55 protein-coding genes (1 of these 55 only partly in view) are annotated in these 56445 nt (G+C 67.3%); 7 read left to right on the top strand and 48 right to left on the bottom strand.

Translation table 11 applies throughout. The features are described 5' to 3' along the window. Positions 1 to 8: 8 nt before the first annotated feature. The 10 genes from ASD11_RS14385 to gshB form a co-directional block, all read right to left on the bottom strand. Entirely contained in the window at positions 9 to 1436 is a 1428-nt protein-coding gene (locus ASD11_RS14385) for an aldehyde dehydrogenase family protein (protein WP_056289082.1), read from the bottom strand. Between the two features lie 31 nt (positions 1437 to 1467). Further along, entirely contained in the window at positions 1468 to 2181 is a 714-nt protein-coding gene (locus ASD11_RS14390) for a glutathione S-transferase family protein (protein ID WP_056289084.1), read from the bottom strand. 19 nt (positions 2182 to 2200) lie between these two features. After that, complete coding sequence (gene isoI, locus ASD11_RS14395) at positions 2201 to 2917, bottom strand: iIsoprene-epoxide--glutathione S-transferase (protein WP_056289087.1); 717 nt, start codon at positions 2915 to 2917, stop codon at positions 2201 to 2203. Positions 2918 to 2981: 64 nt separating this feature from the next. After that, a complete protein-coding gene (gene isoH / locus ASD11_RS14400; RefSeq protein WP_056289088.1) occupies positions 2982 to 3680 on the bottom strand; it encodes a 1-hydroxy-2-glutathionyl-2-methyl-3-butene dehydrogenase in 699 nt (232 codons plus the stop codon). 2 nt (positions 3681 to 3682) lie between these two features. Beyond that, a complete protein-coding gene (locus ASD11_RS14405; RefSeq protein WP_056289091.1) occupies positions 3683 to 4924 on the bottom strand; it encodes a CaiB/BaiF CoA transferase family protein in 1242 nt (413 codons plus the stop codon). A 118-nt stretch (positions 4925 to 5042) separates the two neighbouring features. After that, entirely contained in the window at positions 5043 to 5606 is a 564-nt protein-coding gene (locus tag ASD11_RS14410) for a MarR family winged helix-turn-helix transcriptional regulator (protein ID WP_056289094.1), read from the bottom strand. 95 nt (positions 5607 to 5701) lie between these two features. Continuing rightward, on the bottom strand, positions 5702 to 6172 hold the full coding sequence (gene styB / locus ASD11_RS14415; RefSeq protein ID WP_200940188.1) for a styrene monooxygenase NADH-dependent flavin reductase subunit StyB: 471 nt from the start codon (positions 6170 to 6172) through the stop codon (positions 5702 to 5704). Between the two features lie 38 nt (positions 6173 to 6210). After that, complete coding sequence (styA, locus tag ASD11_RS14420) at positions 6211 to 7446, bottom strand: styrene monooxygenase subunit StyA (RefSeq protein WP_056289100.1); 1236 nt, start codon at positions 7444 to 7446, stop codon at positions 6211 to 6213. Between the two features lie 220 nt (positions 7447 to 7666). Next, the gene (locus ASD11_RS14425; RefSeq protein WP_056289102.1) at positions 7667 to 9073 is read right to left on the bottom strand and encodes an FAD-dependent oxidoreductase; all 1407 of its coding nucleotides are present in this window, start codon (positions 9071 to 9073) and stop codon (positions 7667 to 7669) included. Next, positions 9070 to 10083, bottom strand: a complete 1014-nt coding sequence (gene gshB, locus ASD11_RS14430; protein ID WP_056289104.1) for a glutathione synthase — start codon at positions 10081 to 10083, stop codon at positions 9070 to 9072. Before gshB ends, ASD11_RS14425 begins: the two co-directional genes overlap by 4 nt. 168 nt (positions 10084 to 10251) lie before the next feature. Here gshB and ASD11_RS14435 point away from each other — a divergent pair, with 168 nt between their 5' ends. Together ASD11_RS14435 and ASD11_RS14440 are read left to right on the top strand one after the other, a co-directional pair. After that, entirely contained in the window at positions 10252 to 11490 is a 1239-nt protein-coding gene (locus ASD11_RS14435) for a glutamate-cysteine ligase family protein (RefSeq protein ID WP_082554466.1), read from the top strand. 51 nt (positions 11491 to 11541) lie between these two features. Next, complete coding sequence (locus ASD11_RS14440; RefSeq protein WP_056289108.1) at positions 11542 to 12156, top strand: TetR/AcrR family transcriptional regulator; 615 nt, start codon at positions 11542 to 11544, stop codon at positions 12154 to 12156. Here ASD11_RS14440 and paaI read toward each other — a convergent pair whose 3' ends face one another. Genes paaI through paaA form a run of 9 tightly spaced genes read right to left on the bottom strand, consistent with a single transcriptional unit; the run spans position 12157 to position 19205 of the window. Continuing rightward, complete coding sequence (gene paaI, locus ASD11_RS14445) at positions 12157 to 12597, bottom strand: hydroxyphenylacetyl-CoA thioesterase PaaI (RefSeq protein WP_056289111.1); 441 nt, start codon at positions 12595 to 12597, stop codon at positions 12157 to 12159. Continuing rightward, the gene (locus ASD11_RS14450; RefSeq protein WP_056289114.1) at positions 12591 to 13436 is read right to left on the bottom strand and encodes a 3-hydroxyacyl-CoA dehydrogenase family protein; all 846 of its coding nucleotides are present in this window, start codon (positions 13434 to 13436) and stop codon (positions 12591 to 12593) included. The genes paaI and ASD11_RS14450 overlap by 7 nt, the downstream gene beginning before the upstream one ends. After that, positions 13433 to 14179: an enoyl-CoA hydratase/isomerase family protein gene (locus ASD11_RS14455; RefSeq protein ID WP_056289115.1), complete on the bottom strand. Its 747-nt coding sequence runs from the start codon at positions 14177 to 14179 to the stop codon at positions 13433 to 13435. The genes ASD11_RS14450 and ASD11_RS14455 overlap by 4 nt, the downstream gene beginning before the upstream one ends. Then, the gene (locus ASD11_RS14460; protein ID WP_056289118.1) at positions 14176 to 15354 is read right to left on the bottom strand and encodes a thiolase family protein; all 1179 of its coding nucleotides are present in this window, start codon (positions 15352 to 15354) and stop codon (positions 14176 to 14178) included. Before ASD11_RS14460 ends, ASD11_RS14455 begins: the two co-directional genes overlap by 4 nt. Positions 15355 to 15375: 21 nt before the next feature. Beyond that, positions 15376 to 16467: a 1,2-phenylacetyl-CoA epoxidase subunit PaaE gene (gene paaE, locus ASD11_RS14465; RefSeq protein ID WP_056289121.1), complete on the bottom strand. Its 1092-nt coding sequence runs from the start codon at positions 16465 to 16467 to the stop codon at positions 15376 to 15378. Then, entirely contained in the window at positions 16467 to 16976 is a 510-nt protein-coding gene (gene paaD / locus ASD11_RS14470) for a 1,2-phenylacetyl-CoA epoxidase subunit PaaD (RefSeq protein ID WP_056290389.1), read from the bottom strand. The genes paaE and paaD overlap by 1 nt, the downstream gene beginning before the upstream one ends. A gap of 2 nt (positions 16977 to 16978) precedes the next feature. Then, a complete protein-coding gene (paaC, locus tag ASD11_RS14475) occupies positions 16979 to 17902 on the bottom strand; it encodes a 1,2-phenylacetyl-CoA epoxidase subunit PaaC (RefSeq protein ID WP_056289124.1) in 924 nt (307 codons plus the stop codon). Between the two features lie 11 nt (positions 17903 to 17913). Next, positions 17914 to 18213, bottom strand: coding sequence for a 1,2-phenylacetyl-CoA epoxidase subunit PaaB (gene paaB / locus ASD11_RS14480; protein ID WP_056289126.1), 300 nt, complete (start codon positions 18211 to 18213; stop codon positions 17914 to 17916). Next, complete coding sequence (gene paaA, locus ASD11_RS14485) at positions 18207 to 19205, bottom strand: 1,2-phenylacetyl-CoA epoxidase subunit PaaA (protein WP_056289129.1); 999 nt, start codon at positions 19203 to 19205, stop codon at positions 18207 to 18209. Before paaA ends, paaB begins: the two co-directional genes overlap by 7 nt. A gap of 98 nt (positions 19206 to 19303) precedes the next feature. On the opposite strand from paaA, the gene paaZ reads away from it, so the two are divergent. Both paaZ and ASD11_RS14495 read left to right on the top strand, forming a co-directional pair. Beyond that, on the top strand, positions 19304 to 21340 hold the full coding sequence (gene paaZ / locus ASD11_RS14490) for a phenylacetic acid degradation bifunctional protein PaaZ (RefSeq protein WP_056289132.1): 2037 nt from the start codon (positions 19304 to 19306) through the stop codon (positions 21338 to 21340). 13 nt (positions 21341 to 21353) lie between these two features. Next, complete coding sequence (locus tag ASD11_RS14495) at positions 21354 to 21656, top strand: EthD family reductase (RefSeq protein WP_056289133.1); 303 nt, start codon at positions 21354 to 21356, stop codon at positions 21654 to 21656. 68 nt (positions 21657 to 21724) lie between these two features. Here the strand turns inward: ASD11_RS14495 and paaK are convergent, their stop codons facing one another. From paaK to ASD11_RS14530, 7 genes are all read right to left on the bottom strand, one after another. Next, complete coding sequence (paaK, locus tag ASD11_RS14500; protein ID WP_056289136.1) at positions 21725 to 23032, bottom strand: phenylacetate--CoA ligase PaaK; 1308 nt, start codon at positions 23030 to 23032, stop codon at positions 21725 to 21727. 97 nt (positions 23033 to 23129) lie between these two features. Continuing rightward, positions 23130 to 24596: a phenylacetaldehyde dehydrogenase StyD gene (gene styD, locus ASD11_RS14505; protein WP_056289137.1), complete on the bottom strand. Its 1467-nt coding sequence runs from the start codon at positions 24594 to 24596 to the stop codon at positions 23130 to 23132. 28 nt (positions 24597 to 24624) lie between these two features. Next, positions 24625 to 25422, bottom strand: coding sequence for an enoyl-CoA hydratase/isomerase family protein (locus ASD11_RS14510; protein WP_056289140.1), 798 nt, complete (start codon positions 25420 to 25422; stop codon positions 24625 to 24627). A 104-nt stretch (positions 25423 to 25526) separates the two neighbouring features. Continuing rightward, on the bottom strand, positions 25527 to 25961 hold the full coding sequence (locus ASD11_RS14515; RefSeq protein WP_056289142.1) for a PAS domain-containing protein: 435 nt from the start codon (positions 25959 to 25961) through the stop codon (positions 25527 to 25529). Positions 25962 to 26123: 162 nt separating this feature from the next. Beyond that, a complete protein-coding gene (locus ASD11_RS14520; RefSeq protein ID WP_156464797.1) occupies positions 26124 to 27389 on the bottom strand; it encodes a hypothetical protein in 1266 nt (421 codons plus the stop codon). 40 nt (positions 27390 to 27429) lie between these two features. Next, positions 27430 to 27792 (bottom strand): hypothetical protein, encoded by a 363-nt coding sequence (locus ASD11_RS14525; protein WP_056289147.1) that lies wholly within the window; start codon positions 27790 to 27792, stop codon positions 27430 to 27432. Between the two features lie 774 nt (positions 27793 to 28566). Continuing rightward, a complete protein-coding gene (locus ASD11_RS14530) occupies positions 28567 to 28890 on the bottom strand; it encodes a hypothetical protein (RefSeq protein WP_235503364.1) in 324 nt (107 codons plus the stop codon). 138 nt (positions 28891 to 29028) lie between these two features. Here ASD11_RS14530 and mobF point away from each other — a divergent pair, with 138 nt between their 5' ends. Continuing rightward, positions 29029 to 34446 carry a MobF family relaxase gene (gene mobF / locus ASD11_RS14535; protein ID WP_156464798.1) on the top strand — a complete coding sequence of 1806 codons (5418 nt, stop codon included), beginning with the start codon at positions 29029 to 29031 and terminating at the stop codon, positions 34444 to 34446. Between the two features lie 19 nt (positions 34447 to 34465). Here mobF and ASD11_RS18250 read toward each other — a convergent pair whose 3' ends face one another. The 11 genes from ASD11_RS18250 to ASD11_RS18255 form a co-directional block, all read right to left on the bottom strand. After that, positions 34466 to 34795 carry a hypothetical protein gene (locus ASD11_RS18250; RefSeq protein ID WP_156464799.1) on the bottom strand — a complete coding sequence of 110 codons (330 nt, stop codon included), beginning with the start codon at positions 34793 to 34795 and terminating at the stop codon, positions 34466 to 34468. 293 nt (positions 34796 to 35088) lie between these two features. Then, on the bottom strand, positions 35089 to 36366 hold the full coding sequence (locus ASD11_RS14545; RefSeq protein ID WP_235503365.1) for a type IV secretory system conjugative DNA transfer family protein: 1278 nt from the start codon (positions 36364 to 36366) through the stop codon (positions 35089 to 35091). A 546-nt stretch (positions 36367 to 36912) separates the two neighbouring features. After that, the gene (locus tag ASD11_RS14550; protein WP_156464800.1) at positions 36913 to 38031 is read right to left on the bottom strand and encodes a M23 family metallopeptidase; all 1119 of its coding nucleotides are present in this window, start codon (positions 38029 to 38031) and stop codon (positions 36913 to 36915) included. A 3-nt stretch (positions 38032 to 38034) separates the two neighbouring features. Continuing rightward, positions 38035 to 39345 (bottom strand): ATP-binding protein, encoded by a 1311-nt coding sequence (locus ASD11_RS14555; protein ID WP_235503366.1) that lies wholly within the window; start codon positions 39343 to 39345, stop codon positions 38035 to 38037. Positions 39346 to 39530: 185 nt separating this feature from the next. Beyond that, entirely contained in the window at positions 39531 to 41036 is a 1506-nt protein-coding gene (locus tag ASD11_RS14560) for an SCO6880 family protein (protein WP_056289166.1), read from the bottom strand. A gap of 17 nt (positions 41037 to 41053) precedes the next feature. Continuing rightward, positions 41054 to 42394 (bottom strand): hypothetical protein, encoded by a 1341-nt coding sequence (locus tag ASD11_RS14565; RefSeq protein ID WP_056289168.1) that lies wholly within the window; start codon positions 42392 to 42394, stop codon positions 41054 to 41056. Continuing rightward, positions 42387 to 43199: a hypothetical protein gene (locus ASD11_RS14570; protein ID WP_056289170.1), complete on the bottom strand. Its 813-nt coding sequence runs from the start codon at positions 43197 to 43199 to the stop codon at positions 42387 to 42389. The genes ASD11_RS14565 and ASD11_RS14570 overlap by 8 nt, the downstream gene beginning before the upstream one ends. Beyond that, on the bottom strand, positions 43196 to 43489 hold the full coding sequence (locus ASD11_RS14575; RefSeq protein ID WP_056289174.1) for a hypothetical protein: 294 nt from the start codon (positions 43487 to 43489) through the stop codon (positions 43196 to 43198). Before ASD11_RS14575 ends, ASD11_RS14570 begins: the two co-directional genes overlap by 4 nt. A gap of 781 nt (positions 43490 to 44270) precedes the next feature. After that, entirely contained in the window at positions 44271 to 44963 is a 693-nt protein-coding gene (locus tag ASD11_RS14585; RefSeq protein ID WP_156464802.1) for a hypothetical protein, read from the bottom strand. Between the two features lie 430 nt (positions 44964 to 45393). Next, entirely contained in the window at positions 45394 to 45684 is a 291-nt protein-coding gene (locus ASD11_RS14590) for a hypothetical protein (protein WP_056289180.1), read from the bottom strand. Positions 45685 to 45740: 56 nt separating this feature from the next. After that, positions 45741 to 46007 carry a hypothetical protein gene (locus ASD11_RS18255; protein WP_156464803.1) on the bottom strand — a complete coding sequence of 89 codons (267 nt, stop codon included), beginning with the start codon at positions 46005 to 46007 and terminating at the stop codon, positions 45741 to 45743. A 164-nt stretch (positions 46008 to 46171) separates the two neighbouring features. Here ASD11_RS18255 and ASD11_RS14595 point away from each other — a divergent pair, with 164 nt between their 5' ends. After that, a complete protein-coding gene (locus tag ASD11_RS14595) occupies positions 46172 to 46366 on the top strand; it encodes a hypothetical protein (RefSeq protein WP_056289183.1) in 195 nt (64 codons plus the stop codon). Positions 46367 to 46513: 147 nt separating this feature from the next. Here ASD11_RS14595 and ASD11_RS14600 read toward each other — a convergent pair whose 3' ends face one another. Continuing rightward, complete coding sequence (locus ASD11_RS14600) at positions 46514 to 46777, bottom strand: ANTAR domain-containing protein (protein ID WP_056289184.1); 264 nt, start codon at positions 46775 to 46777, stop codon at positions 46514 to 46516. Between the two features lie 347 nt (positions 46778 to 47124). On the opposite strand from ASD11_RS14600, the gene ASD11_RS14605 reads away from it, so the two are divergent. After that, positions 47125 to 47523, top strand: a complete 399-nt coding sequence (locus tag ASD11_RS14605) for a hypothetical protein (RefSeq protein WP_056289187.1) — start codon at positions 47125 to 47127, stop codon at positions 47521 to 47523. A 427-nt stretch (positions 47524 to 47950) separates the two neighbouring features. Here ASD11_RS14605 and ASD11_RS14610 read toward each other — a convergent pair whose 3' ends face one another. The 10 genes from ASD11_RS14610 to ASD11_RS14655 form a co-directional block, all read right to left on the bottom strand. Continuing rightward, on the bottom strand, positions 47951 to 48643 hold the full coding sequence (locus tag ASD11_RS14610) for a hypothetical protein (RefSeq protein ID WP_156464804.1): 693 nt from the start codon (positions 48641 to 48643) through the stop codon (positions 47951 to 47953). A gap of 45 nt (positions 48644 to 48688) precedes the next feature. Continuing rightward, positions 48689 to 48943 (bottom strand): DUF3263 domain-containing protein, encoded by a 255-nt coding sequence (locus tag ASD11_RS14615; protein ID WP_327019532.1) that lies wholly within the window; start codon positions 48941 to 48943, stop codon positions 48689 to 48691. 86 nt (positions 48944 to 49029) lie between these two features. Next, entirely contained in the window at positions 49030 to 52113 is a 3084-nt protein-coding gene (locus ASD11_RS14620) for a LysM peptidoglycan-binding domain-containing protein (RefSeq protein WP_056289194.1), read from the bottom strand. Positions 52114 to 52126: 13 nt separating this feature from the next. Continuing rightward, positions 52127 to 52540: a Tad domain-containing protein gene (locus ASD11_RS14625; protein ID WP_056289196.1), complete on the bottom strand. Its 414-nt coding sequence runs from the start codon at positions 52538 to 52540 to the stop codon at positions 52127 to 52129. Next, positions 52537 to 52950, bottom strand: coding sequence for a TadE/TadG family type IV pilus assembly protein (locus ASD11_RS14630; RefSeq protein WP_082554469.1), 414 nt, complete (start codon positions 52948 to 52950; stop codon positions 52537 to 52539). Before ASD11_RS14630 ends, ASD11_RS14625 begins: the two co-directional genes overlap by 4 nt. Next, positions 52947 to 53333: a TadE family protein gene (locus ASD11_RS14635; protein WP_056289200.1), complete on the bottom strand. Its 387-nt coding sequence runs from the start codon at positions 53331 to 53333 to the stop codon at positions 52947 to 52949. Before ASD11_RS14635 ends, ASD11_RS14630 begins: the two co-directional genes overlap by 4 nt. A 4-nt stretch (positions 53334 to 53337) precedes the next feature. Continuing rightward, on the bottom strand, positions 53338 to 53538 hold the full coding sequence (locus tag ASD11_RS14640; RefSeq protein WP_056289202.1) for a hypothetical protein: 201 nt from the start codon (positions 53536 to 53538) through the stop codon (positions 53338 to 53340). A 15-nt stretch (positions 53539 to 53553) separates the two neighbouring features. Further along, entirely contained in the window at positions 53554 to 54444 is an 891-nt protein-coding gene (locus ASD11_RS14645) for a type II secretion system F family protein (protein ID WP_156464805.1), read from the bottom strand. Beyond that, positions 54441 to 55274: a type II secretion system F family protein gene (locus ASD11_RS14650; RefSeq protein ID WP_056289208.1), complete on the bottom strand. Its 834-nt coding sequence runs from the start codon at positions 55272 to 55274 to the stop codon at positions 54441 to 54443. The genes ASD11_RS14645 and ASD11_RS14650 overlap by 4 nt, the downstream gene beginning before the upstream one ends. Then, on the bottom strand, positions 55274 to 56445 hold the 3' portion of the coding sequence (locus ASD11_RS14655; RefSeq protein WP_056289210.1) for a CpaF family protein. 163 nt of this gene lie beyond the right edge of the window; the window shows 1172 of its 1335 coding nt (coding positions 164–1335); its start codon lies beyond the right edge, outside the window — the gene reads right to left on this strand; the stop codon is at positions 55274 to 55276. Before ASD11_RS14655 ends, ASD11_RS14650 begins: the two co-directional genes overlap by 1 nt.

The following is a 56445-nucleotide window of genomic DNA, read 5'->3' on the forward strand; positions in this document are numbered from 1 at the left end:
AGCCGTCCTCAACGCTTGATGTTCACCACGCGGACGTTGGTGTACGCCTTGAGGCCGAGGATCGATCCCTCGACGCCCACGCCCGACTGCTTGACTCCACCGAAGGGGATGGTCGCCGTGACGACGGGGTGCTGGTTGACCCACACGGAGCCCGCCTCGAGGCGCTCAGCGACCTCGATGGCTGCGTCGGGGTCGGAGGTCCAGACCGAGGCTCCGAGACCGTAGACCGTGTCGTTGGCCCGTGCGATGGCCTCGTCGAGGTCGGTGTACGTCAGGATCGGCAGGATCGGGCCGAACGGCTCCTCGTCGACCAGGGCGTTGCCCTCGCTGACCCCCTTCACGATCGTCGTCGGGAACCAGTAGCCGGGGCCCTCGGGCACTTCGCCCTCGAACACGACCTCGGCGCCTCCATCGATCGCTGCCTGAGCGAGACGCTGCACCTGCTTCAGCTGCGCGGCGTTCTGGACCGGGCCGGCCGTGACGCCTTCCTGGTCACCGGGTCCCACGACGACCTTTGCCGCCTCGCGGGCGATGGCCGCTGCGTAGGCGTCGACCTTGTCGGCAGGCACGTAGAGGCGCTTGAGCGCAGCGCAGACCTGACCGGAGTTCGAGAACGCGGCCCAGAACAGGTCGGCTCCGATCACGTCGGGGTCGGCGTCCTCGAGGACGATGCCGGCGTCGTTGCCGCCGAGCTCGAGCGTGACCCGCTTCAGCGTGGGCGCGGCCGAGGCCATGATCGCCTTGCCCGTCGGGACGGAGCCCGTGAACGAGATCTTGTGGATGCCCTCGTGTGCCACCAGGGCACGGCCCAGCTCGTCGCCGCCGGCGAGGACCTGGAGCACACCGTCGGGCAGGACGCCCTGGAGCAGCTCGCCCAGACGCAGCGTGCTGACCGGGGTGTACGGCGAAGGCTTGATGATGACGGTGTTGCCAGCCACCAGACCGGGCACCAGCTTGAACATGGCGGCGAGGAACGGGTAGTTCCAGACGGTGATGGCGCCGACCACGCCGATCGGGTCGTGACGGACCTCTACCCGGCCGGTCTCGTCGTCCTTGATGATCTCGGGGTCCAGCGTGATGTTGCCGAAGACCTCGACCTGGCGCAGCGAGGCCATGATCTCGCCCTTGGCGTTGCCGAGCGGCTTGCCCTGCTCGCGCATGACCAGCTCGCCGAGCTCGTCGATGTTGTCGCGCACGACCTGACCGAGGGTCTTGATGAACTCCTGACGCTCGGTGAGCGGCTTCTTGCTCCAGGTCGCGAAGGCGCGGTTGGCTGCCTCCACTGCGGCGTCGAGCTGCTCCAGCGACGCAGCGGGGACCTCGATGAACGCCTCGCCCGTGGACGGGTCGATGACGGAGAGCAGCTCGTCGGACGACTGGCTCTTGCCGTCGATCGTGAGCTGAGGGCTGGTGATCTTGTCAGGTGCGATGGTCATGATGATCCTTTGATGACGGTGAGTGGAAGGTCTAGCTGGTCCGGGCTGCGGTGGGGTTGACGCCGAAGATCTCGGCATACTTCTCGGGCGTGAGGCCGACGGGTGCTCCGGCGGCGTCCTCGGGAGGCTCGATCTTGGCCTGGGCCGAGGGGCGCTGGGCGATGGTGCTCGACCACGCCAGCAGATGGGGGAACTGCGCGATGTCGACGCCGTGTCCCTTCAGGACTCGCGTCCAGGGGAAGCAGATGATGTCGGCGATCGTGAGCTCGTCGCCCACGAGGTAGGTCCGGCCCTCCAGCCTGGTGTCGAGCACCGCGCAACACCGTTCCGTCTCCGTCACGTACCGCGCCGTCGCGTACTCGTCGACGATTCCGGCGTCCGGCGCGTACTGGACGAAATGAGCGGCATTGCCCGAGGCCGGCCCTTGGTTGGCGACCTGCCAGTAGACCCAGCAGATCGCCTCCCAACGGAGCCCCGGATCAGTCGGCAGCAGCCGACCAGTCTTCTCGGCCAGGTACGCCAGGATCGCCCCCGACTCGAACAGCGAGATCGGACGACCGCCCGGCCCGTCCCGGTCGATGATCGCCGGGATCTTGCTGTTCGGGTTCACGGCGGTGAACCCAGGACTGAACTGCTCGCCCCGCGTGACGTTCACCCAGTGAACCTCGTACGGGAGCCCCAGCTCCTCCAGAGCCATGTGGACCTTGCGCCCGTTGGGCGTCCGGTCGTAGAAGAGGTCGATCATGATGTCGTGGCAGCCTTCGTCAGATTCCGTAGCGCTCGCGCATACGGTCCTCGTACGCCACGACGTTCTTCTTGGTGCGGGCGTAGTTGCGGCCCTGCCAGTCCCAGTGGACGTCGGTCGTGTGACGCAGCGCTGCGTAGAGCGTGGCGTCATAGGACGACGGCTCGTCGCCGAGCAGGAACTGGCGGCCCTCGAGGTGCGCGTCGAAGCCGTCGATGTCGGCCTTGAAGCGCTCGAAGACCTGGTCGTCGGGCAGCAGTCCGGTGCCCTGCTGCACCTGCTCCTCGGCGATCTTCTGTCGGTACTGCTCCAGGAAGCCGCCCAGCTCGGGCGTGATCTCGGCACCGGGCACGAGGATGGGGATGTACTCCTCGAACGCCTCCTTGTAGCGCCAGCGCGACTGGATGATGTTGACGAAGTAGAAGTGCTCCTCGATCTGGCGCTGGAAGGCCAGGCCGATCGCGTGCTGAGCCGGGCTCAGGCTCGCGTCGAGCTTGTCGCCGTACGTCGCCTTGAGGTACTCGATGATGCGCGACGAGTCGTTGAGCTCGGTGCCGTCCTCGTCGATGATGCGGGGCAGCTTGGCCGTCGGCGAGTCCTGGCCGAGGGTGACCAGGTTCTGCTCCTTCATCTCGAAGGGCTGATCGGTCATGGTGAGGTAGTTCGCGATCTTGGTCACGAACGGGCTGATGCACGGCAGGTCCCACGCGGGGATGAACCGGAACAGAGTGATCATGCTGAGACTCCTTTGTCTTCGATGGTGCGCCAGTCCTGCGACTGAGGCCAGGGTGCGGTGACGACTACCAGGGGAGGATGTCGCCGTTGCCGTGCTGGAACTTGCCGGCCGTCTCGACGGTGAGCTGGTCGAGCACGGAGATGATTCCTTCGGCAGCTGACTCAGGGGTGGCGAGGATGGCTGCAGCCTTTTCCTTGTCCTCGGGGTTCATGACGTCGAGGAGGTTGGTGTTGACCAGGCCCGGGTGGAGCGCCTGCACGGCGACACCCTCCTTGGCCAGGTCGATGGAGAGGTTGAGCGCGACCATGTTGGCGGCCGCCTTCGAGATGCGGTAGGCGTAGTCGCCGCCGCTCCCGTTGTCGTTGAGCGAGCCGACGCGGCTCGTGAAGATGCCGACCTTGCTGCCGTCAGCGAGCCGGTCGCGCAGCGCCCGGACCGCGCGCAGCGGTCCGACCGTGTTGATCTCGAACTGGTTGCGCACGTCGTCGTAGTCGACCGTGTCGATCGTGTCGAGGAACATGACCCCGGCGACGTTGACGAGCCAGTCGAGCGTGAGGTCCTCGTTGGCGACGCGCTTGGCGAGGGCGGCCACGGCGTCGTCCGACGTGACGTTCACGCCGGGCTCCACCGCGATGCCACGCTCGACGAGGTCGGCGCCGTCGCCCATGGTCGCGGCCAGGACGTCGTCACCCCGCTCGTGCAGCGCGATCGCCATGGCGTGGGCGATGCCCTTGTCGGCACCGATGATCAGCTTGGTTCCCATGTTCATGCTCCTTGAGTTACGACGTTGGACTCGTCGTCCGTGACGGGTGGGCTAGTGGTCTCCTGGCCGACGATCCCGGAGGCCACGAGGCCGTCGATCCGGGCGTCGTCGATGCCGAGGTCACGCAGGACCTCGCGAGTGTGCTCGCCGAGGCGAGGAGCCCCGCGCGGCGGCTCGACCGGTGTGGCCGAGAAGCGGGCCGCGGTCCGCGCCTGGCGCAGGCGCCCGGCCACGGGGTGGTCGGTCTCCACGAGGGTCTCCGACGCGATGACCTGCGGATGGTCGATGAGCTCGAAGCGGCGAAGGGCGGGCGCGCACGGCACGTCGTGCTCCGTGAGGATCGTCAGCCACTCGCTCGCCGGGCGCTCCAGGAGGATCTTCTGGATCTCGGCGAGCCGCTCGTTGACGTTGGCGTCGCGCTTGGCCGGGGTGTCGAACCGGTCGTCCGCGAGGAGGTCCTGCCGGTCGGAGGCCTTGCAGAAGGCCTCCCACTCGCGGTTGCTCATCGTGGAGACCGTGATGTAGCCGTCGGCCGTCTCGTAGATCAGGTCGATGAAGCTCGCGGCCTTCTCCGGGGTGACGGGGTGGTCGACGAAGGTGTAGGCGTTCATGTCGCTGGCCCACATGAAGGACATGACGCTGTCCAGCATGGAGAGCCGGACGTGCTGACCCTCACCCGTCGTCGCCCGCGAGACGAGGGCCGCACAGATGGCCTGAGCGCCCATCATGGCCGTCAGCTTGTCGGGGAGGACGGTGCGGATGAGTCGCGGACGATCCTCGTCGGAGCCGGCCTGGATGGTGGTGAGTCCCGACAGCGCCTGGACGATGGGGTCGTAGACGCGGCGGTCGGCATACGGCCCCCGCTCACCGAAGCCGCTGATGGAGAGGTAGACCAGGCCGGGGTTGAACGCGCGGAGCTCGTCGTACGAGATGCCCAGCCGTTCCACGACGCCGGGCCGGAAGTTCTGGACGAGGACGTCGGCGGACTCGACCAGCTGGTGGAGCAGCGCCAGGCCCTCGGGATCCTTGAGATTGAGCGTCACCGAGCGCTTGGAGCGGTTGACGTTGATGAACATCGATGCCAGTCCACCCACCCGGTTGGGCAGGGACCGGACGTGGTCGCCCGTAGGGGGTTCGACCTTGATGACCTCGGCTCCCTGATCGCCCAGGAGGTCCGCAGCCCAAGGGCCGGACAACATGGCGGAAAGGTCAAGGACCCTGATTCCTTCGAGCGGACCGCTCATCTGCTACCTCGCTAGGACGTGACGTGCATTACATCTTCACCGTAGCGAGAAACCTCTTAGCCGTCAATTACTTTCTACTGAATAATCTCGGAGAGATGACGACCATGTTGCTGAGCGGTCAGACGCCGGCCTGGTCGACCGGCTCGAACGACAGCAGGAGCTTGCGCAGAAGGCGCTGGAGAGCTTCCTGTTCGTGGTCGTCGAGGGCGTCCGCCAGCGTGGTGGCGTCGCGGACCATGACGTCGCCGAACACGGAGTCGATGAGCTTGATGCCATCGTCGGTGAGCTGCACCTCGACCCGTCGCCGGTCGTTGACGTCGACGTGCCGCGTCACGAGACCTGCTCGCTCCAGCTTCTCGAGACGCTGGGAGACGCCGCCGGACGTGATGAGCGAGTGCCGGGTGAGGTCTCCAGCGGAGCGCCGGAAGGGCGGGCCCGACCGGCGCAGCATGCCCAGGATGTCGACCGTGCCGCGGTCAGCCTCCCACTCGGCGAGGTAGTCGTTGCGCTGACGCTCCAGGTGACGTGCGATGCGCCAGACACGGGTCACGATGCCGATGGAGCTGACGTCGAAGTCCGGACGCTCACGCTGCCAGTTGGCGATCACGCGATCCACTCCGTCCTCCGACCCTGCTGCCTTCAGGCGCTGCTCGACCGTGGGCTTCGTCGCGTCATTCTTCATAGTGCTGAGAATCTCATACCCGGGTTCACTCCGGGAGGCCGGTCGAGAAATTTGCTCGCGGCACAGCCGAGGCTGTGCCGCAAACGAACTGCTCATCAGCCCAGGCGGTTCGGCGACGAGTGGTACTGGCTCGCGAAGAAGATCAAGGGATCCCCCTCTGCGCTGCCGCACGCCGTGACCCGCGCCGGGAACAGCACGTGGTCGTTCACCGTGAACGAGTCGAGGACCTCGCACTCGAACCAGGCCAGGCACGTCTCGAGCGTCGGCACCTCCAGCCGGGTGAGGAAGGTGGGCTGCTCGCTGTTGTCGCGGTTGCCTGCGAAGTGGTTGGACGCGTGCTGCTGACTCTGCGTCAGGATGCTCGCGCCGTACCGCCCGGTCGACTCCACGATCTCCATCGCCCGTCCGGGGCGCAGCGAGACCATGACCGTCGGTGGTTCGAGGCTGACCGAGCCGAAGCTGTTCACGGTGACCCCGTGAACAGACCCGGCCGCGTCCTCGCCACTGATCACGGCCACGCCCGTCGCGAAGAACGAGACGTGACGGCGGAAGTCGAGATCGGCCATGTCGGTCACCTCTTTCACGTTCGAGCCCAGCCGCGACATCAGACTGCCGCCGGCTCGCAGAAGGCGCCGATGCGCTCGGGCGCCGAGAAGACGTCCCACTGGGCCTCGGGGTAGTTGAACCGGTCCGTGAACGTGTCCGCCAGGTCGGGGCTCGCGTTGAGCGCACCCACGAAGGCCTGGAACTCCGGCGGGAAGCTCTCGAGCGCGCCCATCATGAAGTTGGTCCAGTTCGTCGCACTGTGCACGCGCTCGTTGCGCCGGGCGTCCACCGTGGCCACGAAGTCCGGGCCGAACGAGTCGTTCGCAACGATCTCCTCGCCCATGATGATGGCGGCGTGGGAGGCGACGTTGGCACCCTGGCCGAGCACCGGGTCGACGGTGGCCTGCACGTCGCCGAGAGCGACGATGATGCGTCCGTTGTCGAGGACCGTCGACGTCTCGCGCACCGCCGGGACGACGCCGCCCTGGAGGATGTCGAGCGAGCTGTTGGCGAGGTCGAACTCCTCCACGTCGATCCGCTCGAAGCACGTCGGGTAGTGCTTCTCGAGCTTCTCGAGGAGCAGGGCCTTGAAGGCGGCCGGGTCGTCGTCGTACTTGGTGTGAGCCAGGATCTCGGTGTCGCCGCCCGGGATGTTCTCGATGACGAGCGCGTTCTGCAGACCGTTGAAGGTGAGCGTCGGGATCTCGATCATCTCGCCGGCGCCCGGCGAGAAGTACATCGTGACGGCCCGGCTCGGCAGCTGGGCGATGCCCTTGAAGATGCCGACGCAGAGCTGACGCTGCGGCGTGGTGTGGGGCGAGAGCTCGGGGATCTTCGGGAACAGCGCGTTGGTGCCCTTGCCCGTCGAGATGACGAGGAGGTCGAACTGCTCCGAGAGCTCGGTGAGGTCGCTCGGGTCGACGCTCTGGATGACCAGGTTGCCGCCGCGCTCCTCGAAGTCCTTCATGAGCAGCGGGAGGTACATCCGGTAGTCGACCGCACGGCTCGGGCCGCTCAGCAGCTTGCCGTAGAAGCGCATGGGCTCCGGGGTGCCGATGTAGTAGTTGTGACCGAAGTAGCCGACCTCGTCGCTGTCCCAGTGGTTGACGCCGAGGGCGTTCTCGCGGTCGATCGTGACGGCGTGGTGAGCGACCGTGTTGGGCAGGCGCGACGACGCGTAGGCCTCGGCCGGCTTGTCGGTGAAAATGGTGACGTCGACGTCGTGCTGGCGGAGGTAGAGGCCCAGGTGGAGGCCCGCCGTGCCCGCTCCGATGATTCCGATCTTCTTGCTCATCCTGACTCCTTGGTGATGTCGCTCGATCTGGCGAGCGAACGTGGGAACCGCGGTGGGCCTTCGCGAGAGGGTTCGCGAGACGCCCGTCTTGTGTGCCGCGACGAGACGTAGGTCACGGCCTTCTGAAAAGTACTGTAGTGCTAAGTAACTTAATTGTCACGCATTATTTGTGCGCTGAGTCACACGACTCCTGGCAGACTCCGGACCTGGGGAAAGACCGTCAGAATCGGTCCGCAAGGCGCCGCGCTGCAAGCTGGACCGCTTCCCACACCGTGGCGAAGGGCGGCGCATAGGCCAGGTCCATGGCGGCGAGGTCGTCGATGCTCAGTCCACCCCACAGAGCCGCCGCCACCGTGTCGATGCGCTTGCCGGCACCTTGCCCGCCGATGATCTGCGCGCCCAGCAGACGCCGGGTCCCCCGCTCAGCGAGGATCTTGGTGGACATGCGTGAGGACTCGGGCATGTAGCCGCTCGCCGTGCGGCCGTCCGTGGCCAGGGAGACCACGTCGATCCCGGCAGCCGTGGCTTCAGCCGTGCTCAGGCCCGTGCGCGCGATCTCCAGGTGGATCCCGTCGTGCACGAATCGCGTGATGGCCGTGCCCAGTGCGCCGTCGAAGGTGGACTGCCCCCCGAAGAGGTTGGCGCCCACCGCTTTGCCCATCTTGTTGGCGTGGGTTCCGAGCGGCAGGAACGCCCAGGTGTCGCTCACGCGGTTCCGGACCTCGCAGCAGTCGCCTGCAGCCCACACGTGCGGCGCGACCTGGCCTCGCGGGTCGGCTCGGAGCCCTCCCCACCGCCCGACCGGCAGTCCGGCCTCCACTGCAAAAGCAGTGTTGGGGGTGATGCCGATGGCTGAGACGAGAAGGTCGCAAGGGTAGGAGTTGCCGTCGCTTGCGACGACGCGCGTGACCCACCCGGTCTCGTCGGCCTGCAGGCCGTCGACGACAGCATGGGGGACGACCGTGATGCCGGCCTCCGTCAGCGCCTTCTCGATCCGCTCGCTCATGTCCTCGTCGAGGTTGCTCATGACCCGCGAGCGGGTGAGAAGTGTGACGGCGTACCCACGACGACGCGCGGCCTCGGCCATCTCGACGCCGATGTACCCGCCGCCGGCGACGACGACGGAGCCGTGGTGATCGCCGTCGTTCTCGAACCTGCGGGTGAGCCGCTGGATCCACTCCTCGCCGTCGACGAGCGTCTTGACAGCGGCCACGCCGCCGTACAGGTCCCCGCTCTCGCGCCGCATCCAGTCAGGAAAGATGGGGCTCGCGCCGGTGGCGATCACGAGCTGGTCGTACTCCAGCGTGCCGGCCGCCCCGCTCACGTCGACGTAGGAGACGAGCTGTCGGTCGAGGTCGAGCCGCGTGGCCATGGTGCCGGTGCGCAGGTCCACCCCCATCTCGCGATGCCGGTCCGGCGACCGCGCGATGAGCTCGTCGGCCGTGTCGACGTCACCCGCCACCCAGTAGGGAAGGCCGCAGGCCGAGTAGGAGGTGTGCGGAGTCTTCTCGAGGGCGACCACCTCGGCCTCACGCCCGGCCGCCCTGGCGGACCGGATGGCCTGGTGGGCCGCGCTCATGCCGGCGGCGTCCGCGCCGAGGACCAGGATCTTCTCAGCGCCGCTCATCGGGCATCAGCCCCCGCGAGGGTCGAGCAGCGCTGCTCGACCCAGCTCACGATGTCGCCGGCGAGGTCGCTGCCGCTGAGGGCATCGATCTCACGCACACCGGTCGGGCTGGTCACGTTGATCTCCGTGAGCCGGTCGCCGATGACGTCGATCCCCACGAAGTGCAGTCCGTGCTCTGCGAGGTGCGGAGCCAGGGAGGCGCAGATGGCGCGGTCGACGTCGGTCACGTCGTCCTTCACCGTCACCGCGCCCGCAGCCATGTTGCAGCGGAAGTCGTCACCGAGCGCTACCCGGCGCACCGAGCCGAGGGGCTCCCCGCCGAGCACGATGACCCGACGGTCGCCGTCGACCGCAGCATCCACCCACTGCTGCACCACCACGTGGACCGCCCCGCGCTCGGTCGCGGTCTCCACGATGGACCAGAGGTTGACGTCCTCGGGGTCGAGCACGAGCACGCCGCGACCTGCCATGGCGTCGGTCGGCTTGAGCACGGCCCGGCCCCACGACTGGACGGTCTCGACGATCGTCTTCGGGTCGGCCGCCACCACCGTGGCCGGACCGAGCTCGGGCAGGCGAAGGCCGAAGAGCTTCTCGTTGGCGTGGCGCAGCCCGGCCGGGTCGTTCATCATCAGCGTCGAGCGCTGGTCCACGAGGTCGAGGATGTACGTGGCACGCAGGTAGGTCGCGTCGACCGGAGGGTCGGTGCGCATGAAGATGGCGTCGAAGTCGTCGAGCTGCACCGGGACCGCCTCTGCCGCCGTGTACCAGGGGTCGGCGGCGATCCACCGTCCCTGGTCGAGCCGAGCAGGAACGACGGTGACGTCGCGGCACGCGGCCTGGGCCCGGCCCGAGGCGATCATGAGGTCGCGCACCGTGGTGACGCTGATGCGGTGGCCGCGCACCTGGGCGGCCTCCATGATCGCCACGCTCGTGTCGTGGCCGGCCTGGAGGCTCGCGAGCTCGTCGATCACGAGGAGGAGCCGCAGGGGCGATGCGGGGATGGCGCTCATGGTGGTCCTTCCGTCCGGGTCCCCCTGGTGCGGCGGTGCCGTGCGGCGGACCCGTTCAAGAAATTTTCTGTCGCGACTGGACAATTGTGATGTGAGTCACGGTACGCTGTGACGAGAATCAACGTAGTTCTAATTTTCTTAGCAGTCAACTATCTCGGAGGACCTCGCATGCCTCGCTCCTGTCGAAGCCTGACGCCCCAGCAGATGCTGGCGGTGGCGGGGTCCATGTTCCAGCCCACCGGCGACGACCTCATCGGGCTGGAGTGCGAGTGGCCCGTCCGCGACTGGCAGGACCCTGCCGCACGACCCGACCTCGAGCGCCTCCTCCGGGTGGCCGAGGAGCCGCTCGCCGGCCATGGCCGGATCACGATCGAGCCGGGTGGCCAGATCGAGCTCTCCTCCTTCCCCGCCCGCTGCTTGAGCGACGCGATCGACACGGTCAACGCCGACGCCGACGACATCAACCACCGGCTCCTCGCGGTGGGGCTCGACAGCGAGGAGGTCGCGCTCGACCACGTCCGTCCCCCGCAGCGGGTCCTGACCCACCCTCGGTACGTCGCGATGCAGGCCTTCTTCGACGCCGGTGGCGCGTCCGGCCGGTGGATGATGTGCAACACCGCGTCCGTGCAGATCAACGTCAGCAACGAGACCGCCGACCCCCTGCGCCGCTGGCGCACCCTGAACCGCATCGCCCCTGCACTGCTCGCGGCCTTCGCCAACTCGCGCGGTGTCGACGCCGCCGGGACATCCTGGGCCTCGCTTCGACAGGGCATCTGGGGCGGAATCGACCCCGGTCGCACCAAGCCGGTCCCGCTGGATCGGCCGCCTGCCCTGGCCTGGCTCGAGTACGCACTCGCGGCCGACGTCCTGTACATGCTCGACGAGGACGGCAACGGGTCGTCCGGCACGAGCGTGGCCCCGGGCCTGTCGTTCTGGTCATGGATGGAGCACGGGCACCCCGCCGGGTACCCGACCATCGAGGACTTCCGGTACCATCTGAGCACCCTCTTCCCGCCCGTCCGCCCGCGCGGCTGGATGGAGCTCCGCGTGCTCGACGCCCTGCCGCGACGCATGCGGACCGCGGCCGCGGTGTGCGTGGCCACGGCCGTCCACGCCGACGTCTCGTCCGAGATCGACCGACTCGTCCCTGACGTGTCTCACCTGCACCACGAGGCGGCCCGGTTCGGCCTCGGCCACCCGCTGCTCCTGGAGTCGGCACGAGCGCTCATGCAGGTCACCACGCGGCACGTCGAGGCGGCGACCCCTCGCACCGAGCACGCCGACGCCCTGCACGAGTTCGCCGACCAGTACACCGTGCGCGGCCTCGCCCCCGGCGACGAGGGCTGGTGCGAGATCCCTCTCGCGCTCGCCACCCCCGAGGTCCGCGTCGCGACACCGACCGTGTGAGAAGAGGCACGGGTCGACCCCACCGTCCTCGCGCTCTGGGACACTGGGGACATGACTGACGCCCCGACCACTGCGCGTCGAGGCCGGCCCGGCTACGACCAGGACGCCATCCTGCGCGGCGCCATCGAGCTATTCAACCGCCAGGGCTACGACGGCACGAGCGTCGGTGACATCGCCAAGCAGCTCGGCCTCACCAAGTCGGCCATCTACCACCACGTCCCCAGCAAGGAGGCGTTGCTCTCGGCGGCGCTGGACGAGGCGCTCGAGGGTCTGTCCGCAGCAGTCTCGTCGGCGGCGGAGGCGGCACCGGGCACCAGCGCCTACGACCGGCTGCGCACCGTCGTCCGCCAGTCAGTGGAGATCCTCGTCGACCACCTGCCTGCCGTCACGCTCCTTCTGCGCGTCCGCGGGAACAGCGAGCTGGAGCTCAAGGCGCTGGCTCGTCGACGGGCCATCGACGAGCAGCTGACGCGGCTCGTCCAGGCCGCCGTCGACGAGGGCGCCCTGCGCTCCGACATCCAGCCCGACCTCATCAGCCGGTTGCTGTTCGGTCTCGTCAACTCCCTCGTCGAGTGGTACCGCCCCGACGGCCAGGTCGACCGCGACGTCCTCGCCGACTCCATCGCGGCGCTCGCCTTCGACGGACTGGCCCTCGCCGAGCGCTAGTCAGTCGAGGGAGAGACCGGGGTTGCGCCGACCGAGCGACCTGCTGCGCCCGCGGAGCTCCGCGACGACCGTGCTGTCCGACGGTCGGGCCACCGTCACGTCATAGATCCCAGACCGTCCGCGGAGCGCTCGCTCCGAGGCGGTGGCCACGAGCACGTCGCCACGGCGGGCCGGCTCGAGGAACGTCACGTCGAACCCGGCGGCCACGGTGACGTCACCGCGGGAGTTGCACGCCATGGCGAACGCGCTGTCGGCGAGGGCCGCGATGAACCCGCCGTGACACATGGCCCAGCCGTTCAGCATGTCCTCGCGGACGACCATCGAGATCTCGGCCCGGCCGGGCAGGACCTTGCGCAGCTCCATCCCCAGACCGCGCGAAGCCGTGTCCTCGGCCCACATCGTGGCGGCACTGCGGACAGCCACGTCCTGGTCGGTCACCATGTGAAGAAGCCTTCCCCCGTCTTGCGGCCCAGCGTGCCCGCTGCGACCTTGTCGCGCAGGAGCTGCGGCGGCGCGAACCGCGGTCCCAGCTCACGTTCGAGGTGCTCGGCGATGGCGAGGCGCACGTCGAGGCCGACGATGTCAGTCGTCCGCAACGGCCCGGTCGGGTGCTTGTAGCCCAAGGTCATGGCGGTGTCGATGTCCTCGGCGGACGCCACGCCGTCCTCCACCATGCGGATCGCCTCGAGCGCGATGAAGACACCGAGCCTGCTGCTGGCGAACCCCGGTGAGTCCGTGACCGTGATGCCGGTCTTCCCCAGGGACGCGACCCAGCCCTGCGCCTGCTCTACCAGGTCACTCGCCGTGGCCGAGCCGACCACGATCTCGACGAGGTCGCTCGCGGGGACCGGGTTGAAGAAGTGCAGGCCGATGAAGCGCTCGGGGCGACGGAGGCCGGACGCCAGTCCGTCGACCGACAGGGACGAGGTGTTGGTGGCCAGGTCGGCCTCGGGCGCGGCCTGCTCGATGATCGAGAGCACCTTCGCCTTCAGGCCCACGTCCTCGGGCACGGCCTCGACCACCAGGGCCGCCGCGCCGAGCACGGCCGGATCGGTCGTGACGGCGAGACGATCCAGGACTGCGCCCGGCTCATCCGTCAGCAGTCCGCGGTCCGCGGCCCGACCGATGCTCACCGCCACGCGCTCTCGGGCAGCCTCGGCGCCGGTGGCATCGGCCTCGACGATCGAGACCGAGCTGCCCGAGACGAGGAGGGCGTGGGCGATGCCGGCGCCCATGCGGCCTCCGCCGTACACGGCTGTCTTCTCCGGGAGCGTGCTCATGCTCGTGCCTTCCGACGGTCGAGGAAACGATCCATGCGGGCGAACTTCTCCTCCGTCTCGAAGAGCACCGCCTGCGCGATGTCGTCGATGAGGGGGTGGGCCTCACGCGGGGCGTGGAAGATGGACTTGGTGAGCCGCACCGCCAGCGGCGCCTGAGCGGCGATCCGGTCTGCAAGTCGGTGGCCGGCCGGCTCGAGCTCGGTGGACTCCACCACCTCGTTGAGCAGACGGACCGCGGCGGCCTCGTGCGCGTCGAGGACGCGTCCGGCCAGGAGGACCTCCTTGGCCAACGGCTCGCCCACCAGCTCGGCCAGGCGCCAGCCGGCCCCGGCCGCGGCCAGGATGCCGAGTCCGGGCTCGGGATTCCCGATCCGCGTCTGGTAGGTGCCGATCCGGAAGTCGCAGGCGTAGGCGAGCTCGGCCCCACCCCCGAGCGCATACCCGTCGATGAGCCCGATCGTCGGCATGGGGAGCCGGTGGATCCGGTTGAAGATCGAGGAGTTGATGCCGCGGAGTGCGTCGGTGCTGCGGCGCTCGCGCAGCTGCGCGATGTCGGCGCCGGCCGCGAAGGTGCCACCCTCGCCGATGAACAGGGCGATCTGCGGCTCGGCCTCGAGCTGGGCGCAGGCCTCGTGCAGCTCGTCGACCATCTGCTGGTCGATGGCGTTGCGGACGTCGGGGCGGTTGAGCCGCACCACCGTCCGGTCGTCGCGACGGTCGACGACGACCGAGCGGGCGGTCACACCCGCTCCAGCAGCAGGGCGGATCCCTGGCCGACGCCGACGCACATGGTCGCGAGGCCCCGGCGCTGGTCGGCGCGCTCGAGCCGGCCGAGCAGCGTCACGACCAGTCGCGCGCCGGATGCACCGAGGGGGTGGCCGAGTGCGATGGCCCCGCCGTCGGCGTTCACGATCTCCGGGTCGAGCGCCAGATCTCTCAGGCAGGCGAGCGACTGCGAGGCGAAGGCCTCGTTCAGCTCCACCGCCTCGAGGTCGTCGACGCTCCAGCCGGCCCGGTCGAGCACCTTGCGCGTGGCCGGGACCGGGCCGATGCCCATGATGGCCGGCGGGACGCCGGCGTTCGCGGCGGCGACGAGTCGCGCTCGGGGCGTCAGGCCGTGCTGCTCCACGAACCGGTCGCTCGCCACCACGACGGCTGCGGCGCCGTCGTTGAGGGAGCTCGCGTTGCCGGCCGTGACCAGTCCGTCGGGCCCGTTGACCGGTCGAAGCCGCGCGAGGACGTCGGCCGTGGTGCCGGCCCGGGGGCCCTCGTCGGTGTCGAAGCTGCCGTTCTTGACGGGCACGGGGACGATCTCGTCGGCGAAGCGGCCGTTCTTGATGGCGTCGAGGGCGCGCTCGTGGGACTGCACGGCGAAGGCGTCGAGCTCGTCGCGGGTCAGCCCCCACTGCTCGGCCACGCGTTCGGCGGTCTGCGGCATCGAGAGCGTGGTGTCGGCGTCGAAGCGCGGGTTGGTGAAGCGCCAGCCGATGGAGGTGTCGAAGGCGGCCCCAGGCTTGGCGAACGCCTTGGACGGCTTCTCCTGGACCCATGGGGCACGGGTCATGGACTCCACTCCCCCGGCAACCACCAGGTCGGCATCGCCCGACAGGATCATCTGCCGCGCAGTGGCCACCGCAGTAAGGCCGGAGGCGCAGAGCCGGTTGACGGTGAAGCCCGGCACCGACTCCGGCAGTCCCGCGAGGAGCACCGCCATGCGTGCGACGTTGCGGTTGTCCTCGCCGGCCTGGTTGGCGGAGCCGAGGACGACCTCGTCGATGAGCTCGGGGTCGACGCCGGAGCGGGCCACGGCCTCCTTGACCGCGATCGCGGCGAGGTCGTCGGGGCGGGTGAAGGCGAGGGCGCCGCCGTAGCGGGCGATCGGGGTGCGGACACCGTCGATGATGAAGGCCTCGGTCATGTCTCTCCTCGGGTGTGGTGTTCAGGCGTCGAAGTCGACGGTGACGGCGTCGCTGACGGGGAAGGTCTGGCAGGTCAGGATGAAGCCCTGCTCGACCTCGGCCTTCTCGAGCGCGTAGTTGCGGCGCATGTCGACCTCGCCGTCGCAGACCTTGGCACGACAGGTCCCGCACACGCCGCCCTTGCAGGCGAAGGGCAGGTCGTTGCGGGTCGCGGCCGCACCGTCGAGGACGCTGAGACCGCGCGGCATGGGCGCGGTCGTGGTGCGACCGTCGAGGACGATCGTCACGTCGCTCGTGTCGCCGTCGGCAACGATCTCGGTGCGGTGGATCTCCGGCGGAGGCTCGTCGACGTAGAACAGCTCGAAGTGCACGCGGTCCTCGTCGACGCCGAGCTCCTCCAGGACCTCGCGCGAGTCGGCGATCATGCCGAACGGACCACAGAGCCACACGTGGTCCACGGCGGCGATGGGCACCAAGTTGGTCATGAGTCGTCGCAGCCGGTCCGCCTCCAGACGGCCGGTGAACAGCTCGACGTCGCGCGGCTCACGCGAGAGCACGTGCACGAGGTCGAACCGCGGACCGTAGCGGTTCTTGAGGTCGGCGAGCTCCTCGGCGAACATGACCGTCCCGCTCGTGCGGTTGCCGTAGAACAGCGTGACGTGGGCTTCCGGGTGGGAGAGCACCGTCGCGGCGATGGACAGCATGGGGGTGATGCCGGAGCCTGCGGCGATGCAGAGGTGGCGCCCTGCCGCGGGCTCGGCGCGGAACGAGCCACTGGGGGCCTGCACGTCGACGGTGTCGCCGACAGCCACCTCGCGGACGAGCCACGAGGAGAACAGCCCGTCGGGGATCTCCCGGACGCCGATCCGCGGCCGCTGTCCGGCGGGGGCGCAGATGGAGTAGGACCGTCGGTGCTCCTCACCGTCGATCGTGCGCCGCACGGTGAGGGACTGCCCGGCCTTGAACTTGAAGGCCTCGCGCGCGTCCTCGGGGACGTCGAAGGTCACGGCGGCGGAGTCGTCGGTGAGGCGCTCGACGGCGGCCACCGTGAGCGGGTAGAACGGCGCGCGGGCCGGGGCGGTTTGCGCCGGTGCGGCGTCGGACACGGTCATCAAATCTCCTTGACGTGCTCGAACGGCTCGAGGCAGCTCGTGCAGCGGTACAACGCCTTGCAGGCGGTTGGTCCGAACTCCGAGGTCAGCTCGACCTCGGAGGACCCGCACCGCGGGCACGCGAGGGACCGACGGCGCGGGATGAGGGTGAGGGCCACGGGTCCCTCGAGGCTGGGCGCCGGTCCGGGGGCCGAGAGCCCGTGGTCGGCGAGTGCCTGGCGGCCGCGCTCCGTGATCCAGTCGCTCGACCAGGCCGGATCGAGGGAGACCTTCACGGCGACGTCGTCGAACCCGTGGTCGTGCAGGCGATGCACGAGGTCGTCGCGCATCGTCGCCATGGCGGGGCAGCCGGAGTACGTCGGGGTGATGGTCACGACGACGCGGGCACCGTCCACCTCCACGTCGCGGAGCACACCGAGGTCCTCGAGCGTGAGCATCGGCATCTCCGGGTCCGTGACCGAGGCCGCGAGGCCACGCGCGCGGTCGAGCACCGAGACGGGCGAGCCCATGGTCACCACTGCCCCATCGGATGGGCACGTGCGACGACCTGGAGCTCGGCCAGGAGCCGGCTGTGGGCCTCGGTGTGCAGACCGTCGCGCCCGGTCTCGCCACGAACGCCGGCCAGCGGCGCGACGTCGGGCCGCTCGACCCCACTCAGGGAGAAGACCTGCTCGAGGAGGACGTCGACCTCGTCGGCGACCGTGGCCGGGTCGACGCCGACGGTCGACTCGGCGACCAGCGACTCGACCTCGTGCGTCGCGAAGAGCTCGGCCCGGAGCGGCCAGATCTCGGTCAGACCCCCGACGACGCGACGACGCGACTCGTCGGTCCCGCGGGCCAGCGTCAGGAACCAGCGACCTGCGTAGTCCCGGTGGTACGTCATCTCCTTGACGCCCTTGACGGCGACGGCCGACAGCACCTTGTCCCGGCTCGCGGCAAGCTTCTCGAAGAGGGCGAGGCGCCACGTCGAGAACAGCAGGAGGCGTGCGATGGTCTGGCCGAAGTCGCCGTTGGGTCCCTCGACCAGGCGGACGTTGCGGAACTCGCGATCGCTCCGGAAGTAGGCCAGAGCGTCCTCGGCCGGGATCGGCGACCCCTCGGGCAGCGCCGGCACGAGCGACGGATCGGCCGCGGCCGCACGGGCCAGCAGGAGGCGCGACTGTCCGAGGAGGTCGAGCGCGATGTTGGCGAGCGCGATGTCCTCCTCGAGGTCCGGCGCGTTGCTGCACCACTCCGAGAGCCGCTGCGACATCACGAGGGCGTCGTCCGCCAGCATGATGCAGTACAGAGCCAGGGCACGTCCCTCCACGCCGTCCGGCAGCGTCGTGTCGACACCGGCCAGGGGGTCCTCGAAGTCGGTGCCGAACGCCCACTGCGAGTCGTCGCCTCCGAGCAGCCCGTCGTAGACGGACTCGTGGTCCACTTCCTCAACCATGGTTCAGCACCTCACATGTGGGGGACGTTGTCGGGGATGTCGTAGAACGTCGGGTGGCGGTAGACCTTGTCACCACTCGGCGCGAACAGCGGATCCTTCTCGTCGGGGCTCGACGCCGTGACGGCGTCGGAGCGGACGACCCAGATGCTGACGCCCTCGTTGCGACGGGTGTAGACGTCACGCGCGTGCCGCACGGCCATCTCGTCGTCAGCAGCGTGGAGGGAACCCACGTGGACGTGGTTCAGGCCGCGCTTGCCGCGGACGAACACCTCGTAGAGCGGCCACTCGGCCTGCGGTCCGGACGTCACCATCGGGGGCACCCCTCGACCTCGTCGGCGTCGACCGGCTGGTCGGCGCTCTCCTCAGAGCCTCGCGCGGCGAAGGCGAGCGCGGCCTCGCGGACCCACGCACCGTCCTCCCAGGCACGACGGCGATGCTCGATCCGCTGGGTGTTGCACGGTCCGTTGCCGCGGACGACGTCGTTGAACTCGTCCCAGTCGGGCGAGCCGAAGTCGTGGGCCTGACGCTCCTCGTTCCACCGAAGCTCGGGGTCGGGCAGCGTGACGCCCAACGCCTCGGCCTGCGGGACGGTCATGTCGACCATGCGCTGACGGAGGTCGTCGTTGGTGTTGCGCTTGATGCCCCACTCCATCGACTGCGCGGTGTTGGGCGAGTCGTCGTCGGGCGGGCCGAACATCATCAGGGCGGGCCACCAGAAACGATTCACCGACTCCTGCACCATGGCGCGCTGCTCGTCGGTTCCACGCATCATCGTGGCCAGGAGCTCGAAGCCCTGACGCTGGTGGAAGGACTCCTCCTTGCACACGCGGATCATGGCGCGGCCGTACGGGCCGTACGAGGTGCGGCACAGCGGCACCTGGTTGCAGATGGCCGCACCGTCGACGAGCCAGCCGATCGTGCCGACGTCGGCATAGGTCAGCGTCGGGTAGTTGAAGATTGAGGAGTACTTCTGCTTGCCGTTGATGAGCATCTCGGTGAGCTCGTTGCGCGAGGAGCCGAGCGTCTCGCAGGCCGAGTACAGGTACAGGCCGTGGCCCGCCTCGTCCTGGACCTTCGCCAGCAGGATCGCCTTGCGTCGCAGCGACGGCGCGCGCGTGATCCAGTTGCCCTCCGGCTGCATGCCGATGATCTCCGAGTGCGCGTGCTGGGCGACCTGACGAAGCACCGTCTTGCGGTACCCCTCGGGCATCCAGTCGCGCGGCTCGATGCGGTCGTTGTGGTCGATCGTGAGCTCGAAGCCGGAGAGCAGCTGCTGCTCGTCCGTCTCTGGTGCCACCGTCATGACCCCTCCAGATTCTCGTCCTCAGGCATTTACTGACCGAACGGTCTGTAATAGTGTGGCACGCATCATCCCGTTTGCGCAACGAAAGGTTCCTTGCCGTGAGTGCACTGCTCGAAAGCTATGCAGGAGGCGCGTGGTTCCGCGCTTCCGATGAAGGCACGCCGCTCCTCGACGCCTCCACAGGCGAGGAGGTGGCCCGTATCTCCTCCACCGGCCTCGACCTCGCCGGGATGGTCGACCACGCCCGCACGGTCGGAGGACCCGCGCTCCGCGCGCTCACCTTCCATGAGCGGGCCGGCCTCCTGAAGGCCGTCGCCAAGCATCTCGGCGCCGACAAGGAGGAGCTCTACGCCCTCTCGGCCCGCACCGGCGCGACGCTGCGCGACTCCCAGGTCGACATCGACGGCGGCATCGGCACCGTCTTCAGTTACGCCAGCAAGGGGACGCGAGAGCTGCCCAACGACACCGTCGTCCTCGACGGTGCCACGGAGCAGCTCGGACGCACCGGCGTCTTCCTCGGCCAGCACCTCTACACGTCCCGTCCGGGCGTGGCCGTGCAGATCAACGCCTTCAACTTCCCCGTGTGGGGCATGCTCGAGAAGCTGGCCCCCGCGTTCCTCGCCGGGCTCCCCACCATCGTGAAGCCCGCCAGCCAGACGGCCTACCTCACCGAGGCCGTCGTGCGCCGCATCGTCGATTCCGGGATCTTGCCCGAGGGTTCGCTCCAGCTGCTGTCCGGCAGCCCCGCCGGCCTGCTCGACCAGCTCGGCGCCCAGGACTCCGTGGCCTTCACCGGCTCCGCCGCCACCGGCGCCAGCCTGCGCCAGCACCCCTCGGTGCTGCACGGCGGCGTCCAGCTCGGGATCGAGGCCGACTCGCTCAACTGCTCGATCCTGGGCCCCGACGTCTCGACCGACGACCCCGAGTTCGACCTCTTCGTCAAGGGCGTCGTGGCCGAGATGACCGTCAAGGCCGGCCAGAAGTGCACAGCCATCCGACGCGCCATCGTGCCGCTCGCGATCGCCGACGACGTGGTCGCCGCGATCAGCGCCCGGCTCACGAAGATCACGGTCGGCGACCCGAACGCGGACGGTGTCCGCATGGGGGCCCTCGCGAGCCTCGGTCAGCGCGACGAGGTCCGCAAGGCAGTGCAGGCACTCATCAGCTCCGCCGACGTCGTCTTCGGCGACCCCGACGCCGTCGAGGTCGTCGGTGCCGACGCAGAGCGTGGCGCCTTCATGTCACCCGTCCTGCTGCGAGCCCACCCCGGCGCGAGCGAGCCCCATGACATCGAGGCCTTCGGTCCTGTCAGCACCGTCCTCACCTACGAGTCGCTCGACGAGGCCATCGCCCTCGCCGCCCGCGGCCAGGGCAGCCTGGCCGGGTCGCTCGTCACCCACGACCCGCAGGTGGCCCGCGACGTGACCCTTGGTCTCGCGCCGTGGCACGGACGCATCCTCGTGCTCGACCGCGACGATGCCCCCGAGTCCACCGGGCACGGCTCGCCGCTGCCCGTCCTCGTCCACGGCGGGCCCGGCCGCGCCGGTGGCGGCGAAGAGCTCGGCGGCATCCGCGGCGTCCTGCACCACATGCAGCGCACCGCGATCCAGGCCTCTCCCGACATGCTCACAGCCATCACCGGCCAGTGGACGAAGGGCGCCGTCCAGACGGTCGACGAGGTTCACCCGTTCCGCAAGAGCCTCGCCGAGCTCCGGATCGGTGACACGATCCGCACCGCGTCGCGCACCATCACCCTCGACGACATCGGGCACTTCGCCGAGTTCACGGGTGACACGTTCTACGCCCACACCGACGAGAAGGCCGCGGAGGCGAACCCGCTCTTCGGCGGGATCGTCGCGCACGGCTACCTCGTGGTGTCGATCGCGGCCGGCCTGTTCGTCGAGCCCAACCCCGGGCCGGTGCTGGCCAACTTCGGCGTGGACCACCTTCGCTTCCTCACGCCGGTCAAGGCCGAGGACACCATCTCGGTGACCCTCACGGTCAAGCAGATCACGCCGCGCAACAGCGCCACCTACGGCGAGGTCCGCTGGGACGCCGTCGTCACCAACGCCGAGGGGGCGCCCGTCGCCACCTACGACGTGCTCACCCTCGTCGCCAAGACGCTCGACAACTGAGAAGGAACGAACCATGCATCGCATCACCATCCAGTACGTCACGCCGCAGGACCCTGAGGCGTTCGACCGCCAGTACCTCGACCAGCACGCTCCGCTGGTGGAGAAGCTCCCCGGCCTGCAGGCGTTCACGTGGTCCAAGCCCCGTCTCATGGCCGGCGACGCCGACATCTATCTCGTGGCCGAGCTCGAGTTCGAGGACAAGGACGCACTCAAGACCGCCCTCACCTCGCCCGAGATGAAGACGACGGCCGAGGACGCGGCCACGCTCGGCGTGGCGATGACCATGTTCAGCGGCGAGGTCGTCACCGCCTTCTGACCGCACCGCACCGACGAGGGCCGGGCACCGACGCGATCGGTGCCCGGCCCTTTCGTCGTCCCTGCTCGTCAGCGCTTGGGACGATGGTCGACGATGCGACGCATCTTGCCGACCGACCGCTCGACGGTGTCCGGATCGACGACATCGACCCCGACCGTGACACCGATCGAGGCCTTGACGAGGCGTCTGAGCTCCGCGCCCGCCGTCCGGGCGACGTCGAGCGGCGCGGACTCCCGTCGCTCCACGAGCACCGTCAAGGAGTCGAGGTTGCCGGTGCGGTCGAGCACGCACTGGAAGTGGGGAGAGAGCTCGGGGGTGCGCAGGATGAGCTCCTCGATCTGCGTAGGGAAGAGGTTCACGCCACGCAGGATGATCATGTCGTCGGAGCGGCCGGTGATCTTCTCGATGCGCCGCATCGAGCGTGCCGTCCCTGGAAGCAGCCGCGTCAGGTCACGCGTGCGGTACCGGATGATCGGCATCGCCTGCTTGGTGAGAGACGTGAAGACGAGCTCACCTTCCTCACCGTCGGGCAGGACCTCGCCGGTGAAGGGGTCGATGATCTCGGGGTAGAAGTGGTCTTCCCAGACGTGGAGGCCGTCCTTCGTCTCCACGCACTCGCTCGCCACGCCGGGGCCGATCACCTCGGAGAGGCCGTAGATGTCGACCGCGTGCATGTCGAGCCGTTGCTCCATCTCCAGACGCATGTCGTTCGTCCAGGGCTCGGCTCCGAAGATCCCGACCTTGAGCGACGTCGAGCGGGGGTCGACGCCCTGCCGCTCCATCTCGTCGATCACCGAGAGCATGTAGGAGGGCGTGACCATGATGAGGTCGGGCTGGAAGTCCTGGATGAGCTGCACCTGGCGCTCCGTCATCCCGCCGGAGACCGGCACCACGGTGCAGCCCAGTCTCTCAGCACCGCCGTGCGCGCCCAGCCCCCCGGTGAAGAGTCCGTAGCCGTAGGCGTTGTGGAGCATGTGGCCGGCGCGGCCCCCGGCCGCCCGGATGCTGCGTGCCATGACCGAGGCCCACATGTCGAGGTCGTCGCGGGTGTAGCCCACCACGGTGGGCTTGCCGGTCGTGCCCGACGAGGCGTGCACCCGCGAGACGTCGCTCCTCGGCACCGCGAACATCCCGAACGGGTAGTTGTCGCGCAGGTCCGCCTTGGCCGTGAACGGCAGCTTGGCCAGGTCGGACAAGTCCTTCACGTCGTCGGGGTGGACACCGGCTGCGTCGAAGGAGGCCCGGTAGTGCGGAACGTTCTCGTAGGCGTGGTGCACCGACCAGCGGAGCCGGTCGAGCTGCAGGGATCGCAGCTCGTCGGTCGAGGCGGTCTCGATGGGCTCGAGGTCCCCGGGGCGGGGGCTGAGGTCGTGCATGGCTGCTCCTGCGGGACGGCGATTGCTCGTCGCCGGGCAACCGAGGGTTGGAACGGAGCGCGGCCCCTGTGCAGGGACCGCACTCCGGGCTCGAGGGTCAGAGAACGATCGTGACGACCTTCTCCTCGGTGTTGGCCAGGATGCCGCTCCAGCCGAGCTCGCGGCCGATGCCGCTGGCCTTCATGCCGCCCCACGGCAGGGCGGGGTCGATGGCGGCCCAGCCGTTGACCCAGACGGCACCGGCGCGCACCTTGGCGGCGACCGTGTGCGCCAGCGACACGTCCTGGGTCCAGATTGTCGCGGCGAGGCCGTACCGGGTGTCGTTGGCGATCTGGATCGCCTCCTCGACGGTGTCGAACGGGATGACAGCGCCCACAGGACCGAAGATCTCCTCGCGGGCGATCGTCGAGCTGTTGTCGACATCGGCGAAGATCGTCGGTCGGACGAAGAAGCCCGGCTGGTCCGGCGACGTGCCGCCGGCCACGAGACGTGCGCCCTCGGCCTTGCCCTTCTCGATGTAGCCGAGCACGCGCTCCTGCTGCTTGGCACTGACCAACGCACCGAGCGTCGTGGCCTCGTCGAACGGGTCGCCGAGCACCTGGGCATCGGCGGCCTGGCCGAGCGCCTCGACGACCGTCTCGTACAGGGAGCGGTGCACAAGGATGCGGGTGCCTGCTGCGCAGACCTCGCCCTGGTTGAAGAACAGCCCCATCGCGATCCCGTTGATGGCGGCCTCGACGTTGGCGTCCTCAAGCACGATCTGCGGGCTCTTGCCACCGAGCTCCAGCGTCACGCGCTTGAAGGTGTCAGCGGCGGTCTTCTGGATGTGGCGGCCGATCTCGGGCGAGCCCGTGAAGCTGATCTTGTCGACGTCGGCGTGCTCGACGAGTGCCTGGCCGGCCACCGGACCCAGACCGGGGACGATGTTCACGGTGCCGGCCGGGAAACCGGCCTCCTCGATCAGGGTGCCCAGGTGGAGGATCGACAGCGGCGCGTCCTCGGCGGGCTTCACCACGAGCGTGTTTCCGGCGGCCAGGGCCGGACCGAGCTTCCAGGCCGCGATCATGAGCGGCGTGTTCCACGGAATGATGGCGCCGATGACGCCCACGGGCTCACGCACCGTGTACGAGTGCGTCGCGGCCATGCCCAGGTAGCCGGCCGTCGGGATGGTCGCGCCCTGGATCTTGTCGGCCCAGCCGGCGAAGTGGCGGAACGTGGCCACCGTGTTGGGAATGTCGAGCATGCCCGGCTGTGCCACCGGCTTGCCGATGTCGAGTGCCTCGAGGCGCGCGATGATGGCTGCGTCCCGCTCCACGAGGTCGGCGAGCTTGTTCAGGAGAGCGCCTCGGGCCACGCCGGGGGTCGCGCCCCAGGCTCCGTCGAGGGCCGCGCGAGCGGCCCGGACCGCTCGGTCGACGTCGGCAGCACTTCCGGCCGCGACGCGCGCCAGGAGGGAGCCGTCGGCGGGGTTGAGGTCGTCGAAGGTCTCGGCCGCCTCGACCCACTCGCCGTCGATCAGGAGGTTGGTGGTCAGGTCGGCCTGGGGGATGGTCGTGGTCGTCATCGTGGTCCTCGTTCCGTCGGTCCGGCAGTCAGCTGCCGATGAAGGTGGGGCTCTGCTTGGCGATGAACGTCGCCACGGCGTTGCGGTGGTCGGTCGTGAGGCCCAGTCGCTTCTGCGCCTCGGACTCGGCGGCGAGCACCTCGGGCATCGACATCGACCAGGAGTCGGTGATGGCCTTCTTGACCTCGGCGTACGCAGCCGTAGGGCCCATGGCGAGCTGAGCCGCCAGGGCGTCAGCCTTGGGGACGACGTTCGTCGGCTCGGTGACGAATCCCGTGATTCCCCACTCGAGGGCCTGCTCTGGGGAGAACGGGCGGGCCAGGAGCAGAAGCTCACGTGCCCGCGCGTCGCCGACCGCACGCTGCAGCGTCCCGGCAAGGCCCGAGTCACAGGTGAGTCCGATGCCCGTGAAGGCCGTCCCGAGCTTGGCGCCCGAGGAGAACACCCGGAGGTCGCATGCCAGCGCGAAGCCGAGACCGGCGCCAAAGCATGCGCCGTTGACCGCCGCGATGACCGGCTTGGGCATGATCATGAGCGTGCGAACGATGGGGCTGTAGTGAGCGTCGACCGTGTCGAACGCCGTCTCCGGGTTCAGGCCGATGGCCTCGCCGTGCTCCTTCAGGTCCTGCCCGACGCAGAACGACGACTCGGTGCCGGTAAGCACGACGGCTCGCACGGCGTGATCATGCGCGACCTCGTTCAAGGCGTCGCGCAGCCCCACCTTGGTTGCATGGTCGAGGGCGTTCTTGCCCTCGGGCCGGTTGATCGTGACGGTGGCGACCGCCTTGCCGCGCTCGATCGTGACCGGGCCGTTCGCGTCTGACATGACAATCTCCGCTTCGCAGGAATCTTTACAGACCTTTCGGTCAGTAAATCAGACGCGTCAGCCGTTGCCAAGACCTTTTAGCGCGAAGAGATCTCCGTGACGGGCTACTCGGACCTACGGGCGCGCGCGAGATCTGCTCGCAACGCGCGGACCGTGTCGAACTGCTCGGACACGTCCCGAAGCACCGCGACGGTGCCGGTGATGGAACCGCTTTCATCACAAAGCGTCGCGAGGGTGAACTCGACCGAGATCGTCGCTCCGGCCTTCGTCAGGCCCGGCACCTTAAGCAGCTGGTCACTTCCGTAACGACTCTCACCCGTGCGCATCGTCTCGTGGAATCCCTTCCAGTGCGCTGCGCGCAACCGGTCAGGAATGATGAGGTCGAGCGACCTACCCCGCGCTTCCGGAGCCGCGAATCCGAAGATCCGCTCGGCCCCGGGCCCCCAGAACGTGATGGCTCCAGCCGCGTCGGTCGCGATGATCGCATCGGCATCGGAGCGCAGCAGCGCCAGTGCGATGCGCGTCTCGTTCTCGTTCATGGAATCGTCCTTCTCGGTCGCGAACCCTGACGAATGTCAGGCCGGGCTGGAGCGCGGCGGTGGACGACACTACGCACAGGCCTCGCTCTCACCCTGGTCGGGGCATTTTCGCGCCGAGACGGAACGATCTGCCTCACGAGTATTCCGACCCGCCGCGAAGCCTTACCGCGGTGGTGAGAGCGGCCTCGCTTCACGCCCCGTCCCCGGAACGGCTAGATCCGTGGGGTGCATCGCTTTGCCGAGCTCGGGATGGGCGGTCACGCTATCCAGCCGAGACCCATCCAGCCCAGAGGCCCGGTGCATCGCTTCCATCGACTGCCGGAAGACGTCGTCCACCGACCCTTGCAGGTGTCCTCGAGCTTCGGGAGGGATAGCGATCGACACTCCGCGAAGCAGGTCAACGGGAGACACGGGGGATCGCATGGCCGACGACTCAGCACCCTCGAGAAGGACCCGGTTCACAGCCCTGGCGGGGGCGGTGAGCTCGCCACCGGAGACGAGCTCTCGCGCAGCAGCGGCGAGAGCGACCGACGAAGCGAGATGGCTATTCAGCGCCGACAGCGCCTCACCCTTCCTATCGGCAGGTCCCTCAAAGACGACCAGAGAAAACGCGCGCTTGAGGCCGTGTGCCGCCTCAAGCGTTGCCCGTGGGACGGCTTCGGCGCCCCAGCTCAGGTCCCGCACCCGCTGCGCCACTCCCTCCCACGAGTCTGACAGCTGACTCAGCACCGGATCCAGACGAGAAGCCGTATGTGGATCGACAGCTCCGTTCCGTGCAGCGGAGCCGACCGCGATCGCGAAGCCGCTCTGCACGAGCGACTCGTGACGTGCGATGAGTGCGAGGCAGCTCGTTGACCGGTTGGTCAGCAAGGCGCGGTGCGCCTGGACGTCCCACTCGGCCACTGCCTGCGAGAGGGTCCGGATGTCAGCGCGATAATCAACGGGCCTCTGCACGACTAGGCCAACGGCCATGTTCTCCGCCGCCTCCGCACGACCCAGGGCGTCGCGGATCAGGCGGTCCTCCTGCATGAGCTCGATTGAGGGCGGGGCATCGACCAGGGTCGCCCGAAGGTCTGCCAGATGATCGCGGCAGCACTCCACCACCGTGTGGGCGGCCGACCAAAGCACGCCGGCCAGGTGCCGCTCCGCCTCGTTGAGCTCGTCGATGGTGTGGATCTGGCCACGCTGATGGGAGATGTCCTTCAACACCTTGATTACGGGTGTCAGCTCGGGATCGACCGCTCCTGGACCCGGCCACTGTCGATGACGCTGATTCGCGTCGTGAAGACCATCACCGACCAGCGCGATGCGCTCAACGTGACGACCAACATCGGTCGAGGCCGGAAGCGACGAGTGAGCCGCTCTCACTGCTGCGGTGAGGAACGGCCAGCTACGCACCAGGACGGCGGCATTTCCCGTACTTCTCATGCGAGCCTGCAGGGCGAGACGATGCGCCTGCCGGAAGGGTTCAGCCGAGGAGGCCAAGGTGCTTCACCCCTCGGTGGATGTCCGCCACACGGCCTGCGAAGTCGACCTGCTTCACATCCTCGAGGTCGCAAAGGTCGATCAGGTTCTGACAGATCCTCGGGAGCTCTCCTATCGATTGGCCCAGGCTCCACGGCTCCTCCACCTCGCGCTCTCCGACCAGGCAACGGCCCAGCATGCTCGCGAGTAGAGCATCAGTCGCCAACCGCTGAGCTTGAAAGCGACCAAGGCGGTCATGCTCTTTCCTCGACTGAATCTCAGGTAACCGGTAGGCGAGCGACCAGAGCAAGCTCACTGCGCAGCCGATGGTGTCGCGGAACGCCGGCGCCGACGATGTCGTACTCATACGTCTCCTCTTTTCGTAGTCCGACCCTTCATGGATTCATCTCGCTGAGCAGAGACGCCGACCCCTCCACACCCCTGTGGAGGAAGTACGCCACATGCCGCGACTTGTGGACACCGACTGAGAGCTCCTTTCAGCCAGCGCACTGTCGACTTGTCAGGGCCGCTCGAGGAGATTGAGGGGCCATCTCTGAGATCAACGCCAGGGAGGAACCGTGCAGAACTCACCGCGAACGCCGCGCCAAGCGGCGCCGGGGCAGTCTGGTCGGTGCGCGTCGCCGAAATGGCACTGGCTTTTCCGACTGAGTTGGCGCCTACGAGCGGTAGTCGGAACAGTTGCGATTTGGCAGAGCCTCGTCCCCACCAACCACGATCCCGCAGCAGGTCGAGCTCTCGGCGTCGCCGCCCTGCTCGCGCTGACCTATCTCGCCCCCCTCATCAGAACGTTCAAACACGGAACGACCGTCGACCGATCCGAGTAGACGTTCTATTTCTGGCAGACTCAACGCGTGCGCCAGGCTGAACGAGACAAACAATGGCCGCGACAGCGGGTGCGCCACGTTTGGGTCCAATCTCCCGAACCGCACCAGCCTCCCGATCCAGGAGTTGTCGTCGAGTGGCGCCGACAAGGCCGACAGTGGTGCTCGTGCTCGTGGTCATGGAGCGGAACCAGCGAGTCGCCGTCGTACAGCGATGGGTTGCCGCCCGGGAGCTGAGCCCCATCCGCTCTCCACCGCGTTCCGCGGATCCTTCTCGCTGGCATCTTGGCTGGCGGGATTCATGACAACTCCATGACCTCCGCCGACCGCATGAGCCGACGGGCCTCGGCAGCGGTCACGCCCGGAACCCAGTTCTCGACGTCGGCGATCCTCACGCCGACTTCCCGAGTCAGCTCGGTCAGGGCCTCACCGGCGACTGCCTCGTGCCGACCAACTGCAGCGTCTCGCTCCTCTAGCGCGACGGCAATCCGAACCCCGATCGCGCTCCGGCGCTTGTCCAGGATCTTCTGCTCGCTCCTGCGAAGTTTTTGCGTCTCTAGCGCCCTCTGGCGAGCGATCTGCCTGACTGACTGAGCCACAGTTCCCCTTTCGATCGATGACACGCCCGATAGGGCCCAGAACTGGACTGCAAGGACGCACCCCTCTCCGCAGCCCACCAACCAACCACCACACACCTCTTGCATTCCCGGTGGCTCCGCACGTCTCGCTAGCGAAAGTTCCGGCCCTGACATTGCGTGACCATGTCGCTGCACAAGCTGACCGCCGGGTCGGGGTACGACTACCTGACCCGGCAGGTCGCGGCGCTAGACGCGACCGACAAGGGCCACACCACGCTCTCGTCCTACTACTCCGAGAAGGGGGAGGCGCCGGGACGATGGGTGGGCAGCGGGCTCGCAGGCATCGAGGGTTTGTCGCGCGGCGACGTCGTGACCGCCGAGCAGATGAAGGCTCTATTCGCCTACGGGTTCCATCCCCTTGCTGAGGTTCGAGCGTCCCAGCTCGGCCCGACATCGACTGACGCCGACGTCAGGCGGGCCCGGCACCTAGGCGCCCCGTACAAGGTCTTCGCAGGAGATGTCTCGCCCTACCTTGTCGAAGTCGCTCGGCGGATCGAGGAGCTGAACGTCTTGGCGGGCCAGTCCCGAACGGCGCCGGCCCCCTCCGACGAACGAGCGCGGGTTCGCACCGAAGTTGCGCGCGAGTACTTCGAGAAGGAGCATGGCCGACCTCCCGCTTCAGCAAGAGAGCTCGCCGCCACGATCGCCCGCCACTCGCGCCCGCGGACGACAGCCGTCTCTGGCTTCGATCTCACGTTCTCCCCCGTGAAAAGCGTCTCGACCCTCTGGGCCATTGCCGATCCCTGGATCTCGGCGAGGGTCGAACGCGCGCACGACGCCGCCGTGCGCGACGCGCTTCAGTTCATCGAGTCCGAGGCGCTGTTCACCCGACGCGGAACGAATGGTGTGAGGCAGGTCGACGTCCTCGGACTCGTCGCGACCTCCTTCACGCATCGCGACTCACGTGCTGGGGATCCCGACCTCCACACCCACGTCGCCGTGGCCAACAAGGTTCAGGACGCGGAAGACGGCGCATGGCTGTCCATCGACGGCCGCCTCCTCTTCAGGTCCGCTGTCACCGCATCGGAGGTCTACAACACGGCTCTCGAGAAGCACCTGACCGGCGACCTTGGTGTGCAGTTCGTAGAGCGACCAAACGCCGATCATCGAAAGCGACCTGTGCGAGAGATCGCCGGAGTCAGCACAGCGCTGATGGAGCGGTGGTCCACGCGCCGAGCCAACATCGCCGCGCGAAAGGACGAGCTCACGGTCCGATTCCAAGCCGATCACGGCCGACCGCCCACACCCGTCGAAACCATCCAGCTCGCGCAACAAGCCACACTGGAGACTCGCGGCGCAAAGCACGAGCCTCGCTCACTTGCTGAGCAACGGGCGGCCTGGCACAGCGAAGCAGCCGAGGCCCTGGGCAGCGAGGCATCCGTCAGGGACATGGTGGATGCCTCGCTCGCACGCAGTGACAACGTCGCCGAGCAGGTGGATCGCCAGTGGATCAACCGCACCGCTGAGAAGGTCATCGACACCCTCCAGCAACGCCGCTCCACCTGGCTCATCTACCACGTTAGCGCCGAGGTGCAGCGCCGGCTCAGGTCAGCAGACCTGCGCCCAGATCAGCTCCGGGACGTCGCCAAGCTCGTCGTCGACGCTGCTCTCGAACGCTCTGTCATGGTCACGACCGACCACGACAGCACTGCTGAGCCGGTGCAGCTGCGCCGCCGAGACGGTTCGAGCGTCTACTCCGTCGCAGGGAGCACCCTCTTCAGTTCTCATCGAGTCCTCGACGCCGAGCAACGCATCGTTCGAGCCGCAGGGCTCGACAATGGGGTCCGACTGTCGCACGAGGCGGTTGAGCAGTCCATCAAGACGAGTGCAGAGCAGGGCCTCCAGCTCAACGCCGGACAAGTCGGCCTGGTGAGAGGCATGGCGACGAGCGGAGCACGGGTCCAGCTGGGCATCGCTGCTGCAGGGACGGGCAAGACGACCGCCATGCGCGCGCTGACTCGGGCATGGTGCGAAGACGATGGCAACGTCCTTGGGCTGGCTCCTTCGGCGGCCGCCGCTGCCCAGCTGCGAGAGCAGACCGGCGCGACATCAGACACTCTTGCCAAGCTCATTCATGGACAGCAGCACGGCGAACGATCCTCGCTCTCAGCTCAGATCGACTCGAGGACCCTGGTCATCATCGACGAGGCGGGGATGGCCGACACTCTGTCGCTGGACTCTGCCATCGAGCTCGCACTCTCGCGAGGAGCGTCCGTGCGACTCATCGGAGACGACCAGCAGCTCGCGGCAATCGGTGCCGGCGGAGTCCTACGAGACATTGAGTCGACCCACGGAGCCCTCCGCCTGTCGGAGCTCCTGCGGTTCAGCGATCCCGCCGAAGGAGCAGCCGGCCTCGCTCTGCGCGACGGCCTTCCCGAGGCTCTGGGCTTCTACCTCGACCATGACCGCATCCACGTCGGCGACGTCGCGACACTCACTCGGGAGGTGTTCACGGCTTGGCAGTCGGACCGCGACGATGGGCGAGACTCGATCATGCTGGCTCCCACGCGGGAGCTCACAGCCGAGCTGAACCGCCGCGCCCGGGACGCTCGCCTTCACGAGGGACTTGCCGACGGCGTCGCAGCACGACTCGCGGACGGCAACGAGGCGAGCGTCGGCGACGTCGTGCTGACCCGTCACAACGACCGACGTCTCGCCACCAGCTCCACGGACTGGGTCAAGAACGGCGACCGGTGGACCGTCGAGGCGGTGGCCGACGATGGCGCCCTCCGGGTCAAGCACACGCGGTCCGGCCTCTTCACGACCCTCCCCCATCAGTACGTGCGTCACGAGACAGAGCTCGGATATGCAACGACGGTCCACAGCGCGCAGGGCATCTCCGTAGACACCATGCACGGCATCGCGACCGGGGATGAGTCCCGCCAGCAGCTCTACACGATGTTGACTAGAGCACGCCACGAGAACCATGCGTACCTGGTGACTGCCTCCGACGGCGACCCCCACGGCCTGATCCGGCCAGAGTCCGTGCACCCACGAACGCCCACCGACATCCTCATGGGCATGCTCGCGCGCGACGGCGCCCCGCTTTCCGCGACGACACTCACTCGCGAGTCCGCCAGCCCCGAAGCCCAGCTCGGCCAGGCAGCCGCGCGCTACGAGGACGCGCTGCACTTCGCCGCCCGCGACCAGCTCGGGGCAGAGACCGTGAAGAACATCGAGATACGCGCAGAAGCTGCGGTGCCTGGCATCCGCGACGAGCCCGCGTGGCCGACTCTGATCGCACACCTCGTTCTCCGGCAGGTGCAAGGGCGCGACGCGGCAGCTGACCTCGAGCGCTGTGTGGCCGAGCGCGAGCTGGACGGGGTCGAAGACCGAGCCGCGATCCTCGACTGGCGACTCGATCCGACGGGGCTGCGCGGTCTGGCCACCGGGCCGCTGCCATGGCTGCCGTCCGTGCCATCCGCTCTCAAGGACGACCCGACCTGGGGTCCCTACCTCGATCAAAGGTCGGGCCGCGTCCTGTTGCTCGCCGACGAAGTTCGGCGCGGAGCTCTCGACGAGGTGCCCGCCTGGTGGACGACGAACTCAGCTCGGCCTTCCGACGATCTGCTCGCCGACCTCGCCATCTGGCGCGCCGCGAACGAGGTCTTGCCCGACGATCGCCGCCTCACAGGACGTCGTCTGCTCCAGAAAGCTGCCTCCGAATATCAGCACGGTCTCGATGCCCGCATCGCTCACGGCCGGACCGCTGCGACGGCGCAGTGGTGGCCCGTCATCGCCGAGGCCCAGACGCGACCAGACACCTTCACTCCCGTCCTCGCCGAGCGGCTAGCCGCTATGGGCCGCTCCGGCCTCGACGCAGCGGCACTTTTCCGACGAGCAGTTCAGGAGGGAACGCTTCCCGACGAGCACGTGTCCGCCGCGATCTGGTGGCGAGTCTCGAGGCACCTCTCACCGAAGGTGATGGACGACTCCAACCCTGAGTGGCAAGCAATCGAAGCCCCGTGGTCGGGGCTCTTGATCGACGCTCTAGGACCCGAGCCCGCCAGGACCGTGATGGGAAGCCGACAGTGGCCATCCCTCGTCGCTACGGTCGAGCAAGCCCTTGAACGCAGGTGGGAGATACATTCCCTGCTCGACGTCGCCAGGAAGGTCGTAGCCGACGATGTCGACCTGGCTCAGGCCTTGGTCTGGCAGATCGGCCTAGTGACCGACCCGATGCGCGACCTCACGCGTGAAGTTCCGGAACCCGACTGGGATCCCCCGCCTCCCGACATGGAGCTCGCCGAACCTGCGCCGCTGTCATCCGACGAGCGCCTTGAGGAGGCTGCGGCACGTCGCAGGACAATGGGCCCGCGCGAGCCGACCGACGCTCAGATCAACCGACTCATCAAGCGAGCCTGGGACGCGGACCACAGTCCCGTCTCACCGGAACGCATCCTGGAGCTCAACGAGATGGCTGCACAGTTCTTCGAGAACCGCCTTCAAGGTTCGTGGGCCCACGAACACGTTCAAACGCGTCTCGGCCAAAACGTTGCCGGTGACGAGCGGTTCCGCGTTGGGTTCGCCCCGGCCGACTGGACTGCGCTGGTCAACCACTTCCGGAGTGCAGGCGTGAGTGAGGAGGAGATGATCACGGCCGACCTCGCGCAGCGTGCGTCAACCGGACGTCTCATCGACCGCTTCCGCGACCGCGTGGTCCTGCCGATCATCGACCACGGCGCAGTGTTGGGCTTCGTCGGCCGCCGAAACCCACTCGAGGAATCCCCGAAGGCCGGCCCGAAGTACCTGAACACTCGAGACACCGTCGCCTTCCACAAGGGCGCGCAGCTGTTCGGCATCCCTGACGACCACGCTCTCGAGGGTTCCATCCCCGTCCTGGTCGAAGGACCGTTTGACGCACTTGCCGTCACCCTCGCGAGCGGCGGAGCCTTCCTCGGCGTCGCCCCACTCGGCACTGCCTTGACCGACGAACAAGCAGCACAGTTGGGTCGCATCGCCGTAGATCCAGTCGTCGCCACCGATGGAGACATCCCGGGATACGTCGCCGCCGAGAGGGCGTACTGGCTCCTCGGCGCCCACGATCTTCAGCCTCGCCGCATCCCTATCGATGCTGGCGACGACCCCTCAGAGCTTTATGAACGGGAGGGCCCTGCGGCTCTTGTCGCCAAGCTCCAGGAGAGCGAAGCGCTCGCCAGCAGCCTGGTTCGAGAACGCCTACAAGACGTCGACGATCCCAACCGGCTTGCGTCGTCGGTCGCGGAGGTCCTTGTACTCCGGCCGCCGCAGACGTGGCTGGGGTCTATCGAAGACCTCGCCGGCGAGCAGAGCCTCGATGTCGATGACCTGACGAGGAGCATGGCCGAAAAGGCAGAGTCGCTCGCAGACGATCGGAATCGCTTTCTCAACGACCGACTCGGGGAGATTTCGGAGCTCCGGCAACGCCTTGCGCCTAAGTCCTCTGGCGTCGCAGGATCAAAGGAAGTCTCTTCGCGTCAGTTCAGGTCTGTAACCCAGCATGATCCGCGGCAGCACTCCCCGCTCCGGAGTTCGGAAGCACGAAGAGAGAACCCCCGATAGCGGATCGACGGGCTGATCGCTATTCGGTGATCTCGCCTGTGCCGAGATCGACCAGTCGAAGTCGCGAGGGCTGCTCCGATGAACTCTGCTCGCTGGAGTCATTCCATCGAGCGTCTCGCACGAAACGTCGCCTACGGCCCTCAACTTCATCTTCCGACACCAGCCGATCGAAGGCCGCTTGGTTCGGCCAGCGCGGATGTTCACCGCTCAGGCAGTAGCGCGCGAGGCGTGCTCGGGTGCGGTCGACAAACCCGGGGAGTGCATAGCGATGCCAATCCTCCAACCCGTCGCTCGTTGTGGCAGCCTCAGCGCGATGGCGCTGGTCGGCCAGGACTGCCAGCTCGTGCACGAGCTGAGGATGCCGCGGCCAGCAGACTGGGACAGCGTCGCTCGGGTCGAACGCATACTCATGGTTCAACCAGATGACTACCTCGTCGAGCCAGATCCACAGGTCTGTTCGCTGGCCGGCCGTCACTAGGGAGCTTGGAAGCCAAGGGCGCGGCAATCTCGCAACATCGCCGACAGCCGCCTTCTGCTCCGGGGTCCCGTGCACCGCCTTCTCCAGCTCGGCGTAGGCGAGACGGAGTGTCGCCCTCGGGCGAGGGAACTCCCAGACGATCGGTGCTCCGCTACCCGCCTCCATCACCGAGTCTCCGGAGGCCGAACGTCCCGACGCGCACAGTCCACCCGCTCTCTTGCAGCAGACAAGTTCTCAAGCAGACGCCTTCCCGACTTCCCATCAATGGCCCTCGTGAGCTTGGCCAGGATCGGTTTGCCGTTCTCGGCGACGACAAGAGCCCGACGATCGCGGAGCTGTCTGATCTCAGCTCCGGTCAAGATCGCAATGTCGTCGGCGTTCGCGGTCCGGCCCGCCATCGGCCCAGACTGCCAACTCGTGCGCGTGACACGGACCGTTCCCATGAGGTCAGACACCTCCTGGTTGAAGGCGACATCCTTCGACCCACCGAACATGACCAGCACATTGGTCAGGCCGAGCAGAGCTCTCGCTTCCTGCTCTCCAAAGATCGCGGCCAGCTGCCTCCACGTCTGCGCGGCGAAGATGAAGGACAGGCCGAGAGCACGCTCGTTAGCCATGCGGGTGCGCAACGTGGGTAGCGGCGCCGTGGACGGAAGCTCGTCAAGCACGGCCAAGAGTGGCGGGCACAGGCGTCCGTACCGCGACTCATTCGCCAAGGCGAGTGCAGTGTCCAGGACATGCTCGGCGACCGCGGTCATGAGCGGAGACGCACTCGCATAGGGATCTTCTCGTCCAAGGAGGTAGACGGTTCCTCCGCGAGCGAGGAGGTCCGCGATGTCGGATGCGGGCTTGCCAGGCGAGGGAACACATCTGCGCCGGATGTCCTGCTGGAAGAACAGGCTCATGGCCTGTTGCACGGTCGTGGCCGTGTTCCCGGCGGTGCGGTCGTCCCCGCGCAGTGCGCCATGGAGAAGCCCATGCCAGAAGGGCGCGGCCCCGGAGTGCGTCCGCAAGATCTCGAAAGCCTCGGTTGCCGCGGCCGGATTGGCCACCCATCCCAGGACGTCTTCGAGTGAGTAGCTCGCCAACGCAGCGGCATGAAAGAAGGCTTGAATCACCTTCGACGCCTCGGCGGCGTAGAACCGAGCGGCGTCATCGCCGTGACTCGAGCCGTTGATGGTTCCCGCGCAGAAGGCCTTGGCTCGACGCTCGGCGACCATAGGATCAGCGCACCCCTGGACGGGATCCCAGACCAGCTCCGGCAGCCCGGGTGCCAGACCGAAGGGGTCCAGCACGAGGCATGGTCCGCGTTCCTGTCTCACGTCGAAGGTCAGCAGAAGATCGTCGACCTTGGTGAGCGTGACGAGAGCTGGACCCGGACTCCCCAGCAGCGCGGGGGCGAGGAGGTCAAGCGTCTTGCCCGAGCCTTGGGGGCCGATCACCCCTGCCGTCCGGTCGAAGGGAACCCACAGTTCTCGTCCGGTCCTCGGCTCCTCGGCCGACCCGAGACGCCACCCCACCTCCGACGGATCGACCGCCCTCCGACTCATGACTTGGTCACCCCATAGAGGTCCGGGCGGATGATCCCAGCGCTACGTCGGAGTCGCCGCATGCCGAGCACCGCTTCGACCTCAGATGCGCTCGCTGCTCCTCGGAGTCGTCCTGGGCCGAAACGCCGAAGGGCCCAGACACCGACCCACGCACTCGCTGCGAGGAGCAGCGCCTGTCCAAGACCGAGACAGCCGTAGAGAACCGGCTCCGCCGCCACACAGTCCGGCGCCGGAACCAGCCCCGCGGACGCATTGCCCCGAACGATGTCCACCGTTGCCCGAAGCCAACGACCCTGACCGGTCGCGTGCCAACCTCCCCCTGACACAAGATTGGCCACCGATCGAGAGACGTGGAGGGTCAGGAAGGCGACGAAGCTGTACGCGAAGAGGACGGCAGCAACTGGTTCCCAGGTCCAGGGGTACGGGTTGGTTCGGCGATCATGCTGCATTGGTCGTCCTCTCTTCACCGGCAGTTGCCATGCAGGTCTCAGTGCCGCCCGCGCCGACAGCGTCGGCGATGGCTCTTGCCGCCGGTTCCCAGCGGTCGTAGGCCCGGGGAAAGGCCGAGACCTGGACGGACTGAGCCGCGTCGCCGAGTCGCATGGCCTTCCAGCCGTCGATGTCGAGAAGCCCTCGCGGGCTACCTCCATGCGGCCCGCGAGGGCCGCCGAAGAACGAGCGCGCGGCGTAGGCGGGGTTCCGCACTTGAGCCGGCGATCCCCACCCGGCTGATGGCCGCTGTTGGAACAGACCCAAGGAATCCCGATCGCCGTAGTCGAGGTTCCGGAGACCTGACTCCTGCAGGGACGTCATCAAGGCGATGACTACGCCTCGGCTTCCTGCGCCGGCCGAACGTCCCACCTTCGCGATCTGGCGCGCGTTCTCGAGTTGCTCGCTGCGGACCGTGAACGGACGCCCACCAGGCCCCGGCGCCGTGATGCGCGTCGGCGCCGAAGACGCGACCGCCGAGCTTGCCCCGTTTGCGGCAGCCTTACCGCTGGCCTTGCCGTTGAGCTGGGCTCCGTGTGCTGCCATGAAGGGCACAGCATTGATGGGTGAACCCCGCCGGATCACCTCGAAGTGGAGGTGCGGGCCAGTGACGTACCCCGTCGCACCCATGGTCCCCAGGGGGGACCCGGCTCCGACCGTCTGGCCCTTCCTCACTCGGGCCGGCGCCGCCATGTGCGCGTACCTGGTGCGAATCTCGCTTCCGTGGTCGATCAGGACCTGATTGCCGTAGGCGGTGTTGAATCCTCGCTCCACCACCGTGCCCGCCGCGGCGGCGACGATCTTCTTGTCACCGGAAGCAACGAGGTCGGTACCGGTGTGGAGCTTGCTGATGCGCAGTACCGGGTGAAATCTCATCCCGAACCCGCTCGATACCGTGTACGCCGAAACCAGCGGGGGTTGCCACCGTCCGCCGGCGGCGACGGACGTCTCACAAGCCGACGCAGCCGAGGACAGCGCCGCGGCACCGAGGATCGCCACCAACAGCATCGGCGCGATCGCAACCACTCCAAGACCGACGATGATCCAGGCACTGGATGGGGTCTTCACGAGTCAGCCCATCGCGTCGTTCGTGTAGGTCAGGCGCTGCTCCGCAGGATGAATGACACCAGTGACCTTGAACTGCAGTCCACCCACTCGCCAGAGCGCCCGGCCGGGGGCCTGGATAGCCCAGTCGGTGACGAGATGTCGCGCCATCGGGCCAAGCTCGAGGAGGTCTTCCAGGTCGTTCGCGACGCCGGCCTCCTGTCCGTAGAGGATCTTCGTGTCCGCGAGGTGGAGCAGGTCCTTGGCGATGTTCTGCGCCTGGCTGCCACGGTCGCCCACCGACAAGAGGTCGGACGGCTTGTGGAGCACGAGGATGTGGATGTCACCGTGCGCTCGCGACAGCCTGAGCGACGCATCCACGCCCTGGACCGCCTGGGGTCCAAGGCGCATCTCTCGCCACGACTCGTCGTGCGGGATGATGCGCCGGTCTCCCGCCTCGGACACCTCCCGCATTGCACTGGCCCAGCTGTTCACGCAGCTCAGCGCGATGCCGGTCGCCTCGTCTCCCAAGGGCAGGAGTCGAGAGAGGCTGAGTGACTGGATGGGAGCCGACCAGTCGACGTCGACGGTGGTGGAGTCGTCGAACAGGCCGGCCAAGGCACCGCTCACCAGCTGGCCCAATGCGTCGCGGAGAAGTCGCGTCTGGTCGAAGAAGTCTCGCCGCCCGTCGAATCGGCATACCGCGATCAAGCCGTTCGGCGGTTCATCCAGAAGCCGCCAGAGCCTGGGGATCGTCGTCTCGCGAATCGTGGTGTCCCCGACTGCATAGCCCGTGAGCCGCTCGAGAGCCTGCTTCACGACCATCTCTTCTGTGGGCCCGAAGGGAACGCGCGCCTCCCCGATCTTCTGGCTGCTCACCAGACCCCGCATGAGGGTCAGCCACCGGCGAAAGATCACGGCCGCCCTGCCGACTGCCTCTTCGCGCGGCAACTGGTCCCAGCCGCGCCCGAGCGGACCGATCGATAACGGGTTGATACGAGCTGACAGCCCGGGTCCGACCGCGAAGGGCTCGACTCCATAGGCCCGGCAGAGACCCTCGTACTCGTCCTTGATGTCCCCTGGGATGAAGGCCTTGTAGCCGAAGTCCATCATCCGGTTGATGAAGCACTTCACCCCAGCACTCTTGCCTTGCCCCGGCTTCCCGATCACGACGATGTTCGGGTTAGTGACGGGGATGTCTGGATCCTTCACCCACGCGAACGGGTCCGCGTAGAAGGTTCCGCCTGAGTGCTGGTCCACCCCCATGGCGGCGCCGGTAGGCGGCAGACCTCGACCAGGGATGAACGGCCAGAGCGCCGGAGCTTGATCGCTGGTCATGCGGTACTCCGCGACAGGCGCAGACGCCGGCGACCACCCACGCTCGAGCTTGAACTCGCCCCGCGCGGAGGATCCATGGAAGAGCTTCGCCTCCGCCATGACGCGAGCCGGTTCCGGCCGGCCAGGAAGATCGTGCCCGAAGTCGTGAAGCAGCTCTGCGACGCCCCGACCGCCTCTGTTCCGCCTCACGCCCTAGGCCCCTTCAGGTCGATGCCCAGAGGGATGGTCGAGACAGCGAAACCCGCATCGTGCGAGACATCGAGGCGAAGCGGGTTGAACCCGGCTCGGCGGATGGACGCGTCGAGCCCTTGCGCGTGATGGGCGACGCGCTTCGTCTTGGGGACCGTCACCGAGCAGACTGCATAGGGGGTGATGAGGGAGTCGCCCCGCGCCAGCTTCTCGTCGAGGCCGTGAGCCTTGGCCGCACTGATGCGTTCACGCGCCCGCGGGTTGATCTTGAGCTGGGCACGCAGACCCTCTGCCAACGTGGCTCCTGAGGCGGCTCGGCTCGCCTGCCGATCGGCGGTCTGCCGATCCATGATCGGGAAGACGACGGCGAAGCTTCGACGCTCACCGTCGACGCTCGGCATGAGCACTGGAGCCAGCGCTCCCATCAACGCACCCTTGTCCGGAAGCCGAATCGTTGCCGAGACAGAGTTCCAGGCGTCGTGGCTGTAGTGCCGCACCGCCACATCAGCACCCGACGGGCCTGCGACCGCCCAGTCCAATCCGGCGTTCACCTGCACATCGACGCCTTGGTGCTGCAGAGCGTCGATGATCGATGCTCTGTCACCGGGCGCGAAGCCACTTCGGACGGCCAGGAAAAGCTCCGGCGAGGTCAGCCAAGCCATGTTCGCGATCCCCATCCCGGAGCGCAGATGAGACTCCACCTCTGACATCAGGCCGTAGAGGATCGCCGCCCGACCGTCGAAGCCGCCGCCCGCCTCCTTCGCGCTCTTGGCGAGCCTCCGCTCCGGGACCGTAAAGGTGATGAACTGCTCAGTTCTCACTGATGCCGTGGCAAGTGCTTCAAGCAGGTCGTCGTTCACTCGACGCGAGAGGCTTGGCCCGCCGTCGATCCGATGGTTGTTCATCCACTGACGCCGCTCAGCGCCGTCGTCAGGGACGGTTCTAACCATGAGCGACACCGCAGAGATCAGCTGCGTCTGCTCGCAAGCATCGAGGAAGCCGGACAGCGCTCTTCCGAGCTGGTCGCGTTTCGCCGGTTCAGCCATCCCGATTCCTGGGTGCACGACGCTCGCCGTCACGGACCAGGTCTTGGCGGAGTGGTTCTGGATGATCGCGATACGTGCCTGTGCTGGACCGAGAGGTGGACCGTCGTGAACGGCGACCGACGCCAGGACACCCGGAAGGTCGGTCTGGCCGGCAGGTTTGCCGAGATCACCTCGCGCGGCCCTCGATCGGAAGGTTGATCGGCCTAGAAGCCCGGCGACGGCGAACGAAGTCATCGCAGCGATCCACCCAAAGGCCGACCGTCCGCGGACCGGCAGAACCATCAACGCACTCGCGGCCAGCCACAGTCCGAGAAGGACGGCAGCGCCGAGCCAGGCCTGCCGGTTGACTGCCACGAACACCGGCAGCAGTGCCACGCAGATCACCGCCAGCTTGCCGCCGCCGATGCCGAAGAACATCCCGGCCTTGGCCTTGGCGTAGTCGTCGTAGAGGGTCATCAGGGCTCCAGAGTTGGTCAGACGACGGGTGGAATCTCACCAGCTGCACCGAGGCCGCTGGCTCCTCCGCCGGTAGTGGTGGGCGGTGCGGTTGGCAGAGGCGAATGCTTGGAGGGCTGCCCGCCGTCGGAGCCACCGCCCTGTTGGTCAGGAATGACATGAGGCTGTCCTCGATGGACGTCGGGGTAATAGCTCGCGTCCCCGACCCCGGCCTGATTCATGCCATCGACGCTGGTCGCCGCTAACTGACCACCAACCCCGTTGACTGCACTCATTCCTGCTCCGATGGCAGCGCCCACGCCGCCGCCTACCGACGACAGCGCCGAGGCGAATCGACCAGTCACGGCGTCGTCTGTCTGAGCCTCGCCCTGCGACTGCCCCGATGACGTCTGGGTCGAAGCGGCACTCGAGCCCGACTCCGACTGGCCGCCACCCATCAGCCCAGACACCCCGCCCGCGGCGGCAAGCCCGGCGCGGGCGCTGGCCCCCGACGTCGTGCCGGGGTCCACGAAGGCGAGCAACCTGAAGAGCGCCAGGGGTGCAGCGACCGAGGTGAAGATGATGACGACGCTGGTGATGGCGAGCCCCACTGCTGCTGCAGTCGTCCCCGCCTTTCCCTGACTGACGGCAGTCGCGAGCCTCGTCCCGATGCCGAGCACAAGAACGGTGAGCACGGGCGTGAGCGCCGCCGCGTGGAACCACCGGACTGTCTTCCAGAACCAGCTTCGGCCGATGTCTGACGCAAGCCCAGCTGCGGCGATCGGCCCGACCGCCACGAGCACGACCACGGCCACATTGCGACCGATGGCGATGACGAAGTGGCCGATCGCGGCGATCCAGAGGAACAGCCCGAGGAACCCCAGCACCGTCGCCAAGGCGATCTCCACACCGCTCTTGCCAACGCTGATCCCAGCCATCGGCTGCCACGCCGCCCAGGAGTCCACGCCGAGCAGTCCGGTCAGGAGAGCGTGGGTCAGTCCGCCACACGCTGCGAGCACTCCGGCCGCATAGGCGATGCCTGCCGTCCAGATGAGCCCGAACTGGAAGAGCCCAATCACGACCCTTGCAAGGTCCTCCGCACGCCGTCGCCACAATGCCGTGGCGAGCTGCACCATCGTCATGAACATGAGGAGCGCGCCACCGATCCAGAACGTGGTTCGGTAGACATCCCCAGCTGGACCATTCGCACGGATGTCAGGCGTGAGCAGATCGTCCATGGCTCCGAGGGACCACTTGAGCACCCAGACGCCCGCGGACCACAGGGCCATCATGATTCCGGTCCAGCCCTCTGCAGCCGCCTTGCCGGCGGCTTCCCCCACGATGCCGAACGGGTTGAACTTGTCGAGCCAGTCAGTCATGGGCTGCCCCGATCTCGACGTACTTCTTCCAGCCCGCTCTGATGCTTCGATCAGAACGCGGCCAGGTGGATGGCGCCGGCGCAGGTGGGGTGCCTTCAGCAATCACCCAGCGATGGCCCACCCACTGCATGCGCTCGCAGTGCCCATATCCGAAACGCACCTCTTTAAGCACCGAGACGCGGACATCGAGCTGGATGCAGGCAATGACCCAATCGGGCCCGTCGGTCGCCTTGATCTGAGCCCCGACCGGGACAGCGCTCAGAGAGGCCTCGCCGTCGCCCTCCACCGTCCCGGCGCCCTCGTGGAAGTCGCGGATGGCCCGGGCGATCTCCCAGGTGCCGAATCTTGCGCCCGGCACCGACCATGCTTCGAACACCTCGCGGGCTTGATCCAGCGACAACGAGTTGAGTGCAGCGAGCTCGATCGACGCAAGCTGGCCTACTGCGCCGCTCGGGGTATGGGGATACCCCGACGGCAGGGCACCGATGCGACGAGTCGACTGTGGAACCATCAGGCGCTTCTCCTTCTTCAGTGAAGGTGCGGCCGGCAGCAGGTCGTCCCGGTTCGACGGCAGCATGGGCCGAGCGGCTTGGGCGTCGCGATAGGCCTTGCCGCGGACGCCATGGTCGCTCACCGGGAAGTCCGCCGGATCGACGTGGCTTGTAGCGCCGTCGTGCGCGCCCATCGCATGGACGATCGCGAGCACAAGCCCTGCAGCCGCTACGGCCACAAGCAGGACCAGGCCGATCAGCGTGCAGATCAGTCGCTGCCGAGACCACGCCCTGTCGGTTACTGGCGCACTCATGACGTCACGCAGCCGCTGCCGAGCATCTCCTTGATGATTCCCGGAGCGACGAGTAGACCGATCGCCGCGAGGAACGCAACGACGAGCCCACCCACTCCCATCTTGGTGACGTGCGGAGAGTTCATGATCTTGCCAGCCAGGATCGAACCGATCGAGATGATGATGGCGAAGAGGAACATCCCGATCACGAACCAGAGCGCGTTTCCCGTCAGCTGGTCCGTGTACTTCTGCGCGCTGCCAGGTGCGTGCGGGCAGACGCGAGCAGCAACCGTTCTCGAGATGGCAATCATGCGAGCTCCCTGGGTTCTTGGGGCCCAGCAACCCGGGCCAGCACTGACCGTGCTCCCCTCAGCAGGGCGGCGGGCAGCGGATCTGTGGTCACGCCCGTGGCAGCGAGCTCGCTGTCCAGCGGAACGGTGAACAGCCGGCCAGAGTCCCGCAGGTGCTGGATTGCTGAGGTCGAGGAGGCAACCTTCAGCGGCCAGCCCCACCGCCGCTGACTGGAGCCGACTACGACTGCTGCCTCGATCTGGGAGTCGTGTAGATCAGCCAGGCTCGAGTCGAGCGCACGAAGACCTGGGCCCGAGGCCGTCGCCACCAGAACGGTCGGCATCGAGCCCACCTGGCGAGACAGCCAGTGCTCATCCCGCACCAGGGCGGAGGTCTCCCAGCCAACGTCAAGGATCGTCAGCTGACCGTCGCTCGATGGCGGTGGCCCGACCTCGTTCGGCAACCGAGGACTCGACGCCAGCCGGTCAATAAGGACGGCGCCGCGACGCGATCGTCGCCAGCTCTCGTCGATAGCGCCGAGCTCGGCTGTCGAGGCAGAGGCAAGACTCGACCGATGCGACGGCCCGGCCTCCACGAGGTGGACCGGGCGCTCCGCACTCTCAGCTAAGGCAAGAGCCACGACACTTGCTCCAGAGCGCGGCAAGACGCCGACGACCGCGAGAGCCTCGCCGGGTGGCCGCCATTCGGATGCGGCCTCCTGCCGAAGCATCGAGTCCCCTCGGAACCTGCCCGACTCCAGCGCGCCTACCGCTCGCCGCAGCTCCTCGACCGAGTAAGTGGTCATGCGCTCGCCGCATCGCGGAGTTCATCGATGATGCGTCCCGCGCGGCGGCTCACCGTCCGGGCGGAGACGTTCTGCGATCTGGCAACTTGGTCGAGCGCATAGGTCCCGCAAAGCCCGCCGCGTGAGCGGCCAGACCGGATCGTGCGACGACCGCTGGACGATTCGGCCGTGGAGGCGACGGCGAGATCCAGCAGCAGCTGGCAATCCTCGCTAGTCGCGTTTCCGCTCTCGATTCCGTGCCTGAAGACCTCGAGCAGGTCGACCTCTGGTGAGCGGTCCCCTGCGTCCGCGGCCACGTGCCAGGCCTGCGCGTCCGGCGCCAAGACAAGGGACTGGTGCCATGTCCGGTCAGACCTCTCCGATCCACGTCCGATCCCGAGCTCGGCCTGGACCGACCGACGCGTCTCACGAAGGACTGCCCCCGCCACGGTTCGTTTGTTCGACCAGTCGAACGTCCGAGCGGCTAGCCACAGATGAACTGCGACGAGATCGTCGACCTCCGGGCCAAGGTCCGACATGGACCGGGCGATGTTCGTCGCCCCCGGCAGGAGGAGCCAGCACAACGCACTGGTCGCCGCCGGGTCGTCGTGTCCGTCGGGAGACCCCGTCTTGACAAGTGCCCGAAGCACGGTGTCGACCCGCGGGTCGGGCCTCCGAGTCCAAGCTGGAAGTTTGCTCGGATCGTCCACGACCGATAGCCCAGGTTCAGCTGCGACCCATGTCGACCACCTGCGTCGAACCTCGCGAAGGGTCTCGGTCTCAAGTGATCCGACGTCGAGTCGATCTGCGATACGCATAGTTATTCTCCTGTCTGCGATTGATCACAGACAGAGGTTCGATCCTCGGGATGTTCGTCCACCTACCCCGCTACGCGCGGTGCCGAGGGGTAGGTCAGTCGCCACGCGCGGAAACACTTACCAACCCGTGAAGTTGTGCGATCGACGCTCACTGCCGGCCAGGTGCACCGAAAGTCTGGCCACGAGCTCGTCGGTGACCCGGTCCCGCTGCGCTCGAGGTCGCGCTCGCCACGGTCGGCACGGAGCCGACCACGTAGACCCGATACCGGTGGGACCACGCCCCACTCTCCTCCGGGAGGGTGGGGGCGTTCTGCCGTTGGGGCTAGTCGCGCTCGGCGATGATCCAGCCGACGAGAAAGAACATCGGGCTGAGCCCGAGGATCAGCCCGGTTCCCGCCCAGATGTTGCTGGTCCCGTTCGGCATGGCCATGAGGGCGCCGATCGTCGTCCCGGCCAAAATCGCGAGTAGGGCACTGTCGAGCCAGACGATCAATCCTCGTGACCCCTTCGGCGCCCCGAGCAGCTTCCGCTCCACCATCAGCGCGATTAGGACGGTGGGAGCAATCTGGGCGATGACGCCGCACTGTGCCTCGGTGAGGATGACTTCGTTCATGGCCGACAACGTAGTGCGAAGGTCAGACCAGACGGACTGAGTGCAGGCTGCACTCGTCAGTCGTCGTTGGGCGGGTTCCCCCAAGTGCCCTTCAGACCCTCGCGTCGTCGCTCACCCCAGGCGGTCAGTTTCGGACCGAACAGTGCCAGCAAACCGAAGACCACTGCGCAGACGAACATGACTGCGACAAAGATCCCCTTCCCTCTGCCGTCATATGCGATCAACCCGACCGAGCCCGCGACGACGCACGCACCAGTGAACAGCCATCGCCCCCAGGTTGAAGTCGGACCCGAACCGTAGAACCCGCCGCCAAAGTCAGCCATGCTATTCCCTTCTGATGCGCGTGAAGATGATGTTCGCCCAGGTATCAATGGACCGCACGTCGAGTCATTCGCAAGGGTGGGGACGTTTCGTGCGTGCGGGCCCGGGTAATCTCGTGTCTGGATCAGGCAGGCGGTCCCCACCGCTTCAAGGTCAGGACCCTGCCGTGCCGCCCTCGATCAAGCTCGTCCTCGCCGGCGCCGTCATCGGAGCCATCGGCGTCATCCTGTGGCGCATGTTCGACGATGAGGACGCGACCGCGCGCGTCCGTCACTACGAGTTGCTCGGCGCGGCAGCGGTCACCTTCCTCGGAGGGGCGCTCATCCTGCTCGGTCTCATACTGTCCACGTTCGGCGGCTGACAGGCGGAGACGCCCGTGAGCTACTGCTTAACCAGCGGACGTCCCCTCGGCCCGCGCCTGCCAGCGGGCAGCAGCCTCGCCGACTCACTCGGACCGTGCCGAAGAGGTACCCCGGTGTGGGCAGTAGGAAACGACGACCGCGGATGCCTACGCGTCCAGCTCGGCGTCGTTCCCGACGCTCAGGTCTCGGCCGCCGATGACCTCTTCGGCGATGACATACATCTTGCGGTTCTCGTGCTGGGAGATACGCACTAGCAACTTGAACGCAAGGTCGGAGTCGAGACCGTAGCGCTCCATGACGATCCCGATCGCAATCCCGATTCGACCGCGGTTCTCCAGGCCGCTCTTCAAATGAGCGACCTGCTTCTCGAGGTCTTCGTGCTCTTCCAACGCCGTGCTCTTCCGGATCAAGCGTGAAGGTTGCTGCGTTTGGCTACACAGCAACGAACGAATGCGATCCTAGCCAAACCTGGCGCACGCGCTGCCCAACGTGCTTGGTCGGCGGTCCCGAGCGAAGAGCCCCAAGCGGGTTGAGGCTCTTCGCGACCACCCATGATCGGGGTAGAACCGGCGGTCGAGACGAAAATAACTCGACCGCCGGGGCCGTGCCAATCGGCTTGCGCAAACTTCCGGCACCGCCAAACAACGCCCCGCCCGACCGCGTTCGGACTAGCGGGGCGTTGTCTTGCGGTGCACACCGAACGCTCTACCCCAGCGTCGGTGGCGTTCATCCTGCTCAACGACTAGGTGCCCGTGAGGTGACGTTGGCACTCGTCGAAACAACGGTGTCGGTGCTCACGCCTACGCTCACGGCCATGCCCAGTCGCCGCCTCCACCCCGACACCAAGCTCGAGATTGACCTGATCGGCACGGCCGGGCGGCTGCTCCGCGAGGGCGTCGAGTGGGATGCTGCCGTGGCTCATCTCCGCGAGATTGCCGACGGCCGTACTGACCTCCTCGCAAGAGCCTCCGGCAACTTCCTCGGCGGCTACCTTGCAAGCCCGGGCATGCATCACCCGACCGAACTGCGTCCTGCGCTATGGCTGCTCGAGGCGGGAGCGGACCCGAGCCTCGTCGCGGCGGCCGTCGACCGCACGCGGGCGAACTCGGCCGGTTCGTCGTACAGCGATCCGGGTAGTCAGTCTTCCCGCTCCTGACCGCCGCACCCACCTACGCCGAAGTGGCATGTGTGGAACTCGCCCATCGGTTCGGCTTCAGTAGATTTTGGTCTATTTGTCTGCGGGACGGGCCGTTGAGGAGGACCCTTGGCGCTAGGCGCGTGGGAGACGCGCAAGGTCTGGGAGGACCCGCATGTTGCACTCGTCAACGCTCACGCCCGATGGGCGGCTGTCCTGCTGCGGCGCCTCACCGCTAGCGCTGCCTCTAAACGATCGCATCGCAGATGACTCTGAGAGCGTTACGTGCACTGAGCGCACGCCCGTCGCGAGGACCGATCGCAAGGGTCATCTTCGCATCGTCTCGTGATCCAGAGCTCGCGCCAGGGACTCCGCAACGGACGGGGCCGGTGCGGGAACCCTGCTCCCGGGAGTGAGCTTTGGCACGGGCAGTCAGCGCGTGCGACCGCTAGGCTGCCTCGCCCGCGACCTTCTTCGAAGCCGTGCGTGCGATCTTCTCGAAGTCGCTCGCCTTCATGCCGGATCCACCGACGCCGGCAGCTGAAAGCAGGATGACATTGTCGCCGAGCCGCGTGACGACGATCTGACCCGAGAACGGGAAGCCCGACGATTCGCCCGACAGGCTGTACGCGAGTGTCTCGTCTCCGAGGTTGGGGAAGGACATGCGGCTCACCTTGAAGGTGACCGAGTCGTCGCCTTCGCCGGCAGTGTAGGAGTTGCACGAGTCGAGCGCCTTCCGGGCGTCAGCGAAACCGTCACCGGCCTTGCCCTCTTTCGTGGTCGTGACGCTCTCGGCCACGAAGGGACCGTAGTCGCCCTGTGTGAAGGAGGCCTCTTCCTCGTCGACCTTGTTGCTCTTGACGTCGGCCGAGTCGACGAGCTCCTTGCATCCGGGATCGCCGCTCGTGAAGTCGTCGTCGCTGCTGTCGTCGGCAGGGTCCGGGTCAACCGAATAGCCAGTGGGCATGTCGTCGAGCGTCAGCACGGCCTTCTTGAGCGAGCTCTTCGAGAGCGTCGAGTACTTCGAAGAGTCATCTTTGGCCGCGGGAGCGCCAGCCCTCTTCGGAGCCTCATCACTTCCACCACTGCATGCGGACAGGGCGACCAGGAGGAGGGGCAGGAGGAGGGCAAGGCGCTTCATGACCCGCGAGCCTAGTCCGGGCCCAGGCCACCTGTCCCGGAATCGTCAGAGGTCGAGGAGCGAGAGCCGCAGGGACTGTCGTGTACGAGCCCACGCGGCTCGCTGTCGACCGAGACGCTTCACGAGGAGCGGCTCGGCGGCCAGCGCCTCCTCGCGGTCGATGAGCGCGTTCAGCTCCGTGTAGTACCGCGTCGCCGAGATGTCGAAGACCTCGCGGATGCGCGCTTCCTTCGCGCCGGCGAGGTGCCACCACATGGCCTCGAGCGCGAGCATCCTGGCGGTCGCGCTCAGAGTGCTCACGCTCGCGGCCGCCACCGACAGAAGAGCCTCGAGGACCCCTTCTGTGTCAGGAAAGCGCTCTTCGACTCACGGGAACCGGTCACGCCCTAACCCGTGTTCCGGGATCGGCCCAAAGACTGGACTCTTGCGGATAGGTCAGCCGGACCGCCCTCATCGTCGATGCGGTTGAACACTTCGACGTTCAGGAAGGCGTCGGCTTCCCGCTGTCTGCCCTCCGCCCGCAGAACCGCCGCAAGATTCAGCCGAGCGGACTCAGAGTCCGGAACGGCACTCAGTGCGATCTCCGCGGCCTTCCGAGCAAAATGGAGCTCCCCCCGGGCAATTTCGTGCGTGACAACGACGACGCTCATGTCCTCGATCATGAACGACGCATGGCTGTCGAGCGAGTCTTCAAAGACCCACTCCCATCCGCCGAGACGGAGCTGGTCGAACGGCCGGCCGGCCACGAGCCGAAGCGCCCTCCAGTAATCCTCTATGCCCTCCGGCCCCCTGGCTTCGCCCCGCAGACGCAGACGCCGGACGAGATCGATATCGACGATCACCGACGGAACCTCGTACACGCCGACTCCCCGCTGCACCGCAGACTTCGACTTGATCGCCTCAGGCAGGTACGGCATGCCCGTCAGCGGGTCGGTCCCACACCACTTCCGCAGAATGCCAACGACCGTGCTGGCTCGGTCGACGCTGATGTCGAAGGTCGCAGCCACCTGTTCCCTCGTTGCACCATGGGGACGCGTCGCGAGGTAGGCCAGGACCTCTGTGTAGTAAGCCCTTCGCCGATCTAACGCATCACCGGAGGTGGTCGCTGTGACGGGTCCGAGCAGCCGCAATCGTGGTCGCGTCGTGTTCTCGTCCGCCCATGCTGCGAGATCAGTATCCAACTCAGGATCGGATGCTCGGACCTTCTCGCTGATCGTGGTCGTGACAGCAGGCGCGAGGCGCTCGATGTCCTCTTCCGTTGCGCATCCAGCCTGCGCAATGGCCTGGTCCTCGGAATCGAGAATGGCCTCGGCAGGCTCGATGGACTGCACGCGCGGGTCGACTGTGAACTCGTCGCGGAGCGTCCCGAGCGATGTCGCGAAACCCGCCCAGGCCTGATCACCGGCGAGAGGCTCCGGCTCTACGTCGGCCGCGCCTGCCACGTGCTCCAACAACGCAGCACAGCTCTTGGCCTCTGCCGCACTCAAATGACAGGCACTGAGGTCGAGGCCCAGGCTCTCAACTCTCAGGCCGCCCGCGGCCTCCAAGGTCAATTTCTCGTCGTTGGTCTCGTCCGCACCGCCGATGATCACCAGCGCTGCGGCCGCTCGGGAGCTATCTTCAGCGATCGCCTCCCGGAAATCACTCCACAGTTCCGCGCTGCCGGCTCCCAGCGCCACTATCGAGACCCAGGGGTCTGGATCATGTCCGGTGACGCGAGCAGACACCACGTCCATGTCATAGGCGTCGAGTCGAGACCGTGTGTTCCGCGCGGCTTGAGCGAAAGACTTCGCTGTCGATTGCTGGTCGCCCGACCGAAGCCGACCTCGATTGAGCGGGATGGTTTCCTCGGCAATGTCATGCAGGTTCACCGACACGTCACGCGACCATGGGTTGCAAGCTAGCTCGGCAGCCATGTAGCGGGCCAAGCCACTGGATGCATCCGCATCGCCGACGAGCGCAAGATTGCGGCCCTCGATGTTGAGCAGCCACGTGCCGGATTCGTCGTGTCCGACGACGACGGCGAGCGGCCAGGGCGCAGAGCGATCCGGGACGTGATCCCCCAGATCCTCCAGGTCACGATTCTTGTCGACTGACCACGATCTCAGGTCCTCCGAAGCGATCCAGGCGGTCCCGGCGGGGGCAGGCGCTGCGCTTGCCAAGTTGAGAGTCACGGAGGAGCTCGTGACCTGTATCGACTCGAGATCCGGCGCGTACCCATTGGCTGCCAAGCCGGAGCTTGCCGCACGTCGCAGCATCTCGTCAATGATCATGACGTCGACCTCTGCCCGCCCACGTGCTGCCGCCGCTGACTTTTCAACGGGGCCCAGCTCGACCGTCGGAGAAGCAAGCATCAGCCCGGGCTTACGGTTCCGTCGGCGCTCGGCGTGAGCGCGGCGAAGCTTCAGCAGCAGCGCTCCCGCCAGCAGAGCGCCGCCACTGGCTAGGCCGGGCAGCATCCAGCTGGGCAGGTCTCCGTCAGCCCCGGATTCTGATGCGAGGTCCCGCTCCGCATGTGCAGAATCACCAAGGGACGACGCAGTGATCTCGGGCCATCCTGCCCCGGGCCCCTCGAGGTGCGGGCGTTTCTCCCGTGGTTCAGGCATATCCAACTGCTCAGCTGCGGCAACGTCACCGGAGATCTGCAGTCGTTGACCCGGGTAGATCTCGTCTGGGTCATCCAGCGGGGTGGGCTGGGGCAAAGACTTCGAGCGATCGAAGATCTCGCTGTAGGCGGTCGAGTCGCCCAGCTCCTCCTGGGCGATCTGGCTCAGGGTGTCGCCTCGCTCGACGGTGTACAGCCGGGGCTTCGCATCGTCTGACGACGGAACTTCGAGCAGCCAGCCGGGCCGTATGACCGACGCTGCCTTGAACACTGCGCCATCCACCATCGGCCGACCTTCGTTGAGCCTGGCGACTTCTCGCCACCTCTGCCCGTCGCCGAGGTGCCGCTCCGCGATGGACCACAGCGAGTCGCCCCTGCGGACCACGACCTGCTCTTCGACGCCTTGTTGCTGCTTGCGGTCCTCTGTCGCCCTCGGCGGCGAGACCTGATGGGTGGGCCGCGTCTGAAAGCCGTCGTGCGGCATCGTGGCGGTAGCCGCACCAGCGGGTTCAGAGCTCGAGGCGAACAGCGACGTCAGCTGAACGGAGCCGAGGACAACTGCGCCGACGAGCATGCGAGCGAGATGGCGCTGTCCTTCGAACACGCCTGGTACTTCGATGCGTCGCTCACGCGCACGCGTCGCCGTCACTGCCTCGACCGCCAGGGTGACGGTTAGCTGGGCCCAGACGACCCACGCGAGAACTGCGAGAATCCCGACGACGGCGTCATCAGTCAGCTGCGCGGTCGCACTCAAGCCCTCCGGCGGAACAGGGTCTCCGACGAATCTGACCAGCGCCCAAGGCACGCCGACCGTGATGGCCAGTACCGCCAGAAGTGCGGCAGCTCCCTTGCTGATTCGAGTCATTGATTCCGCTCCATCAATTCTGGCTCTCGTTGTTCTCGTCGATCGACATGGCGGTTGCCTCGGAATGCACGGTGTAGCCGGAGACTCCGAAAGCTCCGAGGATCACGGACTTCGTACGACTCGTCACGACGACGGTGACCTCATCTCCGCGGACTCTCACCGCTGCCGTGAGCCCTGCAGCGGCCGCGTACCGATGAGCCGCCGCACGAGCTTCGGAGGGCACGAGATCCGAACCGCCGGTGCGCAAACTGTCAGTGTCGAGCTGGTCCGCGCCCACCCGAGCTGATTGTTCTGCGACGCGCGCTGCCTCTCTCTTGGCGGCAAGTGTGTAGCCACCGTCGATCACCAGCCCGGCCACGGCCAGGATCGCGATCGACATGAAGATCATCCAGAGCGTGGCGGAACCCTGTTGCCGGCGGCTGCTCATCCGTCGGCCCGGTACTGCTCGATCGGCACGGTCGCGTCGGCAACATAGGTCTTCGACCCCGGCAACCCCGAGAGCGCCAGGTCCGACAGGCGCGCAACGCAGGTGACGCGCGCACGCACCGCGCCGCCGGGTCGCTCGTTTGTCGTGTTGATCTGCACCGTGAGCTGGGCGCACGACAAGCCCCGGTCGGCGATCGACTTCCGTGCGGCCGTTCGACCGGCCTCACCTGCCGCGGCATCATCTCGTTCGAGCGAGGCGGACCGAGCCGCCTCGAAGGCAGCCGCCGTCACCCGTTGGCTGGCGAGCGACATGCGACCAAGTCCGACGATCAGGAGCACGAACATGATCGCCAGCACGGAGCAGATCGCAAGCTCGAGCGAGTAGGACCCCCGTTCCGTCCTCGCGTTCACGGCTCCTCCACGAATCGCTCGACGGGCCCAGCGGACGTTCGGGATACTTCGGGATGGAAGCCCGGGATGAGGCTCTTCACCTTCGCCGCAACGGTCACGCTCGCGACGGTCTCGCTCCTCCTGGCGGAGATGTTGTAGGACGTGAACATGGGGCCAGCCAGCCGACCCAGATACCCCTGGGCTCGCGACCTCCCCTCGGTGGCGCTTCCATCGAAGGCGCGCGCCCGGGCCGCACCCTCATCTGCCGCAGCCTGCGCCGCGTTCTGCGCGTGCATGGTAAATCCAGTCTGAACGGCCACCATGAGGAAGAGCAGGAGAAGCGGCATGGTGATGACGAACTCCAGCACCGTCGCCCCGCGCTCGCCGTCCTTCGCCCTCAGCATGGGTTCAGTTCGTCGGGACCGAGTTGGCCGTGTCGAGGACCTTCGCCTTGAGAATGGCGAGGGCAGCGAGAGCGATGGCTGCGAGACCGGCAGCAATGAGGACTACCTCGATCGTGCTCGCACCAAGCTCGGTCCGCACCCGCTGTCGGACGTGTCTCCGGACCTGCGAAGTCCACCACGACGAGGTCGTCATCAGGATCAGCATGCTTTTTCCTTCCGTTCAGACAGCCATCACGTTGAGGACTGCCGGATAACCAATCAGGATCATGAAACCGGCGGCCAGCAGAAGCTGTGAGACCCGCATCGAGTCGTCGTTCTTGGCCGCCTCAGCCGCAGCTTCTGCCAACTGGCGCCGCCGCAAGGTCCCGGACCGTGCCGCCAAAGAGGCGCGCACGCGTGCACCGCTCTCTCCGACCAAGGCCAGCGCCGAGGCGAGGTCCACCAGCTCAGTGAGCGCGAGCTCCTCCCCCAACCGCCCTAGGGCATGCCAGGGGGTCTCACCGGTCCGGCGCGAGCGCGTGATCGTGTCGGTGATGAGCTCGAAGGTCCAACCAGACCCGATCTTCGCGCTGCTCAGCATCGCTTCGGGAACGCCGCGGCCCGAAGCGAGGGACATCGAGAAGAGCTCGAGGTAGGTCGCCAGAGCTGCCAGCATCTCGGCTCTCCTGACCGCCGCGTCGGAACGGAGTCGAGCGACTTCAAGAGCCACAGCAAGCACCGCGAGCATCACTCCTGCGGCGACCCCGATCTCGACAGGCAGATGAATTTCCGCGGCTCTCGCGAAGACAACGAGGGCCCCCGGCACCACCAGACCGACGCCGGCCGACGCCACCAGTCCTGCTAGCCACGTGTCGAGGGACCGCCCGGTGATCCGGAGGTCTGGTCCCAGCGGCGTGAGGTCGATCCCACCGCGAGAGAGACGACTCGCGATCCACGATCCCAAGCGATCGCTGCGGCCGACGTTGCCCCCATCACCGCGGCGAGGTGCCTGCCGTGCGCGTTCCCAGCGGCCCACGGTGGCAGCGAGATCTCGCCGCGTCGGCAACAACGACCTGAGCAGCAGCGCGAGTCCGAGGCCAAATCCAAGACCTACGAGCAGCATTCCGGTCATGACGCGGCCCCCGCCAGAAAGCGCTTCGGCGCTCGGTACTCACTCAGCTTCCTGGCCCACGCGAACGACGCCACGAACGTCGCCAGCACCACAAGCAGTGCAACCTGGCCCGCAGGGTGCGCATACGGCTCGACGTAGTCGCGCGCGAAGACGGCTAGCCCCGCAGTGAAGAGGAGCGTGATTCCGACGACGATCCACGAGGCTCGCCGCAGGGGTTGACGTCCTGCTTCGATGCGCTGACGCAGCTCGAGCTCGCTCCGGGCGTGTCCAGCCAGCTCGGTGAGAGCCGCGCTCAGGCCCGGCCCGCGTTGAGCAGCGTTGAGCCACAGCGCGGCGACGACGAGATCGGCCGATGGATCGTTGAGGTCGTCGCCGAATCGGAGCAGAGCATCCGGCAGCGGGATCCGTGCGCCCATGAGGCCGACGAGCCGATGAAGTGGAATGGCCAGTGCCGGAGGGCAAGCGTCGACTGTCGCGGGTATGGCCTGCTCGAGGCTCATCGAACCAGCCACAGAGTCGCGCAGGCTCTCCGTCCAGATCGCGAGGGCCTCTGCGCGCTCCACCTCTCGGTTCCCCGCGGAGGTCGCCCCAAACACTCGCGGCCAGACGAGCACGATCGCCAGCGCGCCGATCGCAGCGACCGGCCACCTCGTGACAAGGCCGACGCCGACAGCGACCGCGACTGCCGAAAGCAGGCGTCGCTGATCGGGCCGGCTCACTGTCGACCTCCGCCTTTGGGGCAGCACCCATCGCCCTTCGTACGAGGCCGAGACCAGGAGGATGCCCGCCGCGACACCCGCGCCGAGGACAAGACCGATGAGGGCACGCATCAGGCCACCCAGCCAGAACCATCGACGTCGGACCACCCGGCGCGCGCCAAGGCCTCTGCGCGGGCTCCCGACAGGAAGGCATTGACGTTTCGAACGGCAGCGCCGGCGCCCTCATCGGTGTAGATGGCAGACGCCGAGACCCTTGGTCCGTCGAATCCGTTGACCTCGAGGATCTCCCGGACGGCCCGCCTCGCTCCACCACGCCCGTCGTCTTCGACCTTCTTCACGAAGACGACGAGGTCCAGCCCAGAGGCGACCAGCTGTGCGGACGCTTCGAGGTCAAGTCCCTCCGCAGCCTGCTTCGCGTAGACGGCGATCCTGTCGAACGTGGAGCGCCCCGATCGAGCGTGGATGGTGGAGAGCGAGCCCTCGTTGCCCTGGCTCATCGCGTTGAGCATGGTCACGATCTCAGGACCGAGCACCTCACCCACGATGACTCGGTCCGGGTTCATGCGCAGCGTCCGCCGGACCAGCCTGAGCAGCGAGATCGCGCCTTGTCCCTCCGAGTTGGGAAGCCGTTCCTCGAGCTCCACCAGGTTCGGGTGCGCCTCCGGATCGTGACTGAAGCCAAGCTCAAGAGCTCGCTCCACAGTGACCACCCGATCATCGGTGTCAATCTCCGCCGCCAACGCCCGGAGCAAGGTCGTCTTGCCCGCGTTGGTGGCGCCACTGATCATGATGTTGAGCCTCGCGCGGACGGCGGCGGCGAGGAACTCAGCGATCTCCGTGCTCATGGTCCCTGTGCCCACCAGGTCCGCGAGGCCGACCTTCATGAATCGGTGACGCCGGATAGAGACCGAAGGTCGCGGAGTCACGCCTTGGATGGCCGAGAGCCGCGACCCGTCCGGCAGGCGAAGGTCGAGCTCAGGGTTGGCGACGTCGAAGGGCCGCGAGGAGAGTCCCGCATAAGCGGCCAGAGTCTGGACCTGCTTGATGAGCTCGTCGTCGGATTGAGCCACGGGATCGACGCGGCGCCGTAGGCCGTCCTTGTCCGTGACGAAGACCTGGTCGAACCCGTTGATGTCGATGTTCTCGATGTCTTCGTCGTCGATCAGGTGCTGGAGACTGCCTGCCCCGAACTGTCGGGACTCGATGGCCAGAGCAAGCTGTTCCTCTGCCTCCCACGCGGGAGGTTGCTCGCCGGCGTCGACGAGTGCGGCGCGGTGCTCGG

The organism is Aeromicrobium sp. Root495 (assembly GCF_001426755.1).
In the GTDB taxonomy this organism is placed as follows: Bacteria; Actinomycetota; Actinomycetes; order Propionibacteriales; family Nocardioidaceae; genus Aeromicrobium.

Excerpts from the sequence above, each read along its gene's own strand:
- ASD11_RS14385 (WP_056289082.1), bottom strand. The coding sequence starts at position 1,436 with ATGACCATCGCACCTGACAAGATCACCAGCCCTCAGCTCACGATCGAC.
- ASD11_RS14390 (WP_056289084.1), bottom strand. The coding sequence starts at position 2,181 with ATGATCGACCTCTTCTACGACCGGACGCCCAACGGGCGCAAGGTCCAC.
- isoI (WP_056289087.1), bottom strand. The coding sequence starts at position 2,917 with ATGATCACTCTGTTCCGGTTCATCCCCGCGTGGGACCTGCCGTGCATC.
- isoH (WP_056289088.1), bottom strand. The coding sequence starts at position 3,680 with ATGGGAACCAAGCTGATCATCGGTGCCGACAAGGGCATCGCCCACGCC.
- ASD11_RS14405 (WP_056289091.1), bottom strand. The coding sequence starts at position 4,924 with ATGAGCGGTCCGCTCGAAGGAATCAGGGTCCTTGACCTTTCCGCCATG.
- ASD11_RS14410 (WP_056289094.1), bottom strand. The coding sequence starts at position 5,606 with ATGAAGAATGACGCGACGAAGCCCACGGTCGAGCAGCGCCTGAAGGCA.
- styB (WP_200940188.1), bottom strand. The coding sequence starts at position 6,172 with ATGGCCGATCTCGACTTCCGCCGTCACGTCTCGTTCTTCGCGACGGGC.
- styA (WP_056289100.1), bottom strand. The coding sequence starts at position 7,446 with ATGAGCAAGAAGATCGGAATCATCGGAGCGGGCACGGCGGGCCTCCAC.
- ASD11_RS14425 (WP_056289102.1), bottom strand. The coding sequence starts at position 9,073 with ATGAGCGGCGCTGAGAAGATCCTGGTCCTCGGCGCGGACGCCGCCGGC.
- gshB (WP_056289104.1), bottom strand. The coding sequence starts at position 10,083 with ATGAGCGCCATCCCCGCATCGCCCCTGCGGCTCCTCCTCGTGATCGAC.
- ASD11_RS14435 (WP_082554466.1), top strand. The coding sequence starts at position 10,252 with ATGCCTCGCTCCTGTCGAAGCCTGACGCCCCAGCAGATGCTGGCGGTG.
- ASD11_RS14440 (WP_056289108.1), top strand. The coding sequence starts at position 11,542 with ATGACTGACGCCCCGACCACTGCGCGTCGAGGCCGGCCCGGCTACGAC.
- paaI (WP_056289111.1), bottom strand. The coding sequence starts at position 12,597 with ATGGTGACCGACCAGGACGTGGCTGTCCGCAGTGCCGCCACGATGTGG.
- ASD11_RS14450 (WP_056289114.1), bottom strand. The coding sequence starts at position 13,436 with ATGAGCACGCTCCCGGAGAAGACAGCCGTGTACGGCGGAGGCCGCATG.
- ASD11_RS14460 (WP_056289118.1), bottom strand. The coding sequence starts at position 15,354 with ATGACCGAGGCCTTCATCATCGACGGTGTCCGCACCCCGATCGCCCGC.
- paaE (WP_056289121.1), bottom strand. The coding sequence starts at position 16,467 with ATGACCGTGTCCGACGCCGCACCGGCGCAAACCGCCCCGGCCCGCGCG.
- paaD (WP_056290389.1), bottom strand. The coding sequence starts at position 16,976 with ATGGGCTCGCCCGTCTCGGTGCTCGACCGCGCGCGTGGCCTCGCGGCC.
- paaC (WP_056289124.1), bottom strand. The coding sequence starts at position 17,902 with ATGGTTGAGGAAGTGGACCACGAGTCCGTCTACGACGGGCTGCTCGGA.
- paaB (WP_056289126.1), bottom strand. The coding sequence starts at position 18,213 with ATGGTGACGTCCGGACCGCAGGCCGAGTGGCCGCTCTACGAGGTGTTC.
- paaA (WP_056289129.1), bottom strand. The coding sequence starts at position 19,205 with ATGACGGTGGCACCAGAGACGGACGAGCAGCAGCTGCTCTCCGGCTTC.
- ASD11_RS14495 (WP_056289133.1), top strand. The coding sequence starts at position 21,354 with ATGCATCGCATCACCATCCAGTACGTCACGCCGCAGGACCCTGAGGCG.
- paaK (WP_056289136.1), bottom strand. The coding sequence starts at position 23,032 with ATGCACGACCTCAGCCCCCGCCCCGGGGACCTCGAGCCCATCGAGACC.
- styD (WP_056289137.1), bottom strand. The coding sequence starts at position 24,596 with ATGACGACCACGACCATCCCCCAGGCCGACCTGACCACCAACCTCCTG.
- ASD11_RS14510 (WP_056289140.1), bottom strand. The coding sequence starts at position 25,422 with ATGTCAGACGCGAACGGCCCGGTCACGATCGAGCGCGGCAAGGCGGTC.
- ASD11_RS14515 (WP_056289142.1), bottom strand. The coding sequence starts at position 25,961 with ATGAACGAGAACGAGACGCGCATCGCACTGGCGCTGCTGCGCTCCGAT.
- ASD11_RS14520 (WP_156464797.1), bottom strand. The coding sequence starts at position 27,389 with ATGAGAAGTACGGGAAATGCCGCCGTCCTGGTGCGTAGCTGGCCGTTC.
- ASD11_RS14525 (WP_056289147.1), bottom strand. The coding sequence starts at position 27,792 with ATGAGTACGACATCGTCGGCGCCGGCGTTCCGCGACACCATCGGCTGC.
- mobF (WP_156464798.1), top strand. The coding sequence starts at position 29,029 with ATGTCGCTGCACAAGCTGACCGCCGGGTCGGGGTACGACTACCTGACC.
- ASD11_RS14555 (WP_235503366.1), bottom strand. The coding sequence starts at position 39,345 with ATGACCAGCGATCAAGCTCCGGCGCTCTGGCCGTTCATCCCTGGTCGA.
- ASD11_RS14560 (WP_056289166.1), bottom strand. The coding sequence starts at position 41,036 with ATGACCCTCTACGACGACTACGCCAAGGCCAAGGCCGGGATGTTCTTC.
- ASD11_RS14565 (WP_056289168.1), bottom strand. The coding sequence starts at position 42,394 with ATGACTGACTGGCTCGACAAGTTCAACCCGTTCGGCATCGTGGGGGAA.
- ASD11_RS14570 (WP_056289170.1), bottom strand. The coding sequence starts at position 43,199 with ATGAGTGCGCCAGTAACCGACAGGGCGTGGTCTCGGCAGCGACTGATC.
- ASD11_RS14575 (WP_056289174.1), bottom strand. The coding sequence starts at position 43,489 with ATGATTGCCATCTCGAGAACGGTTGCTGCTCGCGTCTGCCCGCACGCA.
- ASD11_RS14590 (WP_056289180.1), bottom strand. The coding sequence starts at position 45,684 with ATGAACGAAGTCATCCTCACCGAGGCACAGTGCGGCGTCATCGCCCAG.
- ASD11_RS18255 (WP_156464803.1), bottom strand. The coding sequence starts at position 46,007 with ATGGCTGACTTTGGCGGCGGGTTCTACGGTTCGGGTCCGACTTCAACC.
- ASD11_RS14610 (WP_156464804.1), bottom strand. The coding sequence starts at position 48,643 with ATGAAGCGCCTTGCCCTCCTCCTGCCCCTCCTCCTGGTCGCCCTGTCC.
- ASD11_RS14620 (WP_056289194.1), bottom strand. The coding sequence starts at position 52,113 with ATGACTCGAATCAGCAAGGGAGCTGCCGCACTTCTGGCGGTACTGGCC.
- ASD11_RS14625 (WP_056289196.1), bottom strand. The coding sequence starts at position 52,540 with ATGAGCAGCCGCCGGCAACAGGGTTCCGCCACGCTCTGGATGATCTTC.
- ASD11_RS14635 (WP_056289200.1), bottom strand. The coding sequence starts at position 53,333 with ATGCTGAGGGCGAAGGACGGCGAGCGCGGGGCGACGGTGCTGGAGTTC.
- ASD11_RS14640 (WP_056289202.1), bottom strand. The coding sequence starts at position 53,538 with ATGCTGATCCTGATGACGACCTCGTCGTGGTGGACTTCGCAGGTCCGG.
- ASD11_RS14645 (WP_156464805.1), bottom strand. The coding sequence starts at position 54,444 with ATGACCGGAATGCTGCTCGTAGGTCTTGGATTTGGCCTCGGACTCGCG.
- ASD11_RS14650 (WP_056289208.1), bottom strand. The coding sequence starts at position 55,274 with ATGCGTGCCCTCATCGGTCTTGTCCTCGGCGCGGGTGTCGCGGCGGGC.